The organism is Citrobacter sp. W9 (assembly GCF_026719375.1).
In the GTDB taxonomy this organism is placed as follows: Bacteria; Pseudomonadota; Gammaproteobacteria; order Enterobacterales; family Enterobacteriaceae; genus Citrobacter; species Citrobacter werkmanii.
The window spans coordinates 115,344-157,454 of sequence record NZ_JAPPTE010000013.1; the positions used below are offsets into that span (position 1 = coordinate 115,344).

Here is a 42,111-nt window from a genome sequence, read left to right on the forward strand (position 1 = left end):
GGCAGCCGATGCACTTATCAAGATTCAGCACCATGCCGACTTGTGAACGAATTTTCATTTTACGCTCTCCTGTACCTGGTCATTGCCTTCGCCATCCAACCAGTTAATGTTCTTCATCTTACGTACAACGACGAACTCATCGCGGTTTGAACCGACGGTGCCGTAGTAGTTAAAGCCGTAGGCCAACTGTGCATAGCCGCCGATCATGTGGGTCGGTTTCGGCGTAATACGGGTCACCGAGTTGTGGATCCCGCCGCGCTGCTGGGTGATTTCTGAACCCGGCAGGTTAACGATACGTTCCTGCGCGTGGTACATCATGGTCATCCCGGCCGGCACACGCTGGCTGACAACAGCGCGGGCAGTTAATGCACCGTTGCTGTTGAAGACCTCGATCCAGTCGTTATCTTCGATCCCCAGGTCTTTCGCATCCGTTTCACTCATCCAGACGATCGGACCACCGCGCGACAATGTCAGCATCAGCAGGTTGTCGCTGTAGGTGGAGTGGATACCCCATTTCTGGTGCGGCGTCAGGAAGTTGAGCGCTTTTTCCGGGTTACCGTTAGACTTCTCGCCGATCACCGCTTTCACTGAACGGGTATCGATTGGCGGACGGTAAACCAGCAGGCTTTCACCGAAATCACGCATCCACTGGTGATCCTGATACAACTGCTGGCGACCAGACAGCGTACGCCATGGGATCAGCTCATGAACGTTGGTATAACCGGCGTTATAAGACACATGTTCATCTTCCAGGCCTGACCATGTCGGGCTGGAGATAATTTTGCGCGGCTGCGCCTGTATATCGCGGAAACGAATTTTTTCGTCTTCTTTATTCAGCGCCAGATGCGTATGGTCACGACCGGTAAATTCACTCAGCGCAGCCCAGGCTTTAACGGCTACCTGACCGTTAGTTTCCGGCGCCAGGGTGAGGATCATCTCGGCGGCATCAATGGCGGTATTAAGCCAGGGCTGGCCTTTCGCCGGGCCTTCAGCCTTGGTGTAGTTGAGCTTACGCAGCAGATCCATTTCGCTCTGGGTATTCCAGGCAATCCCTTTCCCGCCGTTACCGATTTTTTCCATCAGCGGGCCGATGGAGGTAAAGCGTTCATAGGTTGCCGGATAATCACGCTCTACGGTCATGATGTGCGGCGCGGTAACGCCAGGAATCAGGTCGCACTCACCTTTTTTCCAGTCCTTCACGTCCAGCGGCTGCGCCAGCTCAGCGGCGGAATCGTGCTGAATCGGCAGCGTAACAACGTCGGTTTCTTTACCGAGGTGGCCCACGCACACTTCAGAGAATTTCTTCGCGATGGCTTTATAGATTTCCCAGTCGCTCTTCGATTCCCAGGCCGGGTCAACGGCGGCAGACAACGGATGAATAAACGGATGCATATCCGAGGTATTCATGTCGTCTTTTTCATACCAGGTTGCGGTCGGCAGCACGATATCGGAATACAGACAGGTACTCGACAGACGGAAGTCCAGCGTCACCACCAGATCCAGCTTGCCGTCCAGTCCGTTGTCCTGCCATTCCACTTCTTCTGGCTTCACGCCGCTCTGCTGGCCGAGATCTTTCCCCTGAATACCGTGTTCAGTACCCAGCAGGTACTTCAGCATGTACTCGTGGCCCTTACCGGAAGATCCGAGCAGGTTGGAACGCCAGATAAACAGGTTACGCGGATGGTTTTTGCCGTTTTCCGGCTGTTCCGCCGCAAAGCGAAGAGAACCGTCTTTTAGGGCGTTAACGGTGTAATCCACCGGCGTCATGCCGGCTTTCTGCGCTTCTTCAGCGATACGCAGCGGGTTAGTCCCTAACTGCGGTGCAGACGGTAACCACCCCATTCGTTCAGCGCGAACGTTGAAGTCAATCAAATGACCGCTATAACGGGATTTGTCTGCCATCGGGGACAGCAATTCCTGTGCGGTAACCGTCTCATAGCGCCATTGGCTGGAGTGGTTATAGAAGTAAGAGGTGCTGTTCATATGACGAGGCGGACGCTGCCAGTCCAGCGCAAACGCCAGCGGCTGCCAGCCGGTTTGCGGGCGCAGTTTTTCCTGGCCGACATAGTGGGCCCAACCGCCGCCGCTCTGGCCGATACAGCCGCAGAACACCAGCATATTGATCAGGCCGCGATAGTTCATATCGAGGTGGTACCAGTGGTTCAGACCTGCACCGACGATAATCATCGAACGACCGTGCGTTTTATCGGCGTTATCCGCAAATTCGCGGGCGATGCGCACGATTTGAGCGCGCGATACACCGGTAATTTTCTCTGCCCATGCCGGCGTATACGCTTTCAGGTCATCGTAGCTGGTTGCACAGTTTTCATCGTTCAGACCGCGTTCCAGACCGTAGTTGGCCATGGTCAGATCGTAAACGGTCGTCACCAGCGCGGTAGAACCGTCGGCCAGTTGCAGACGTTTAACCGGCAATTTGTGCAGCAGAATGTTTTCCAGTTCAACTTTATTGAAGTGTTCGGTACCTTCGCCGCCAAAATAGGGGAAGCCGACTTCAGCGATGTCATCCTGGCTACCGAGCAGACTGAGTTGCAGTTCGGTTTCATCGCCCGATGTACCGTCGCGCTGCTCGAGGTTCCATTTACCCTTTTCGCCCCAACGGAAACCAATTGAACCGTTTGGCGCAACCATTTCACCGTTGCTGTTGATAGCGACGGTTTTCCATTCCGGGTTATTTTCCTGGCCCAGAGAGTCAACCAGATCCGCTGCACGCAGCATACGACCAGCAGCATAATAGCCGTCGCGCTCTTCGAGCATCACCAGCATTGGCATGTCAGTATAACGACGAACGTAGTCGGTGAAGTACTGGCTCGGGTTATCGAGGTGGAACTCGCGCAACATGACGTGACCCATCGCCATTGCCATCGCCGCATCGGTCCCCTGCTTCGGCGCCAGCCACAGGTCGCACAGTTTGGCGATTTCCGCGTAGTCCGGCGTAATCGCTACCGTTTTGGTGCCTTTATAGCGAACTTCAGTAAAGAAGTGCGCATCCGGAGTACGGGTCTGCGGGACGTTAGAACCCCATGCAAGAATGTAGCTGGAGTTGTACCAGTCAGCGGATTCAGGGACGTCGGTCTGTTCGCCCCAGGTTTGCGGAGAAGCCGGCGGCAGGTCGCAGTACCAGTCATAGAAGCTCAGGCAGGTACCGCCAATCAGCGACATATAGCGTGCGCCGGATGCGTAAGAAACCATCGACATCGCCGGGATCGGCGAGAAGCCTGCGACGCGGTCAGGACCATAGGTTTTGATGGTGTACACGTTAGAAGCGGCAATCAGTTCATTGACTTCCTGCCAGGAGGAGCGAACGAAGCCGCCACGACCACGCGCTTGTTTGAAGCTTTTTGCTTTGTCGGCGTCTTCGATAATGGATGCCCAGGCATCTACCGGATCGCTGTGCAGTTTTTTGGCTTCACGCCACATCTTCATCAGACGTTTGCGCATCAGCGGGTATTTCAGACGGTTAGCGCTGTAGAGATACCAGGAATAGCTCGCACCACGCGGGCAGCCGCGAGGCTCGTGGTTTGGCATATCTGGACGGGTGCGTGGGTAGTCAGTTTGCTGGGTTTCCCAGGTCACCAGACCATTTTTCACATAGATTTTCCAGCTGCATGAACCGGTGCAGTTTACGCCGTGGGTTGAACGCACGACTTTGTCATGCTGCCAACGCTGGCGATATCCGTCCTCCCAGTCCCTGTTGGTATTGAGAAGCTGGCCGTGCCCATCGGCAAAGGTTTCGCCCTTCTGCTTGAAGTAGCGAAACCGGTCCAGGAATTTACTCATCGGTTTTCTCCTGTAGGAGCCTGACGGCTCTCTGATAAATCGACATTGCTTATTTGCCAGCGAAGGTAACGCTCTGAAAGGGCGTGAGAATTGATAACGATCAAGGCAGACAGGGATGAAAAATGAGGGGCGTTTTTCACATACCCCCTAAGTAGGATATCAGTGAATCAATTAACACATTGAATTTAAATAATTTTTTAAAATCCACTTATCATGCAAATGTTAAATTCTTTATAAGTGGGTATTAAGGGGTATCCCCCCTGCCAGGCATATTGCGAGCACCGTTCTCACAGGATGTTGTCATGTCACAACACAAGAGTATGTTGTAACTAATAGCAGGCAAAAAAAAGCGCGGTCTAACGCCGCGCAATGGATAATCAACCTACACTTCATCCTTCAAACTGCCTCTGCGTTGGCTGCGCTCGTTCTCCCCAGTCACTTACTACAGTAAGCTCCTGGGGATTTCTCACTTGCCGCCTTGACGCAATTCGAATGATTTTGTGTATACCACTTTTTTACTTTTTAGAATGACGTCCGTACACCGCCCAGGTGATAACCACGCAGGCGACATAGAAGATCACAAAGACTTTCATCGCATCAACAGGTGAGCCCGTTAACGCCAGGGAAGTACCAAATGCTTTGGGGATAAAGAAGCCGCCAATCGCGCCAATGGCAGAGATAAAACCGAGCGCAGCCGCAGTGTCGGTTGCCGCTTCACGCATCGCCTTCTCTTCTGACCCGCCTTCCGCTTTCACTCTGTCCATCGTCAGTTTGCGGAAGATAACGGAGATCATCTGGAAGGTTGAACCACTGCCCAGACCGGCCGTCAGGAACAGCGCCAGGAACACCGCGAAGAAAGCGGTAAAGTTGCCCCCTACGCCATTGGTTGGCAGCGTCAGGAACAGCAAGGCACTGAAGAGAGCCATCAGCACGAAGTTCACCAGCGTCACGCGAGTTCCGCCCAGACGGTCAGAAATTGCACCGCCAGCTGAGCGCGCCAGCGCGCCAATCAGCGGGCCAAAGAAGGCGTAATGCAGGATCTGTACCTCAGGAAACTGCGTTTTTGACAGCATCGCGAAACCGGCTGAGAAGCCGATAAATGACCCGAAGGTTGCCAGATACAACAGGCTCATGATCCACAGGTGCCCGCGCTTTAGCACCGGCAATTGCGCTTTCAATGACGCTTTTGAGGTTGCCAGTTCGTTCATACCAAACCATGCAGCCAGCGTCAGCACAGCGAGGAACGGAACCCAAATCCATGCGGCGTTTGCCAGATACAATTGCGTGCCATCCGGTTGCTCAACGCCCTGGCTACCAAATGCAGCGAAGATTGACAGTGAGACCACCAGCGGAGCAACCAACTGCATTACGCTGACGCCCATGTTGCCCAGACCACCGTTCAGACCCAGCGCACCGCCTTGCTTTTGTTTTGGAAAGAAGAAGCTGATATTCGCCATGCTTGATGCAAAGTTCGCACCGGCAAAACCGCACAGTAAGGAGATAATAATAAAGGTACTAAATGGCGTGGTGGTATCCTGCACAGCAAAACCTAACCATACGCATGGGACGATCAGGATACCGGTGCTGAATGCCGTCCAGCGGCGTCCGCCAAACAGGGGAACCATAAAGGAGTACGGCACACGCAGCAGCGCGCCGGAAACCGATGGCAACGCCGTCAACATGAACAATTGCTCCGTGGTGAAATTAAAGCCGACTTTCGGTAAGTTCACCGCTACGGCGCTAAATAACATCCACACGCAAAACGCCAGCAGTAAGCAAGGGACGGAAATCCACAGGTTACGGCTGGCGATTCGTTGACCACGCTGTTGCCAGAAGACAGGATCTTCCGGCCGCCATTCTGTAATTACAGCTCCAGATGCCCTTTCCGGGGCAGATGAGTGACTCATAGACACCTCTGATACTTGTTTCGATGCCTGCAACCTTAGGGTTTACAGCTGGAGGTAAGTTGATATAAATCAAAGGAAAAGGTGTCATTATTCATGCCTAAAATTTATCATCACCCTAAATGAGTACATTACTTCGGTAAAAAAGATGTGGTTTTTCACGCTTCTGTCGTCTTCTACTCCCCCCGACCCATGACCTCCCCCTTGGCTGGCAATTAAGAGGTAGCCCGTTTGAGGTATGGGTATACTCCAGTGTATCGCCGAGAATAACGCCACTGCCTGCAGCAGAACCGTTATTCAAAAGGGTTTCTGTTCTATGAAGACCCGAAGGAACAAGTCACCATGTTTAAACGTTGTCTCTCCCCGCTTACGCTGGTCAACCAGGTGGCGCTGATTGTTTTATTGTCTACTGCCATCGGCGTGGCAGGTATGGCTGTCTCCGGTTGGCTGGTTCAGGGCGTTCAGGGTAGCGCCCATGCAATTAACAAAGCCGGCTCGCTGCGTATGCAGAGTTATCGTCTGCTGGCGGCGGTACCCCTGGAAGCCGACGATCAACCGCTACTGGATGAAATGGAGAAAACGGCGTTTAGTCCAGAGTTAACGCGAGCCGCACAGCGCGATGGACAACAGGCGCAATTAAAAGCATTACAGGATTACTGGCACACTGAGCTGGCGCCAGGGCTTGCCCACGCGCAAACGCCTGATGCGGTAGCGCAAGATGTAACGCGCTTTGTCGTTGGGCTGGATAAGCTGGTTACCGCCTTCGACCATACCACCGAATTACGCATTGAACGCGTCGTCCTGCTACATCGCCTGATGGCGGCATTTATGGCCTTACTGCTGGTCTTCACCATTATCTGGCTACGCGTACGTCTGCTGGAACCATGGAAACAGCTATTGGCGATGGCGCGAGCCGTCAGCCAACGTGATTTTACCCAACGTGCGCATATCAGCGGGCGTAATGAGATGGCGGCTCTGGGCTCGGCGCTGAATAATATGTCGGAAGAGCTGGCTGAAAGTTATGCGGTACTGGAACAGCGGGTGCAGGAGAAAACGGCCGGACTGGAGCATAAAAATCAGATCCTCTCTTTTCTGTGGCAAGCCAACCGCCGCCTGCATTCTCAGGTGCCGTTGTGCGAACGCCTCTCTCCGGTGCTGAACGGCCTGCAGAATTTGACCCTGCTGCATGATATTGAGCTGCGGGTTTATGATCTGGAGGATGAAGATAATCATCAGGAATTTACCTGTCAGTCCAATGTCAGTTGCGATGAGAAAGGATGTCATCTGTGCCCACGCGGTACGTTGCCTGCGATAGACGGTGGTATCACGCTGAAATGGCGGCTGACCGACTCACATACCCAGTATGGTATCCTGCTCGCTACGTTGCCGAACGGACGCCATCTCAGCCACGATCAGCAACAACTGGTCGATACCCTGGTTGAGCAACTGACCGCGACGCTGGCGCTCGACAGACATCAGGAGCGCCAGCAGCAGTTGATCGTGATGGAAGAGCGTGCCACCATTGCGCGCGAACTCCATGATTCTATTGCACAATCGCTTTCATGTATGAAGATGCAGGTTAGCTGTTTGCAGATGCAGGGCGATGCGCTGCCCGAGAATAGCCGCGAACTGCTTAGCCAGATTCGTAATGAACTGAACGCCTCGTGGGCGCAACTGCGTGAGCTGTTAACGACCTTCCGTTTACAGCTCACTGAACCCGGATTGCGACCCGCGCTGGAAGCCAGTTGTCAGGAATACAGCGCCCGCTTTGGTTTTGCGGTTAAGCTGGACTATCAGTTGCCGCCGCGCCTGGTCCCTTCGCATCAGGCGATTCACTTATTACAAATTGCTCGTGAAGCCCTGAGCAACGCCCTGAAGCATTCCCATGCCGATGAAGTCGTCGTGACGGTGGTGCAAAATGGCAAACAGATCAAACTCACAGTACAAGATAACGGCTGCGGCGTACCGGAAAACGCCGAACGCAGTAACCACTACGGCATGATAATAATGCGCGACCGTGCGCAGAGCTTGCGCGGCGATTGCCGAGTACGCCGTCGTGAGACAGGCGGTACTGAAGTTACTGTCACTTTTATTCCCGAAACAAACTTCACAGAAGTCCAAGGAGATACCCATGAGTAATCTGGAACCGGCAACCATCCTGTTGATCGACGATCATCCGATGCTGCGAACCGGTGTAAAACAGCTTGTCAGCATGGCGCAGGATATCACCGTTGTCGGTGAAGCCAGCAATGGCGAACAGGGTATCGAACTGGCTGAATCTCTTGATCCCGATCTGATCCTGCTTGATCTCAACATGCCCGGCATGAACGGTCTGGAAACCCTCGACAAGCTGCGTGAAAAGTCCCTGTCTGGCCGCATCGTGGTGTTTAGCGTATCCAATCATGAAGAAGATGTCGTTACCGCACTGAAACGCGGCGCGGATGGTTACCTGCTGAAAGATATGGAGCCGGAAGATTTACTGAAAGCATTACAGCAGGCCGCCGCCGGTGAAATGGTACTGAGCGAAGCCTTAACGCCGGTTCTGGCCGCCAGCCTGCGCGCCAACCGCGCAACGTCCGACCGTGATGTCACCCAGTTGACGCCGCGCGAGCGCGATATTCTCAAACTTATTGCCCAGGGCCTGCCCAACAAGATGATTGCCCGCCGTCTGGACATCACCGAAAGCACGGTTAAAGTTCATGTGAAGCATATGCTGAAGAAAATGAAGCTCAAATCACGCGTAGAAGCGGCGGTTTGGGTACATCAGGAACGCATTTTCTGATAACGAAGTCATGCATCATGGTTAACGAGGATCATTTGCCGAAACGCTGATAAACGGTTCGGTCAGTGATAGCGTGATCTCATTGGAAGAGACACGCTGGCCCAGTTCATCTTCTACCACTACCGACAGCCGCCAGCGGTTTGTCGCCCCTTCTCTACTGTCCCACTTCGGCATAATAATCGTCCAGCCCTGTGCGCTGCGGGTACTGCTGCCAGCGGTTAAGCTCAGCGCCTGAGTATCGCCCTGCCATGCAAGATGGCGAATCCCATGCAGGCTGCGAACTTGTACCTTCAGCGCCACCGTTTCTCCCGGCTTGAGATCCCAGGGCGGCGTAGCCAAAAATACCGACAGGGTTTTACGCTGGCGATACTCCAGCGTCGGCAAACTATTCCGCTGCGGATCGTCATAACGACTGCCGCGCAGCGAGCGGCTGTTCGCCACCTCGCTGACCATCAGCTGTTTTTTTAACGGAACGCCGAAACGATAATTCAGCGTTAATCCGAGGTTATTCTGACTGACGCCATTTTCACCCTGCTTATGCTGCGCAGTCATCGTAATCAGCGGCACCGGCGTATAGCTCAACCCGAGGTTCACCGCCACCGGATTGTGATACCCGGTTCCTGAATGAAACAGATCCACCCGGTCGCCAAAATACTGTTCAACGCTGACGCTGGTATTGAGATGTTGATAGAACGGCATCCGCATTTGCGCGGTCAGGTCGTAGCCGCGGGCCATCCGTTGTTCCTGTGTGGTGGAACGATTCTGCCAGGAGGAAAACGGCTGGTAGTAGTTAGCGGATAAACGTAAATACTCGCCCCACGCTTCTGCACCTAAGCTGCCCCGGGGCAGATTTTCATCCAACAGATTGTCATAAAACGTGTTGTAACCCAGTAGCCAGCCGTCATGTACCCAGCGCTGCCCAATTCCCGCATTGCTGACTAAGCCCTCATCCTGTTGCGTTAAGCCTAACTGGCTCCAGGTAAGATAGCGCTGATTGTCCTGCCACGGAATAAACCAACTTCCCCGGCTGCCGGTAAAGCTGCCCTCTTTATCAACCTGCAACCCGACGCTAGCATTTCCCCAGGGAGAGAGCCAGGATTCCAGTTGTTGATTCACCTGTTCGCTGACCGTGTCACGTACCTGACCAAACGCGAACTGCTTCGCCTGCTCGCCGGTATCAAGGCCGTTATCGGTCATACTGGCTTCACCGAATGCTTTCACCATTTCGGCAAAATGCTTTTCGCCTGCCCGCGATTCCGGCGCCATACCGAGATCGGGCAAGCCATCGCTATTGTTATCGAATGGGTTTTCAGCCTGGTGAATAAAAGAGGATTGTGCGCTGGCAGTACCCCCTGCCAATGGCAAGAGTGCAAATACGGCGAGAGGGAAATAAATAATACGGCTCAAATCGTTAGTTATTTCTTAAATCAATTAATCAGGCACACTTAACCTAAACCATAACGTCTTCAGCAATTAATTGCAGCCTTTATCCCCGTTTTCGGGATTTTCTGACCCGAATAATCAGGGGTAGCCACATGCTTTCTTTTCGATATCTGGTACAGGGAGTACCATACACGCCAGGAATTATCCCTCCCATCCGACAACAGGAGTCAAAATGCAAAAGATAGTGATCGTCGCGAACGGTGCGGCCTATGGAAGCGAATCGTTATTTAACAGCCTGCGTCTGGCCATCGCCTTGCGTGAACAAGAAGCCTGTCTCGATCTGCGTCTGTTTTTAATGTCGGATGCGGTTACGGCGGGATTACGCGGTCAGAAACCGGCGGAAGGATACAACATTCAGCAAATGCTGGAGATCCTGACAGCGCAAAACGTTCCGGTAAAACTGTGCAAAACCTGCACTGATGGCCGTGGGATCACCGACCTGCCTTTAATTGATGGCGTCGCCGTGGGCACGCTGCCAGAACTGGCGCAATGGACGCTGGATGCAGATAAAGTATTGACCTTCTGACAGCGCCTTACAGGCACGCGCACTGAAAGTGCCGGAAATTTCCGGATTTTATCTTAGATGGGCGCGGTTTCGTTGAACGTTAGCACGCCCTTTCAACCGTCTTGAGGAATTTTGTCACTTTTGTTTAATCGTTATGCCATTTTTTGATCAAAATCAGCATCCTGTTGCTCCCCCTTTGGTGTTATGCAATGAGTGAAATGTGAACAACATCACGCAGCACTTTCGACAGAAAGTACGTTGTTTTCAAGAACGGGGTGAAAAATGGCATTAGTGAAGGCGAGTTTAAAGTTATTTGGTGGCGATACGGTGGTTGTGCGCTGTTCCGAGCGCTGTCACATCCATCTGATGAGCGAGAAAAATCACGTCAAAGACACGCAGTCCGACATCTTAAGCGTGCAGGACCGTGATAACGCATGGTTGACCGTACCTTATACCGGCGTCTGGAACGTGCTGATCGACAGCCACAGTCAGTCGCTTGAGCATTCGATAAGTTTTATTGCAGCGTAATCGTGAAATGCCCGATAAGCACCTGGCTGTCGGGCACACAACACTCCGCCGACGCTATGCAAAACCTGGTCGTATAATCCCTTCCGGCAGGTTCTCTCCCAACAATCGTTTGACCGTAATCACCAGATCGTTAAGACAATCATCCTGCATTCCCAGCTTCACCAGTTCTTGTTCCAGCGAGAACAGATACTGGGCATTAGTGCCTAAAGGTCCGCTGGCCGCAGCGATAAGCGGCGCGATCACCTGCGCGCGTGTATCCGACTCAAACAGCGGATGGCGCGGATCCATAATAAAGACCAGCGCGTTTACCGTCCGTCCGTCATCCAGCGCCAACTGACACCAGGTCGGCAGGTAGCAACCGGTGATCATTTCACGCTTCCACAGCAGAGAAAGCTCTTGCTCCAGCGATGCGTCTGGTAAGCGATAAGCCACACCGGTAGTGCGTCCACCCTCTTTCAGGGCCAGCATCCGTCCCGGCTGACAGGCCGTTCCTCGCCCCGCCGTCAGACGCAGGCAAAATGCACGGTGCCAACCGACCAATGTTCCGGTACAGGACTCTTCAAATTCTAAGGCCGGGTTCCACATCAACGATCCATAACCGAAGATCCACACCGGTCCATCATCTGGTCGGCAAGCAAGCGTGGCGGCCAGTGAGGCTGCCCGTTGTTCCGCTGACCAGAGTAGTGATTCTTCAATAGCGCCAAACGCCGTCTTACAGTCGGCATTCAATAAAAAATCACGCGTTAACACCTTACACCTCCGCCACTGCAGCTTCCCTGCGACAACTTTTTGACGCCTTCCGGGCATTTTTACTGCTCATTTTGAAACCAATAGCTGGACAATAGGCAATTCACCGCTCGCTTGCAAGCCAGTAACGGCGCGGCGTAGCACGATTCGCTAACGGATGACTCAGGCTAGTTTATAAAGGCATTATAATTGATACCGTTACGTCTTTTTATGCCATTTATCATCATCACCTTTTTGATAATCATTTTTCACCGCCGCCCACGCCACTTTGTGCGCTGTCTCTTCGCGAGTGGCATCATCGCGACGGTCAGATTTATCTTTATACTGTTCCCAGGCGCTGTTAAAGGCTTCTTTATAGATGTCCTGAGCATGGGATGGCAGAACATGCTGTACGCTGTCAGGCAGATCGCTTTTAGATTTATAGGGCATTGTGAACTCCTCTTTTTGGGCTAAACCTTAAGTGTGGTTAACAATGCTGCGATGCGCCAATAATGAACATTTTTAAATTACTTCTTCATCTAACTTTCTGTTAATTAAATACTCTATAAACAAGACGTTTGTTTTTGGCCACTTAGAGATGGAAAATAAGCGATGCGGTAAAATTTCGTAAAATGTCACCTACAAAACCGCTTTTTCTGTTATTTTTTACATTCTTTAATACTTTTATAATTATAAATACCTGCAGAGATGGAGAATTAACTTAATGACACAACTACATGAGGCGGTAAAAACCCGCCACAAGGAGACCTCTCTCGTCTTCCCGATTTTGGCACTGGTAGTACTGTTCTTATGGGGGAGCAGTCAGTCACTACCAGTGGTCATCGGTATTAATGCGCTGGCCCTTGTTGGTATATTAAGCAGCGCATTCAGCGTTGTCCGTCATGCGGACGTATTAGCACATCGACTTGGCGAACCCTACGGCTCGCTGATTCTCAGTCTGTCAGTTGTTATTCTTGAAGTCAGTTTAATTTCCGCGTTAATGGCGACCGGCGATGCCGCGCCTACGCTAATGCGCGACACGCTGTATTCGATCATTATGATCGTCACCGGCGGTTTAGTCGGTTTTTCATTACTGCTGGGCGGCCGCAAATTTGCCACTCAGTATATGAACCTGTTTGGTATTAAGCAGTATTTAATCGCCCTGTTTCCACTGGCCATTATTGTGCTGGTGTTTCCAATGGCGTTACCGGGAGCCAATTTTACTACTGCGCAGGCGCTACTGGTGGCGCTCATTTCTGCGGCAATGTACGGCGTCTTCTTGTTGATTCAAACAAAAACGCACCAGAGCCTGTTCATTTACGAGCATGAAGATGAGGGTGACGACGACGATCCGCATCACGGTAAGCCGTCAGCGCACAGCAATATATGGCACGCCGCCTGGCTCATCATTCACCTGATCGCTGTTATCGCCGTCACCAAGATGAACGCCAGTCCACTGGAAACCTTGCTGACTGAACTCAATGCGCCCGTGGCATTTACCGGTTTCCTGGTGGCGCTGTTGATCCTCTCGCCTGAAGGGCTGGGGGCGCTGAAAGCGGTGCTGAACAATCAGGTACAGCGGGCGATGAATTTGTTCTTCGGTTCAGTATTAGCCACTATTTCACTCACCGTACCGGTAGTGACGCTGATAGCGTGGGCAACAGGAAATGATTTGGTGTTTGCTTTGGGCGCGCCAGAGATGATTGTCATGGTCTCGTCGCTGGTACTGTGCCACATCTCTTTCTCCACCGGACGAACCAATGTGCTTAACGGCGCCGCGCATCTGGCGCTATTTGTCGCCTATCTGATGACGATATTTGCCTGATAACTAGTTTGGCGGGATCCACGGCCCTTTGCAGGGCCGTTTTCTTTTAGCGCGTTTATTGCTCCGGATAAACCTGTTGGCCATCGACAAACGTTAATAACGATTCCGTTTGATGCAGCTTGTCTGGCGCAATAACCATAATATCTTGATTCAGCACCGCAAAATCGGCGAGCTTACCTGCTTGCAAACTTCCTCTTTGCTGTTCAGCAAAAGCCAGCCAGGCGGCATTTCGGGTATACATTTTTAACGCCTCTTCCCGACTTAACTGGCGGGTGTCATGGCGTACTGAGCCGTCGAGCGCTTTACCTGTGACATGATATTCAATGGCATGCCACACTCCCGCAACGCCAATCCGCGTCGCATCTGTACCGCCGGCAACGATTACCCCCTGCTCTAACGCGGGTTGCACTGGCGATGATAGCGCCGCCACCGTTTTACCATTTGCGCGTTCAATGGCGGGAGATTCAAAATATGGCCCCATCTGGACAGAGTAGGCTAAACCGAGTTTCTTCATGCGGGCAATCGTTTCGGGCGTACCGGTATTAAGATGCGCAATAGACCAGCGCAACGGCGCAATATCATGCGATTTAGCCACCTCGCTAATGACATCTAAAATCGCATCCGCACTGTCATCGGTATAAGCATGTATTTCAACGGCAACACCTTCTTTGGCGGCAAGCTGAAGCACCTTTAATTGTTCTTGTTGGGACTCTGCTGGGGATGTGAACCCAGATGACATCCGCACGCCATCATTCATTGCCATCACCAGGCTTTCACCGAAGCCCAGAAAGGCTATTCTGCCGTCATCATGCATTGCCGGGCGAAACGCCAGGCGTTGTTTAAACCATTCCGTTTCATTACCAGGCGGTGCGGATAAACGATATCCAACGCGTATCCTGAGGGGTTGCTGCTGCTGAAGTTTAAAGAAATCACGATAAGCTTGCTCATGCCCGGCAGAAGGATCGATAAACCCGACCACGCCGCGTTTATTTAAATAACGTACAAAGGCGTTAAGGTTCTTTTCCACATCGCCAGTCTGGCTAATCTGGGCGAAAAGCTGGTTAAAACTGCCAATGGTCCCGCGCAATTTCCCCGTTGCCAGCCCTTTATCATCGCGTTCTATCACGATCCCTGCCGGAACATCCGGCTGTGGACTATTAAGTTTTAGGGTATCGATAGCCTTTTGATTTAACAAAGCATAGTCATAAAGACTTTGTATATACGCAGGATGATGAGGCAGCGCCTGATTCAGTTCCTGAACCGTCGGATCCCGCTTTTCAGCAAATTGTTCAGGTATCCATGAACCCGCCACCGCCACCCATTGCTCAGCGTCTTTCTCTGCCGCAGATTGCGACAGTTTATTTAACGCATCGGGTAAGTTTTTAGTATCAAACCAGTAGGTTTCAAATAAAAATGTCCTTCCCCCCCGAATGCCATGCAGATGCGCATCAATTAACCCCGGAATAACGGTTTGCCCCGTAAGATTAATTTCCTTCGTGTTCGGTCCGGACCATTTTTTCACCGTTTCATTATTACCCACCGCAATAATATGCCGCCCTTTTACCGCCAGCGCCTGCGCATTGGGTTGTTGTTCATCCATGGTAATCAACTTGCCGTTATACAAAATAACGTCGGCCTTGTCCTGAGAATGCGCCAGAAATGAAATTCCTATCAGAATTGCGGCCAACGCTACGTTGCGCATAGCCGGAGGGGGAGTATTAAAGCAAAGTCCCAGTTTACCCATCATATTTATCTACCTTTTCATGTGATGAAAATCAGGAAAGCTGATGCAGCACCGCCTGGCTGGCGATGTGTGCGCTGGATAGCAAACGTTCGAGCGTATGCCCACAACGGGCTTTTCCCGACAGACCAAGCATCGTGGTACTGATGTAATCGGTCAGGCTATCAGCCACTTCGGGATGGCGCTGTGCAATAAAGTCATGAATTTTATGTTCTGCAACCGAGTAGAAAGCCCGGGCCACCTGCCGCGCCTGCGGATCGTTGCTATGCGTGCCCTCCAGAACCAAACAACCAGGCGCATGCGGATCCGCGGCGTAGCGTCGCGCCGCCTCTTCAAGCAACGCAGCAAGGCTTTCGGCAACCGGTCTGTCAGAACGCAAAATGTCATCAAACGGGATCGCATCGGTTTGTACATAGCGACCAAGCACGCGTTCATAAAGACCGATTTTGTTCCCAAAAGCGGCATAAAAACTGGGGGGTTTGATGTTCAGGGCCTGCGTAACATCCGCTACGCTCACAGCGTCGTATCCATGCGCGTGAAATAAGGGCTGTACTTTGGCAACAGCCAGTTCCGGATCAAAATTACGTGGTCGGCCTGGGGCGCGCGAACATTTTGTAGTGCTCATTACAAATCCATTGACAGAAAACCATGCACCCATTATATATCGATCACTACATAATTGTTCAAGGAGTATCTCATGTCCCCATTTAACGGCAAATCAGTTCTGGTTCTTGGCGGCAGTCGGGGGATTGGCGCGGCTATTGTGCGCCGTTTCGCCGCAGATGGCGCAGCGGTTACCTTTACCTATTCAGGCTCCGCAGACGCTGCAAAAGCGCTTGCGGATGAAACAGGTTCCCACACGACGCAAACCGATAGCGCCGATCGCGATGCCGTCATTAACCGGGTACGGGAAAGCGGCCCGCTGGATGTGTTAGTGGTGAATGCAGGAATTGTGCTGTTCGGCGACCCGCTGGAGCAGGATCCCGATGACGTTGAGCGCCTGTTCCGCATTAATATCCACGCGCCCTGGTACGCGGCAGTAGAAGCGGCACGACAAATGCCTGACGGCGGGCGGATTATCATTATTGGTTCAGTGAACGGCGATCGTATGCCAATTGCCGGTATGGCTTCCTACGCGTTAAGCAAATCTGCTCTGCAAGGCCTGGCAAGAGGGCTGGCCCGTGATTTCGGCGCGCGTGGCATTACGGTCAACGTAGTGCAACCGGGGCCCATTGATACTGACGCTAATCCAGCAGAAGGTCCATTGAAAGAGCTGATGCACAGCTTTATGGCGCTAAAACGCCACGGTCGACCAGAAGAAGTGGCCGGAATGGTTGCCTGGCTGGCTGGTCCGGAGGCCGGGTTTGTGACGGGAGCTATGCATACAATTGATGGGGCGTTTGGCGCCTGACAGTAATAACAGGCCGGAGACAAGTGCCCCGGCCTGTTCAGCTGTCTTAGTTCTCAGTATCGAGCTCGTCGAAGCTTTTCACCAGGTCATCAATCGCTTTGATCTGCGTGAGGAACTGTTCCAGTTTCGCCAGCGGCAGTGCGGATGGACCATCGCATTTCGCATTGGCTGGATCCGGATGCGCTTCAATAAACAGGCCTGCCAGACCTACCGCCATGCCCGCGCGCGCCAGTTCAGTCACCTGACCACGACGGCCGCCGCTTGCGGCGCCAAACGGGTCGCGGCACTGCAGCGCATGGGTGACGTCGAAAATCACCGGCGAATTGCCAGAGACCTTTTTCATCACGCTAAAGCCCAGCATATCCACAACCAGGTTGTCATAACCGAAGTTCGCGCCACGGTCACACAGGATAACCTTATCGTTACCGCCTTCATGGAATTTATCCACGATATTACCCATCTGACCCGGACTAACGAACTGCGGTTTTTTCACGTTGATAACGGCACCGGTTTTCGCCATCGCTTCCACCAGATCGGTCTGGCGAGCGAGGAATGCCGGCAGCTGAATCACATCCACCACGTCAGCAACAGGCTGTGCCTGGCTGGCTTCGTGAACGTCGGTGATCACTTTTACGCCAAAAGTTTGCTTCAGCTCCTGGAAGATTTTCATCCCTTCTTCAAGGCCCGGTCCACGGTAAGAGTGGATGGAAGAACGGTTGGCTTTATCAAAGGAGGCTTTGAACACGTAAGGGATACCCAGTTTTTGAGTAACGGTTACGTAGTGCTCACAAATGCGCATCGCCAGATCGCGGGATTCCAGCACGTTCATTCCGCCAAACAGCACGAACGGCAGGTCATTTGCCACGTTGATGTCGCCAATGCTAACCACTTTTTGTTTCATAGGATCGCCTTAAATGGTAGGTAAAGTGTCATTAATCAATGCAATACAATTTGTTTGTGCGAAATGGTATTAATCTGCGCACGAATCATTTCGCTGATCGGGTCTTCCGGACACTGCTCAACGAAATAACTTAAATCTGTCAGCGCAACATGTTCACACTCCAGTTGCGCATATATTAATCCCCGATCGCGTATTTCATACGGGTCTTCAGGATTAAACTGTAATAATGCTTCACTGGCTCGCAGCGCCAGTTCCATTTGCCGCTCTTCCATCAGCGATGATTTCAACGTGTCGAGCAGTTTGCGGATCACTTCTGCGTTATCCGCTTCATCCAGATCTTCATTAAACAGTTCCGCGACCGGGCTGATGTTCCCCTTCAGCCACACTTCCAGCGTGTGTTCATTTAACGTTTCGCCATTGAACGGATTGATTAGCCACATTTCGCCATCAAGCGATTCAATGCGCAGGATGAGTTGTGTCGGGAAAATCACCGGTACCAGCGGCAGATCCAGTCGGTTGGCAATCCATAATAAGATCGCGCCCAACGACACCGCACTGCCCTGACGATTTTTCAGAACCTGGTCGAGCCATAGTGCATCAGAAAGACGATAGACGCCGTGGGTATCCGTAAACCCCCATTCGCCGTAAAAAAGTGCCAGCAGTTTTTCCAGTTGCTCATCCTGAGACAGGAGCTGGCTAATTTCTTCTTGCGCCAGACTGACCAGACGTTCCAGTTCGTCATAGACAGTTTGTGTTGGAAAATCCAGACGGATAGACTCCGACGCCAGGATCATCCCATCACACAATGGCGCTTTATTAAATTCGAAATCAGCTAACGACCTCATGACTTACCCCAGTAACGGTATTTTTGTGGTGGCGAGTTTAATGATGATGTACAGCACCACCAACGCCAGCGGAAATGCGACTAATCGCGCCTGCTGGCTGCGCGCCCGACGGTAATCGAGTGCAATAAAACCCAAAACGATGTAAATGATAACCCCAAACAGCTTTTCAGTCAGCCATGTCCCTTGTTCGGTGAATGGCAGGATGTGCGTTTTAACCATTAACGCCACGCCGCTGACTAATAAAACGGTATCCACCACCGGCGGCACAATGCGCGTCCAGCGGGCACGGGCTAGACGCGCGTCGGTGTAACGCCACCAAAAACGCAGCGTCAGCAGACTAACGGAAAGCGCAATGCTGATGAGATGAACGTTGAGTAACACACTGATGGTACTCATGATGGGATGCGTCCAAGCGTAATTCGCTCGTTGCCGCCATAATCACTGCAGGTTTCAACCGCCAGATAACCCGCGCGCGTAAAGGCATCGCGCACGGCCTCACCCTGCTGCCAGCCATGTTCCAGCAACAGATAGCCGCCTGGCGTTAACACGTGCTGAGACCGATCGATAATATGTACGATATCCGCCAGCCCCTGATCGCCCGCCACCAGCGCCGACAGCGGCTCAAAGCGCACATCGCCCTGCGCCAGATGCGGATCCTGTTCGTCGATGTACGGCGGATTGCTGACAATCATGTCAAACTGCTGCCCCTGCAAAGCGCTAAACCAGTCGCTTTGCAGCACGCGAACATTGTCGATAGCCAGGTGCTGCGTATTACGCATAGCCAGCGCCACGGCATCCGGCATCCGATCAACCGCCGTCACCGCGCAATCCGGACGCTCGGTTGCCAGCGCCAGGGCAATCGCGCCCGTACCGGTCCCCAGATCGAGAATGCGACATGCACAGGCTGGCAAGCGAGCCAGCGCCTGCTCCACCAGACACTCGGTATCCGGACGCGGAATCAGCGTGGCTGGCGATACAAACAGCGGCAGCGACCAAAACTCGCGAACGCCGGTTAAGTGCGCCACGGGTTCGCCCCGCTGACGCCGCTCCAGTAATGTGTCGAGCTGCTGACGCTGCGCCTCGGTTAACAGCGTTTCGCCAAAAGCCAGAATAAAGGTGCGCCCCTTACCGGTAACGAACTCGAGTAAAATCTCGGCGTCACGGCGCGGGCTTTCGCTTGCCGGTAATTGGCTTATCGCTTCACGCAGCCAGTGCTGATAGTCCATTAATCCTGCTCGGACAATGCCGCCAGTTGGTCGGCCTGGTATTCCTGGACAATTGGCTCAATGAGCATATCCAGTTTGCCTTCCATCGCTTCATCCAGACGGTAGAGCGTCAGGTTAATGCGGTGATCGGTCACGCGCCCCTGCGGGAAGTTATAGGTGCGGTTGCGATCGCTGCGATCGCCGCTGCCCAGCAGGTTGCGACGTTCAGAGGCTTCCGCCTGTTGACGCCTTGCCACTTCGGCCGCACGAATGCGCGCCCCCAGCACCGACATCGCTTTCGCTTTGTTTTTATGCTGTGAACGTTCGTCCTGACATTCCACCACGATGCCGGTTGGCAAGTGGGTAATACGGATTGCGGAGTCGGTGGTGTTAACGTGCTGGCCCCCTGCGCCTGATGAGCGGAAGGTATCAATACGCAGATCGGCCGGGTTGATGTCCGGCAGTTCAGCATCCGGCAGTTCCGGCATGACCGCGACCGTACAGGCAGAGGTGTGAATTCGTCCCTGTGATTCCGTCGCCGGTACGCGCTGCACGCGATGACCGCCGGACTCAAATTTCAGTCGGCCATAAACGCCTTCGCCGCTAATCTTGGCAATGACTTCTTTAAATCCGCCATGCTCGCCTTCGCTGGCGCTCATGATCTCAACCCGCCAGCGACGCGCTTCAGCGTAACGGCTGTACATACGGAACAGATCGCCGGCAAACAGCGCCGCTTCATCACCACCGGTTCCCGCGCGCACTTCAAGGAAGGCGTTACGTTCATCATCAGGATCTTTCGGTAACAGCAGAACCTGCAGGTGTTGTTCCAGCTGTTCACATTTCTCTTTTGCTTCGCGCAGTTCATCCTGCGCCATTTCACGCATTTCAGGATCGTCGAGCATCATCTGAGCCGTCTCGATATCTTCCTGAACCTGTTGCCAGTCCGTAAAACAGCGCGATACATCGCTTAATTGGGCATATTCGCGCGACAGTGCACGAAAACGTTCCTGGTCTGCGATAGTACCCGCATCGCCGAGCAGCGCCTGAACTTCTTCATGGCGTTCATGCAGGGCTTCCAGTTTGGCAACGATAGAAGGCTTCATAGGCGTAAATGCACCCTGTAAAAATAAGATTGGTGTGCTGCTACTCCAGCCCGAGGCTGTCGCGCAGAATATTCAGGCGTTCACTATCCCCGTCACGGGCGGCCTGTTGAAGTGATTTGGTTGGTGCATGGATCAGGCGGTTAGTCAGTTTCCAGGCAAGATCCTGCATAATGGCTTGCGCATCACCGCCCTGTTGAAGAGCGGCCAACGCTTTGGCGGTCAGTTCATCACGGATCTGTTCTGACTGACTGCGATACTCGCGGATAGTGTCGCTTGCGCCCTGGGCACGCAGCCAGGCCATAAACTCACTGGTTTCCTGCGCTACAATCGTTTCGGCTTCCACAGCAGCCGCTTTGCGCTGCGCCAGGTTATGCGAAATGATGCTTTGCAGATCGTCAACGCTGTACAAGTAGGCGTTGGACAATTTGCCCACTTCCGGCTCGACATCGCGCGGTACGGCGATATCCACCAGCAACATAGGCTGGTTGCGACGGTTTTTAAGCGCACGCTCTACCATTCCTTTACCGATAATCGGCAGCGGACTGGCGGTTGAACTGATAATAATATCGGCATCCTGCAAGCGGGCGTCGATATCGCTCAATGAAATCACTTCGGCGCCGACTTCATTCGCCAGCACCTGTGCGCGTTCACGCGTACGGTTGGCGATGATCATATTCTTCACTTTGTGTTCGCGCAAATGACGCGCGACCAGCTCGATGGTCTCGCCTGCGCCGACTAACAGCACGGTTACCGTGGAGAGCGATTCAAAGATCTGCCGCGCCAGCGTACAGGCGGCAAAAGCCACGGAAACAGCGCTGGCGCCGATATCGGTTTCGGTACGGACACGTTTAGCGACAGAGAACGATTTCTGGAACATGCGCTCCAGCGCACTGGCGTTCTGGTGGCCTTTCTGCGAATCCGCAAAGGCTTTTTTCACCTGTCCCAAAATCTGCGGCTCGCCGAGCACCAGCGAATCCAGACCACTGGCAACGCGCATCAGATGGCTGACGGCGTCATTGTCCTGGTGCCAGTAGAGGCTATTACGCAGATCTTCTTCATTAAGGTTATGGTATTCGCACAACCAGCGAATCAGCGCTTCTTGCAGGTTATCCTGCTCTTCCACGCTGAGGTAAATCTCTGTGCGGTTACATGTCGACAGCACTACCCCGCCCTGCACCATTGGCAGCGCTTGCAGGCTGTCCAGCGCCTGATCGAGCGTATCCGGCGAAAACGTTACGCGTTCTCGCAGCGATACAGGTGCCGTTTTATGGTTAATACCAAGCGCTAAAAGGGTCATGTGAGCGGGAATAGTACCAGCGTTGATAAGGTTAGACTGGGTGCATCATACAGGATGCGTGCGGTCAATAAAAGAGACAGCCCCCTTTTGGAGTAATAGCTTAGCGCACAAATTTAAGCGATTTAAGATAACTTGAACGTAGACGATGTCAGATGGTGGCGCTAGCATTGAGAGTTATAACTGCAACGTATCTCAAGGATTTGTCATCATTATGACCCTGCCTGATTTTCGCCTGATTCGCCTGCTGCCCCTTGCAGCCCTGGTTCTTAGTGCCTGTACCCTCAACGCGCCGAAAGGTCCCGGCAAAAGCCCCGATTCCCCGCAGTGGCGCCAGCACCAGCAGGAAGTACGCGCCCTGAACCAATATCAGACGCGCGGTGCGTTCGCTTATATCTCCGATCAACAGAAAGTGTATGCCCGCTTTTTCTGGCAGCAAACCGGACAGGATCGCTATCGTCTGCTGCTGACCAACCCGCTGGGAAGCACGGAACTGGAACTCAATGCGCAGCCGGGCAACGTTGAACTTGTCGATAACAAAGGTAAGCACTACACCGCCGACGACGCCGAAGAGATGATTGGTAAACTGACCGGCATGCCTATTCCGTTGAACAGTCTGCGCCAGTGGATCCTTGGCCTGCCGGGTGACGCTACCGATTACAAGCTCGACGACCAATATCGTCTGAGTGAAGTGAACTACAGCAAAGACGGTAAAAGCTGGAAAGTGGTCTATAGCGCCTACGACAGCAAAACGCAGCCTGCGATGCCGGCCAACATGGAGCTGTCCGACGGCTCCCAGCGTATTAAGCTGAAAATGGATAACTGGATTGTGAAATGATGAGCCATTGGCCCTCTCCGGCAAAACTGAATCTGTTTTTATACATTACCGGGCAGCGTGCGGACGGTTACCACACGCTGCAGACGTTATTCCAGTTTCTCGACTATGGCGACGAGATTGGCATCAATCTGCGCCACGACGGTGAAATTCATCTCTTAACACCGGTGGAAGGCGTTGCGCATGAAGATAACCTGATCGTGCGCGCGGCACGTTTGCTGATGAAGACGGCGTCTGCGACCGCTCGCCTGCCCGCAGGAAGCGGCGCGGACATCAGTATCGAAAAACGCCTGCCGATGGGTGGCGGCCTGGGCGGTGGTTCGTCAAATGCGGCCACCGTTCTGGTGGCGCTGAATCATCTCTGGCAGTGCGGGCTTTCGGTTGATGAACTGGCGGCAATCGGTTTGACGCTGGGGGCGGATGTTCCCGTGTTCGTGCGCGGCCACGCGGCTTTTGCCGAAGGCGTGGGAGAAATTCTGACGCCGGTCAATCCCCAGGAAAAATGGTATCTGGTCGCTCATCCGGGAGTCAGTATTCCAACGCCGCTCATTTTTAACGATCCTGACCTCCCGCGTAACACGCCAAAAAGGTCAATAAAAACGTTACTAAAATGTGAATTCGGCAATGATTGCGAGGTTATCGCAAGAAAACGTTTTCGCGAGGTTGATGCGGCGCTTTCCTGGCTGTTAGAATACGCGCCGTCGCGCCTGACTGGTACAGGGGCCTGTGTCTTTGCTGAATTTGATACAGAGTCTCGTGCTCGCCAGGTGCTTGAGCAAGCCCCGGAATGGCTCAAAGGCTTTGTGGCGAAAGGCGTCAACCTCTCCCCTTTGCATAGAGCGTTACTCTAAATCATTCGGGTTTCAGGAAGATGGCGAGATGACGGAGCGCCTGGCGCATACAACAGTATGTGCTGGTGTGAGGAATTAACGCCAACGCACATGAAACGCGAAGGATGAAGGGTAAACCGGGCAAGCTGAGTTGCGGTGACAACGTCACCCTGTTCCAGACGTTGCATCGCGCTCTTTAATACACCGCATGGAGAGGATACTGCCTGGCCCGCACAGTTTTCGGCAGATTCTTTCCACCAATGGACGCATGCCTGAGGTTCTTCTCGTGCCTGATATGAAGCTTTTTGCTGGTAACGCCACCCCGGAACTAGCACAACGTATTGCCAACCGCCTGTACACTTCACTCGGCGACGCCGCTGTAGGTCGCTTTAGCGACGGCGAAGTCAGCGTACAAATTAATGAAAATGTACGCGGTGGTGATATTTTCATCATCCAGTCCACTTGTGCCCCTACTAACGACAACCTGATGGAATTGGTCGTTATGGTTGATGCGCTGCGCCGTGCTTCCGCAGGCCGTATCACCGCCGTTATTCCTTACTTCGGCTATGCACGTCAGGATCGTCGCGTACGTTCCGCTCGTGTACCGATTACCGCTAAAGTCGTCGCTGATTTCCTGTCCAGCGTTGGCGTTGACCGCGTCCTCACCGTTGACCTGCATGCTGAACAGATCCAGGGCTTCTTTGACGTACCGGTTGATAACGTATTCGGTAGCCCGATCCTGTTAGAAGACATGCTGCAACTGAACCTGGACAACCCGATCGTGGTTTCTCCGGATATCGGTGGCGTCGTGCGTGCCCGTGCTATTGCTAAACTGCTGAACGATACCGATATGGCTATCATCGACAAACGTCGTCCGCGTGCGAACGTTTCTCAGGTGATGCACATCATTGGTGACGTTGCAGGTCGTGACTGCGTACTGGTTGATGACATGATCGATACCGGCGGTACGCTGTGTAAAGCAGCAGAAGCACTGAAAGAACGTGGTGCAAAACGCGTATTTGCTTACGCAACCCACCCGATCTTCTCAGGTAATGCGGCAAACAACCTGCGCAACTCAGTGATTGATGAAGTCGTTGTCTGTGACACTATTCCACTGACTGACGAAATCAAAGCACTGCCAAACGTGCGTACATTGACCCTGTCGGGTATGCTGGCCGAAGCGATTCGTCGTATCAGCAACGAAGAATCCATCTCTGCCATGTTCGAGCATTAATCGAGCCCGGCTCAAAAACCCGCTGCGGCGGGTTTTTTTATCTGTAATACTTATTTGTATGACTTTTGCCTCCTTCACCTGCCATTTAGTTGACAGATGATGCGCTCATGGATGAAACATTATTGTGAACAGACTATTTTCCTCACATGTGATGCCTTTCCGCGCCCTCATCGACGCTTGTTGGAAAGAAAAATATACCGCTTCTCGCTTTACCCGTGACCTGATCGCCGGGATAACCGTGGGGATCATTGCCATTCCGCTGGCAATGGCCCTGGCAATAGGCAGTGGCGTTGCGCCGCAGTACGGTCTGTATACCTCCGCCGTCGCTGGGATTGTTATCGCCCTCACCGGGGGGTCGCGCTTTAGCGTCTCTGGCCCAACCGCCGCCTTCGTGGTGATCCTGTATCCGGTGTCGCAACAGTTTGGGCTGGCAGGCCTGCTGGTTGCCACGCTCATGTCCGGGATATTTCTGATCCTTTTCGGCCTCGCCCGCTTTGGTCGCCTGATCGAATATATTCCCGTGTCGGTTACGTTAGGCTTTACGTCGGGTATTGGTATCACCATCGGTACCATGCAGATTAAAGATTTTCTTGGCCTGCAAATGGCCCATGTACCGGAGCACTACCTGCAAAAAGTTGGTGCGCTGTTTATGGCCTTGCCGACCATCAACTTCGGCGATGCCGCCATTGGCGTTGTAACGCTGGGGATCCTGATTTTCTGGCCTCGTTTGGGGATCCGACTACCGGGCCACCTTCCTGCACTGCTGGCAGGCTGTGCGGTAATGGGAATTGTGAACCTGACCGGTGGTCACGTTGCGACCATCGGTTCCCAGTTCCACTACATTCTGGCTGACGGCTCACAGGGTAACGGTATTCCGCAGTTGCTGCCGCAACTGGTATTACCGTGGAATATGCCGGAGTCAAACTTTACCCTGAGCTGGAGTTCGTTACAGGCGCTGTTACCGGCAGCCTTCTCGATGGCGATGCTGGGGGCGATTGAATCTCTGCTGTGCGCCGTCGTCCTCGACGGGATGACCGGCACCAAGCATAAAGCCAACAGCGAGCTGATTGGTCAGGGGCTGGGTAACATCGTCGCGCCGTTCTTTGGCGGTATCACCGCCACGGCGGCAATTGCCCGTTCTGCGGCCAACGTCCGCGCCGGGGCAACCTCACCCATTTCTGCGGTCATCCACGCGATTCTGGTGATCCTGGCGCTATTGGTTTTAGCGCCGCTGCTTTCCTGGCTACCGCTTTCCGCCATGGCCGCACTGCTGCTGATGGTGGCATGGAACATGAGTGAAGCCCACAAAGTGGTGGATCTGCTGCGCCATGCGCCAAAAGACGACATCATCGTCATGCTGATGTGTATGTCGCTGACGGTGCTGTTCGACATGGTTATCGCCATCAGCGTCGGGATCGTTCTCGCCTCTCTGCTGTTTATGCGCCGTATTGCGCGTATGACGCGTCTGGCGCCGGTCAACGTTGATGTACCAGGCGATGTTCTGGTGCTACGCGTCATCGGCCCGCTGTTCTTTGCCGCAGCGGAGGGATTATTTACCGATCTCGAGTCGCGTATTGCGGGTAAACGCATTGTGGTATTGAAGTGGGACGCAGTCCCGGTGCTGGATGCCGGTGGTCTGGACGCCTTCCAGCGCTTTGTGAAAAAACTGCCTGACGGCTGCGAACTGCGCGTCTCAAACCTCGAGTTCCAGCCGCTGCGTACGATGGCGCGTGCCGGGATCCAGCCGATTCCAGGACGTCTGGCCTTCTTCCCAAATAAAGATGCTGCACTCGCAGACATCATCTAACCCGTCGCGGGTTGTTCCTGCACTACAGGTAAAAAAAATGGCTCCCGCGGGAGCCATTTTTATTGCAACGTAATGACTTAGGCTTTCAGCAGTTGCTCAGCCGTTGCCTTCACGCTCGCCAGCAGGACTTTCACATCCTCCAGGCACACGGTCGGGTTCAGCAGCGTCAGCTTCAGGCAGGTAATGCCATCGGCTTCGGTGACGCCGACGTTGGCGCTACCGGAAGCCAGCAGCACGTCGCCGATACGCTGGTTGAGCAGCGCAACAAACGCCATATCGTCGCTTGCCGGACGGAAGCGGAACAGTACGCTTGCCAGCTGCGGCTCCATCACCAGCTCCAGATGCGGCTGGGTTTTCACAAACTCAGCCACATCGCGGGCCAGCGTTACGCCGTTATCGATAATTTCGGCATACTGCTTTTTACCCAGCGCTTCGAGGCCCATCCACAGCTTCAGTGCGTCGAAACGGCGCGTGGTCTGCAGCGACTTCGACACCAGGTTCGGCACGCCGTGCTCTTCATCGAAATCAGAGTTCAGGTACGCCGCCTGGTAGCGCATCAGCTCGTAGTGACGCGCGTCTTTTAACAGGAACGCGCCGCAGCTGATGGTCTGGAAGAACTGTTTGTGGAAGTCCAGCGTCACGGAGTCTGCCAGTTCAAGACCGTTCAGGAAGTGACGATACTGCTCAGACAGCAGTAACGCCCCGCCCCATGCCGCATCGACGTGCATCCAGATCTGGTGCTCTGCCGCCAGCGCCGCGATATCCGCCAGCGGGTCGATAGCGCCCGCATCGGTCGTCCCGGCCGTGGCGACAATCGCCATCACCTGCTCGCCGTTGGCTTGCGCCTGGGCCAGCTTGTCTTTCAGGTCAGCGTGATCCATACGTGAGAACGCATCGGTCTTCACCTGAGTGACGGAACGGTAGCCCAGCCCCATCAACGCCATGTTTTTCTGCACGGAGAAATGCGCGCTTTCAGAGCAAAACACTTTGATTTTGCTCAGGTCGCCGGTCAGACCATTCTGCTGAATGGAGTGCCCCTGGCGAGCAAAGAACGCGTCGCGCGCCAGCATCAGGCCCATCAGGTTACTCTGGGTGCCGCCGCTGGTGAACACACCCGCATCACCTGCCGCATAGCCCACCTGCTCACGCAGCCATTCGATCAGTTTGATCTCAATGATCGTGGCCGACGGGCTTTGGTCCCAGGAGTCCATGCTCTGGTTAGTGGCGTTGATCAGCACTTCCGCCGCCTGGCTAATCACCAGGCTTGGGCAGTGCAGGTGCGCCACGCACTGCGCATGGTGAACCAACAGGCTGTCTTTGAGAAAGTATTCAACCGCACGCTCAATAGCGGCCTGGTTGCCCAGGCCCTGAGACGTAAAATTCAGGTTGATACGTTCGCGCAGCTGTTCAACGGTTTTGCCCTGATACATCTCAGGCTGCTTCAACCATTCAACGACCGCTTGCGTACTCTGCTCGATAGCGTCCTGGTAGGCAGCAATGCTCTGCGCCGAGCCGGACAGAATCGGGTTTACGTCTGACATTCGATCCAACTCCGTTTAAACCGGCTTTACGCCAGCGCCCAGCAGGGCGTTTTCGAATTTATCGAGGAACACTTCCAGCTCAGCGTTAGTGATCAGCAGAGACGGCAGCAGGCGCAGTACGCAACCGTTACGACCACCGCGCTCCAGAATCAGCCCGTTTTCGAAGCATTTTTTCTGCAGCAGCGCAGACAGCTCACCATCGGCCGGGTAGCAGCCCATGTGATCCTGCGCTTCGTTCGGCTTAACGATTTCCAGACCGATCATCAGACCCAGACCGCGCACCTGGCCAATCACCGGGTAGCGTTTCTGCAGGTCAGCCAGTTTGCCTTTCAGCCACTCGCCCTGGGCGGCAACTTTGTCGGCAATCTTGTCATCTTTAAGGATCTTCAGCGTTGTCAGGCCAGTCGCCATCGCAAGCTGGTTGCCGCGGAAGGTACCGGTATGGTGGCCCGGAGCCCACGCATCGAACTGCTTCTTAATCCCCAGAACCGCCAGTGGCAGACCGCCGCCCACCGCTTTGGACATGACGATGATGTCTGGCTCGATACCCGCATGTTCGAAGGCGAACAGCTTACCGGTACGCGCGAAGCCTGCCTGGACTTCATCGATGATCAGCAGAATGCCGTGTTCCTGAGTGACTTTACGGATGCGCTGTAACCACTCGACCGGCGCCGGGTTCACGCCGCCTTCGCCCTGCACGGCTTCAAGGATCACCGCAGCCGGTTTACGCACGCCGCTTTCAACGTCGTTGATCAGGTTTTCGAAGTAGTAAGTTAATGCTTTCACGCCAGCCTCACCGCCGATACCCAGCGGGCAGCGGTACTGATGTGGATACGGCATAAACTGCACTTCCGCCATCATGTTGCTGACGGCTTCTTTCGGCGACAGGTTGCCGGTTACGGACAGCGCGCCGTGGGTCATCCCGTGGTAGCCGCCGGAGAAGCTGATAATGCTGGAACGGCCGGTCACTTTCTTCGCCAGCTTCAGCGCCGCTTCAACGGCATCGGCGCCGGACGGCCCGGTGAACTGCAGGCAATACTCTTTGCCCTGGCCCGGTAATAAAGACAGTAAATAAGATGAAAATTCATCTTTTAACGGCGTGGTAAGATCAAGCGTATGTAACGGTAAGCCGCTTGTGATGACACTTTGAATGCTCTGCAGCACTTCAGGATGATTGTGACCGAGCGCCAGGGTACCGGCACCTGCAAGACAATCAAGATATTGATTATTTTCTACGTCAGTAATCCAGACGCCCTGCGCTTTCGCAATCGCTAATGGCAGTTTACGTGGATAGCTGCGGACATTAGATTCAAACTCAGCCTGTCTTGCTAAAAAGGTATCATTGCTCTGCGGTAATGAATTAGCACTTAAAGTATCAATACGGACTTTATCCGTCATCATATCACTCCTACAACCAGGTGTAGATTAACGCCTGATTGAATAAATGGTTATAAGGATTACCTGTAAAAAAGCGCGGCTAATATATGTTGTTTTAGCACAGGACTCAATCATTTATTTTCCAACGTCTTAAATGAGCATTTTTACCTTAAAATTCAAAGCATAAAGTACATCTGACATTAGGAAATCATAAACAAATATAGCTATTTATTTTACAAAATTGTTGCCAGTCGCAATGTATACGATGTTATAAAAACCATGAGGTTTTCATGTTTTTATTATTTTTTTACATGTTTTTACCATTAATAATGTACGCGTTTATTCACTACGACATGATTTTTCACTTATTTTTCGATAAATCGAATAAAAAAGTCGATCCCTAAATATAAATCACTTAGTATGGCGCGCTTATTTACAGGCTCTGTAAATAAAGAACTAATGCGCAGCACCCGGTAACGCGTACAGGCGACACGCGTTATCGACAACAGGTATTGCCTGGGTTGTCAGCAGAAATGTTCGCGGGCGGACATTTCGTAAGGAGAACGTACGTTCCCTTATGCCGAGAATGAAAATTTTCTAGCCATACTTTTATGGCGCCCTGATATGAGATTGTTATGACTCGCATTTATCCACCATCCGTCGTTGCCAAATTTGGCGGCACCAGCGTCGCTGATTTTGATGCGATGAACCGCAGCGCCAGCATTGTTCTTGCTGATCAAGATGTCCGTTTAGTCGTTTTGTCTGCTTCCGCAGGCGTAACAAACTTACTGGTCGAGCTTTCTGAAGGTCTGGAAACACATCAACAATTAGATAAGCTTGAGACGTTACGCGCCATCCAATACAACATTATTTCCCGCCTGAAGCAGCCGTCCGTTATCAGCACGGAAATCGATAATCTTCTCAACAACATACGCCGCCTTGCAGAAGCGGCGACGGTTTCACCGTCCGATGCGCTAAGCGATGAGTTAGTCAGCCACGGCGAACTGATGTCCTCTTTGCTGTTTACTGAAGTATTACGTGAATGGCACGCCGAAGCCGGGTGGTTTGACGCCCGCAGCGTAATGCGTACCAACTCGAACTACGGCTGCGCTGAACCGGATCTCAGCACCCTGCACTACCAGGTGGAGACTCATCTGCGCCCGCGTCTTGAACAGGCTATTATGGTTACCCAGGGATTTATTGGTCGTGACGCAGGCGGGCATACCACAACGCTGGGACGCGGCGGGAGTGATTACACCGCCACGCTACTTGGTGAGGCGCTGCACGCCGCACGCGTGGACATCTGGACTGACGTTGCCGGGATCTACACCACCGATCCGCGCATTGCACCACGGGCCAAACGGATCGACCATATCTCATTTTCCGAGGCCAGCGATATGGCCGCCTACGGTGCAAAGGTTCTTCACCCGGCGACGCTGCTGCCTGCCATGCGGAAAAAAATTCCGGTCTTTGTTGGCTCAAGTAAAGATACTTCTGCCGGTGGTACGCTGGTGCACAACACCACCGATAATCCACCGCGTTATCGGGCACTCGCCGTGCGCCGTAAACAGACGTTATTACGATTACACAGTCTGCACACACAACCGCCCTGTGCTTTTCTGGCGCAGGTATTTGCCATTTTATCCCACCACGCGGTGGCAGTGGATTTGGTCACAACATCAGAAAATTGTATTGCGCTGGCGCTGGACGCCACTCATGCGACATCGGGTGAGGACCATATTCTGAGCACGGCATTGTTTACCGCATTGTCCTCCCACTGTCGGGTGGAAGTGGAAACCGGACTGGCATTAGTCACTTTGGTGGGCAATAAACTGACCCAGGCTGCGGGGGTTTGCAAAGACGTTTTTGCCTGGCTCGAAGAGCATACGGTACGCATGATTTGCCACGGCGCATCAAACGATAACCTGTGCATTTTGTTACCGGCCGACGCGGCGGATAGCGCGGTTAAGACGTTACATTATCGATTATTCGAATAACATCTCTGCAAATGCGCAGCGAAGATAAGCGCATTTATCCAGGACGACATGAACAAGCAGAGGACTGGTTTTCAACCAGGACTCTGCCCGCAAACAGTGGCTCTCGCAGCGGAGAGGCTATTTAGTTGTGACGATGATTGGTATCACCGCGACGGCAGCGTTTGTCATAATGACGTACCCACCAGTAACGGTCACTGATTTGTTCGTGCCCGCCGACTCTGGCCCCCGCTAACCAGAGAACTCCGCCGACAAAAATACTGAGCACGGCACCATGTGCGAAAAACTGTGGCAGATTAAATTGCGGCAGTTGGTTTAAAATAGAGTAACCAACGCCACCCACCATCACCACCAACCCTAAAGCCATGAGCACGTTACCGAGTAACGAAGCGTTTTTGCGTTTCATGTGTCACCTCCGGAACTTTGGGTTGTTACAGGGAATACCCCTAATCCTTATGTGTAAAGTATAGACAACACTGCCGTTCGCAAGTGCGGGAGCGATCACAATTACAAACACCCGCGCAACAAAACTTTACAAATAAGCTACTGAACACACTCAATTTCTAATAGTCCAGTTTCGCAATTATTCAGTTTTCTGAGGATAAGCACGCAGTTTTTTGTCAAGCGCAGCGCCAGACAGTAAACTACACGTCGTTTATAGATACATTCAGGACAAAACACGTGTCGATTAAATTGATTGTCGGTCTGGCAAACCCCGGCGCAGAATATGCGGCAACGCGGCATAACGCCGGTGCTTGGTATGTTGATCTACTGGCAGAGAGACTACGCGCACCCCTGCGCGATGAGCCGAAATTCTTCGGCTACACCTCCAGGGTTACGCTCGAAGGCGAAGATGTCCGCCTGCTGGTGCCGACCACATTTATGAATCTGAGCGGCAAGGCGGTCGGCGCGATGGCCAGTTTTTATCGCATCAACCCCGATGAAATTTTGGTTGCGCATGACGAACTAGACCTGCCGCCAGGGGTGGCGAAATTTAAGCTTGGCGGTGGTCATGGCGGACATAATGGCCTGAAGGACATCATCAGCAAGTTAGGCAATAACCCTAACTTTCATCGTTTACGCGTTGGAATTGGCCATCCGGGCGATAAAAACAAAGTTGTCGGGTTTGTTTTAGGCAAACCGCCTGTTTCTGAACAGAAGTTAATTGATGAAGCGATTGACGAAGCGGTCCGTTGTACCGAGATTTTGTTCAAAGATGGCCTGACTAAAGCAACGAGCCGGTTACATACCTTTAAAGCGCAATAAGCAGCGATGTGCGGCATTTTGCTCGCGTGCTGTGTATAATAGGCGAAGTTATTTACTTTTCTACAATCTGTTTTCCATAACAGATTGAATATCAAAAGATTAAGGTGATTTAAACATGGGATTCAAATGCGGTATCGTCGGTTTGCCAAACGTAGGCAAATCCACCCTGTTCAACGCGCTCACAAAAGCGGGTATTGAAGCGGCAAACTTCCCGTTCTGTACTATCGAGCCGAACACGGGTGTTGTCCCGATGCCCGATCCGCGTCTGGATCAGCTGGCCGAAATCGTCAAACCGCAGCGCATCCTGCCAACCACGATGGAATTCGTTGATATCGCGGGCCTTGTAAAAGGCGCCTCTAAAGGTGAAGGTCTGGGTAACCAGTTCCTGACTAACATCCGCGAAACCGAAGCTATCGGCCACGTGGTGCGCTGCTTTGAGAACGACAACATCATCCACGTTAATAACAAAGTGGATCCGGCTGACGATATTGATGTTATCAATACCGAACTGGCGCTGTCCGATCTGGATACCTGTGAACGCGCTATTCATCGCGTACAGAAAAAAGCCAAAGGCGGCGACAAAGACGCCAAAGCTGAACTGGCTGCCCTGGAAAAATGCCTGCCGCAGTTGGAAAACGCTGGCATGCTGCGCGCGCTGAAAAATCTGACTGACGAAGATAAAGCGGCCATCAAATACCTGAGCTTCCTGACGCTGAAGCCGACCATGTATATCGCCAACGTCAACGAAGACGGTTTTGAAAACAACCCGTACCTCGACAAGGTGCGCGAAATCGCCGCTGCCGAAGGTTCCGTGGTGGTAGCCGTTTGCGCCGCCGTTGAAGCCGACATCGCAGAGCTGGACGACGCCGACCGTGAAGAGTTTATGGCCGAGATGGGTCTGGAAGAACCGGGGCTGAACCGCGTGATCCGCGCAGGCTATGAGCTGCTGAATCTGCAGACCTATTTCACCGCGGGCGTGAAAGAAGTACGTGCATGGACCATCCCTGTCGGCGCTACCGCTCCGCAGGCGGCCGGTAAAATCCACACCGACTTCGAGAAAGGATTCATCCGTGCACAGACTATCGCGTTTGAAGACTTCATCACCTACAAAGGTGAGCAAGGCGCGAAAGAAGCCGGTAAGATGCGTGCGGAAGGGAAAGATTACATCGTGAAAGATGGCGATGTGATGAACTTCCTGTTCAACGTCTAGACGCGTTTAACAATGAGATTTCAAAATCCACGCCACGGCGTGGATTTTTCATTTTAGCCTTTTTTTAAATCCACACCTGTAATTTACTCAGGCATGTTCCAGCCAGTGCCTGAATATTGGGGTTTGCAGTATTCCTTGAAAATCAATCAACCCCGAACAACCAAGTTTCTTGATCAGATTTTGCCTACTCAGGTAAATCGTTTTTAAGTGCAGGTTCAGCAAGCCAGAAATTTCAGAAATAGTCCGCCCTTCCCCTAATTGCGTTAAGATGTATTTATCCCGTTCAGTCAGGACGATATTTATTTCAGCTTGCTGGTCGTGTTCAGTATCAATGCTGATAATTTCAGCGATAAATTTTTTGATTGAGGCTACGCCACTGTCTACAGGAAGCCTGTAGAATGAAAGTTCATTGAGGTACTGATACAGATGACCATCAATCAGAAGCACCAGCCGATGCGTCCTGAGATCATAGTTTTGTTTTTTTACAGTGTTGAAGTAGTTGATCGTAAAGAAAACAAGACGCACATTCTTATCTTTATACTCTATATCAGCGAGAATATTCTCCAGACCTTGCCTGATAAAAACATCATCAATCCACAAGTGTGCTTGTCTGGCGTGTTCCTGAACTGTATTCATCATTGATGACCTCTAAAAAATCACAATTAACCTGACGGGGTTCAGAACGAATAGCTGGTTGAAAGTGACTCATAATCTGCATATAAAGATCGGTTAATATAGCATTCTTCTCATTCTTCAGCTGTGCACTGAGCGCCTGAACAAGAACGTCATCACTGACATAACCCATTTTTAACATCACATTACGCTCTAAGTTCTTGTATAAAGCGCACTGGAAAATATAATTCTCCGGAATTGAATTAATCATATCAAGCCCATAATAATGTAGTCTAAGAATGAGAAGATGCTATGTGTAGTCTTAATTCAAAGTATACAAATACTCAGCACATACTATGGATGCTGGAGCTTCATGATTATATAATAATTTTATTAGACGTCGTCAGCTGTATAGCGCAACACTATTTCCAGTGTTTTTCTGATGATATCAGCCTGAACAACATCTGTTGTCGATTCCAGTGAAGCAATTAGGCTTAAAATGATGTTTTTATTATTAACATTATCGCCAGCTAAAATCACATTTGTTACTGCCTGCCCCAATACAACGGATTCATCTGCTAATAGCTCACCGGCATTACGGAAGTAACTCGACAAAGCCTTATCTGCAATTGCTCTGTGAACATTCATTTCCTGAAGCATAGTCACCTCGCTTGTATAGTATGGAAAATGGTCTCTAATGTAATTTAGGCTTTTTACTGCCACTGAATACACTCTCATCAACAGTTCTTTCCGGTTTGGGGGTCATCCTTGCCGGATTAGAATCTGTGAAATCATGAATTATGCTGTCAATAAGATGTCTACGCCCGGCATCCACTTCACTCGCCTTCATAAGACGTAATTGCTTAATCAATGCGGGTAATGATATTACCGTGTTCATGCGCAAAATCTGTATAACAGCTAAACCTGTAATTTCGTGTTTCAAGCGTTCATGGTCAGTTTTCTTCATAACTACTTCACTACTTTCCCCATTTATATGTTTTAGGGTGTCCCTTTATTCGAAGAGCAGGCCGATTAGGGCATTGTAATGCTTCTGTTCGTCCTCACCAGATGCTTTTTCAAGACGGTTCAAAAGCTTGGCACAGAGTGACTTTCGGCTCAGGTTGCGTCCATCTTTTAGTATCTCAGTGACGATTTCTCCCAATGTTTCCTGCTGTGTAGGAAGATGCGCTTTTGCAAAGTAACGAGAAATTGCGTTTGCGGAATCAGTGAGAACTCTGTGCTGCTGCATATGTTGCTCCTGTAACAAAATGCTGATGAGTATTAAGTTTTATAACAGTAGCAAAGTTGTACCAAAAATGTGTACACGAAGATAAAGCAAATTTTAACATAAAGTGCTATATTATATTTTTCAACGAATTAGAGTGAAAATAAAAGGTACAACCGCTCCAGCTGCTGTACAGCCTTTGTTTCCCGGGAGCGGTTACGACGTCTGTATAGACTTACACGTGTAAATTTATGGTTAAAATAATGTATTGAAAATCAGGACATAACCGCGTTTGTCTGATACTGTCCTTACCTCACCTCATCCCTTAATCCCGGACTGTCCATGCTCACGACCATTATTTACCGTAGCCATCTACGTGATGACGCCCCCCTCTGTGCGATTGAGGATATGGTGATGGCCGCAAATCTGAAAAACAGGCGCTCTGATGTTACAGGGATCTTGCTCTTTAACGGTCAGCATTTTTTCCAGCTGCTCGAAGGCCCAGAGGAGCAAGTGAAGGAGATTTATCGTTGTATCTGTAACGACTCACGGCACTACAATATTGTCGAACTGATGTGCGATTATGCTCCTGCCCGCCGGTTTGGGAAGGTCGGGATGGAGTTATTTGATTTACAAAAACATGAACGGGCTGAGGTCTTACAAGCGGTACTGAATCAGGGGACGTCAAAATTCCAGCTCACCTATGATGACCGGGCATTGCAGTTTTTCCGGACATTCGTACTGGCAACGGAAAAATCGACTTATTTTGAAATCCCTGCTGCCGATTTCTGGGATTTTATCACCGATAAAAGTTGTACAACCCTTAATGAAGCAGAGCTCGCGTCAAATACCGACTACACCTTTGCCTTTCAACCAATTATCGACCCTATGTCACAACGCGTTATCGCTCTGGAAGCGCTTATTCGTGGTAAAGATGGGGAAACTCCGGCAGCGTACTTTGACAAATTAAGCACGGAAGAGATGTACACCGCGGATCTGGAAAGTAAAAAGACGGCATTTGCCATGGCCAGCGCTCTGAATCTTGGTGAAAAAATGTTGTCAGTCAATCTGTTACCCATGACGCTGGTGAACAGACCCGACGCTGTTAACTTTCTGATTCATGAAATAGCCGCAAATGGACTGGTCCCTGAACAAATCATCGTGGAATTTACCGAGAGCGAAGTCATCTCCCGCTTTGATGCTTTTGCACAGGCGGTAAAATCACTTAAAGCAGCAGGGATTTGTGTGGCAGTTGATCATTTTGGCGCGGGTTATGCTGGGCTTTTACTTCTGTCTCGTTTCCAGCCGGACAGAATAAAGATCAGTCGAGAACTCATTGCTGATGTCCATAAAAGTGGCCCAAGACAGGCCATCATTCAGGCGATCATTAAATGCTGTACTTCACTTGAGATTCAGCTTTCAGCCGTTGGCATTGAAAAACCCGAAGAATGGATGTGGCTTGAATCCGCTGGGATCGAGCTTTTCCAGGGTAACTTATTTGCAGCAGCCTTGCTGAACGGTACCCCTTCTGTGGCATGGCCTGAGAGAAAATAAATCGCCACACAATAAATCATTAATATTCAATGGATTATGAAAGTCATTTGTTACCTCCCCCCTTTTCTGAGGTTAAAGCCAGCAATATTCTCACGCGTGATAGTAAAGTAAATCTTAATTTTGCTAGAATGCTCTGTATGTTTTGTACAATTTGATGCATGTTGTACAAAGTGACAGGAACCGCATATCGGTGACGGAGAATCAGGAGTGTTTGGGGGAACTATGGCTTATTACAGCATCGGCGACGTCGCAGAACGTTGCGGGATAAATCCCGTAACCCTTCGGGCATGGCAACGACGCTACGGTTTACTCAAACCTCAACGAAGCGAAGGCGGACACCGACTCTTTGATGAAGAGGATATTCAACGTATTGAAGAAATCAAACGTTGGATTAGCAATGGTACGCCTGTCGGGAAAGTGAAAGCATTACTGGAAACCAGTACCCGCGAAACTGATGATGACTGGAATCAATTGCAGGAAGAGATGATGAGCATTCTGCGGATGGCCAATCCGCCGAAGCTGCGGGCCAAAATGCTCTCTCTTGGCCGCGCGTATCCGGTCGATGCGTTGATTGACCGAGTCTATCTTCCTGTACGCCAGCGACTCATACTTGATCATAATACCTCTCGCATAATGAACAGCATGCTTGACGGCGCGCTGATCGAATATGTTGCGGTACTTCTGTCAGAAACGCGTCGCAAGTCAGGGAAAGATGCCATTCTGATGGCCTGGGATGTTGAAGACAGAACCCGTTTATGGCTTGAGGCCTGGCGCTTATCGCAATCCGGGTGGCATATCGCCATTCTTGCAGAGCCTATTGAAACACCACGTCCTGAGCTATTCCCCGGGCAAACGCTTTTCGTCTGGACCGGTACGGCGCCAACCAGACGACAAAATGAACTGCTGCAACACTGGAATGAGCAGGGATACAAAGTTATTTTCCACGGGCCTTAAGCCGACAGATGCCCAGCTTAATGCAATAAAGCAAACACATTTTATTATCATATTGTTTACTTTTAGAGGTGCGTCATAAATCTGACAAAATGTGTTTTTTGCAAAATGCGCATATTAAATCACTCCAGTCTCGCAAAAAGTCATAAAGACAGCACAAAACAAGCATAGTTATTCATCTTTCAACTAAAGCCCATACTATCCATGCCGATAAGCTGCGTTGGCTGGGGGGGCTACTCCATGAAAAAAATGTTAAATTTAGGTGTATATGGTGAGATTCACTGTATACCACGGCCAAATTAAGAACATATTACTTTTATAACTAAGGTTTATCATGGATAAGTTATCTTACGCTTCAGATAGCAGCACATCTGCCTGGAATACCTACCTGCAACAAATCGAGCGTGTGGCCCCTTACCTGGGCGAACTTTCCCATTGGGTGGATACCCTGCGTCACCCAAAACGCGCGTTGATTGTTGATATCCCGGTACAAATGGATGACGGGACTATCCGTCATTTTGAAGGGTATCGCGTGCAACATAACCTTTCCCGTGGTCCGGGCAAAGGCGGTGTGCGTTTTCATCCTGATGTTGATCTTAATGAAGTGATGGCCCTGTCCGCATGGATGACCATCAAATGCGCAGCATTGAATCTGCCGTACGGCGGTGCCAAAGGTGGTGTGCGCGTCGATCCGTTCTCACTGTCTGAAGGCGAACTGGAGCGTTTGACCCGTCGCTATACCAGCGAAATCGGCATTATTATTGGACCACAGAAAGACATCCCTGCGCCGGATGTGGGTACAAACGGTAAAGTGATGGCCTGGATGATGGATACCTATTCCATGAACCACGGCACCACCGTGACCAGCGTGGTCACCGGTAAACCTATTCACCTCGGCGGCTCGTTAGGCCGTGATAAAGCCACCGGTCGCGGCGTTTTTGTCAGCGGTCTGGAAGTGGCTCGTCGTGCCAATATCGACGTTGAAGGCGCTCGCGTCGCGGTGCAAGGTTTTGGTAACGTCGGCAGTGAAGCCGCCCGTCTTTTCGCGGCAGCTGGTGCACGCGTAGTCGCTATTCAGGATCACACCGCGACGCTGTTTAACGCTACCGGCATCGACATGTCCGCGCTGTCAGCCTGGCAACTGGAGCACAAACAGATTGCTGGTTTCCCGGGGGCGGAAACCATCGCCAGCGAGGCTTTCTGGAGCCTGGAGATGGACATTCTGATCCCTGCCGCGCTCGAAGGTCAGATCACCCGTCACCGCGCTGAAACGCTGACCTGTAAACTGATACTCGAAGGTGCCAACGGTCCAACCTATCCGGATGCCGACGACGTTCTGGCAAGCCGCGGTATTGTGGTTGTTCCTGACGTAGTTTGTAACGCCGGCGGCGTTACCGTCAGCTACTTCGAATGGGTTCAGGACATGGCAAGCTTCTTCTGGAGCGAAGAAGAGATCAACCAACGCATGGATAAAATCATGACCGATGCGATGGTACACGTGTGGGAAAAGGCCGCTGAGAAATCCTGCTCTCTGCGTACCGCCGCCTATATTGTCGCCTGTGAGCGTATTTTGCTGGCACGTAAAGATCGCGGAATTTATCCGGGCTAAGCCCCCTAAGTAACCTTGAGCATAAGCCACTTGCGAAGCAGGTGGCTTTCTATCTGCAGCTCACCGGGATCATGTACAATTCTGCACCAGGTGCAACTGGCCGAGCTATTGTTTCTTCACTCGCTGCGGGTTTCTCTGCGCTGAAAACCCTCTTTTCCTGTGCAGCGATGAGGAATTGTAATAATTCGCAATCCGACCTCAACCTAAATTTGTTCATTAAGGCTCGACGGTGTGCCAGCACCGTTTTCTGACAAATATGCATATGCAAACCAATTTGCTTTGACGTGAGCCCTGACAATAATAAACGAATTAACTGATGCTGCTGCGCTGTGAATGTTTTATGTGGGCAACCTAAGCAAGAGCGCCCCTTATTGGTTAAATTTGCATTTTTCGCTAAGGACCAGTGATGTTTAATCACCGTCCCCATTTGACTGGTCGGAGTATCGTGAGGAATAAAAACAATATGGTTGATACATGAAGGCACTTCGCCACGCGCAGGAATATGCTCCCTGTCAATTAAACCCACAATAAGCCCTGGAGATCGGGTAAAGAATTCTGAATGGCAAAGATAATGTTCACCGGGGCTGAGCATTAAAATCATCACATCATCAGTTGCCCTATTTTTAGATTCAAAATTCTGAATGCTCAGAGTTTGCTGGGCCATTTCCAGTGAAAATATTTTTCTTAGTAATGCGATCAATCCCAATTTATACATATTGTCATCACAGCGGATGCTGATGTTCATTAAGGCGCCTGCTTTAGTTTATTGGTAGGTCATAGAAATAGTAATCGCAGAATTGATGGTTCCAGGCGTTACCAGCCCTTGCTCACTATAGATTCTGGCGCGCAAACGCCATGTATAGCGCTGATTGGAAATATTTGCGGTTAATGATTTTCCGTTGCCAAGGGGCACACCATCGCTCGCCTGTACCTGGATTGCTACGGGTGAGGCGGTACCGATATTCCGGTACATATCATTGGGATGGTCGCTATCGGCATTACCGTTAAATAATACCGTTACACGGCTTGTCCCGGCAGGACACTGTTCAACACTTAATTCAAAAGCGACCCACGGCGTGGTCGAACCCGCGGTGTATAACGATGAAGCGGTGACAGATTGCCCGGGCGTTAAATCAACAGTTTTGGTCACACTGTCGCTGCTCACCTGACAGGGCGCGGTTTTGACATTGCCGTTGATGTTGAGCGTCACAGGATCACCCATCCCCCATACAGGTGATGCGAGTATCATCACTATGGCCGTCCTTTTTCCAGGTAACATTATTTATTCCCTGTTATTGGTAAGTAATATTCAACGTCGCGGTTGCATTGGCGCTTCCCGGTCTGACGACCGGCTTAGTCTGGTAGTAACGCGCTATCAGCGGCAACGTTTCCTGCCCGCCAGTTGAACGCTTCAATACAATGCGATTATTCAGTTGCAACGGAACGTTGTTATAAAGCATTTGTATTCCTACCCCGTCTGCAGTTCCCTGCGTTCCCTGACCGTTCAGCGCCAACACGCTCGTATCGCCTGTCACATCGGGGTTCTGCGTACCCATGAGTTCCACGTTAATGTTGGCGGACGCATCGCAGTTAAGTCCAAGGTTCTGGCTATCGCTACGCGGCGGGTTAAACCCCGATTGGTTAGAGAATTCACTGGCATTAATGTCGCCAAGGTTAAAATTCAGCGTCTGGCTGGAAACAGAGCATGCTAATACCGTTACCTGCGTATTTGCATCCAGGGAAATTTGTGTAAAATAATTATCTGGTGTGACGAACCATCCCTGCATTATTACTCCCGGCGTTAAATACCCAGGGGTTATTTTCCCGGTTTTAATTAACATTACATCGTAAAAACCGAGATTATAAATGTAAGCCATACCGTTGGATGGCAGCACAAAACTACCAGGTAAAACTGATACACGAATTCCGGTGATGCTGCCAACTTACTGATTTAGTGTATGATGGTGTTTTTGAGGTGCTCCAGTGGCTTCTGTTTCTATCAGCTGTCCCTCCTGTTCAGCTACTGACGGGGTGGTGCGTAACGGCAAAAGCACT

42 protein-coding genes (1 of these 42 cut by a window edge) are annotated in these 42,111 nt (G+C 51.7%); 17 read left to right on the top strand and 25 right to left on the bottom strand.

Going from position 1 to position 42,111, the window contains the following annotated elements:
* The 3 genes from narH to OOJ59_RS18165 form a co-directional block, all read right to left on the bottom strand.
* Positions 1 to 58, bottom strand: the start of a protein-coding gene (gene narH / locus OOJ59_RS18155) for a nitrate reductase subunit beta (RefSeq protein ID WP_038641118.1). 1,481 nt of this gene lie to the left of the window's left edge; 58 of the gene's 1,539 nt are visible here — the first part of the coding sequence; it begins with the start codon at positions 56 to 58; the stop codon falls past the left edge of the window.
* The gene (locus OOJ59_RS18160) at positions 55 to 3,798 is read right to left on the bottom strand and encodes a nitrate reductase subunit alpha (protein ID WP_137347843.1); all 3,744 of its coding nucleotides are present in this window, start codon (positions 3,796 to 3,798) and stop codon (positions 55 to 57) included. The genes narH and OOJ59_RS18160 overlap by 4 nt, the downstream gene beginning before the upstream one ends.
* A gap of 515 nt (positions 3,799 to 4,313) precedes the next feature.
* The gene (locus OOJ59_RS18165; protein WP_038641122.1) at positions 4,314 to 5,705 is read right to left on the bottom strand and encodes a NarK family nitrate/nitrite MFS transporter; all 1,392 of its coding nucleotides are present in this window, start codon (positions 5,703 to 5,705) and stop codon (positions 4,314 to 4,316) included.
* Positions 5,706 to 6,044: 339 nt separating this feature from the next.
* On the opposite strand from OOJ59_RS18165, the gene narX reads away from it, so the two are divergent.
* Together narX and narL are read left to right on the top strand one after the other, a co-directional pair.
* Complete coding sequence (gene narX, locus OOJ59_RS18170) at positions 6,045 to 7,841, top strand: nitrate/nitrite two-component system sensor histidine kinase NarX (RefSeq protein WP_160955575.1); 1,797 nt, start codon at positions 6,045 to 6,047, stop codon at positions 7,839 to 7,841.
* Positions 7,834 to 8,484, top strand: coding sequence for a two-component system response regulator NarL (gene narL, locus OOJ59_RS18175; RefSeq protein ID WP_038641125.1), 651 nt, complete (start codon positions 7,834 to 7,836; stop codon positions 8,482 to 8,484). Before narX ends, narL begins: the two co-directional genes overlap by 8 nt.
* Before the next feature lie 21 nt (positions 8,485 to 8,505).
* Here narL and OOJ59_RS18180 read toward each other — a convergent pair whose 3' ends face one another.
* The gene (locus tag OOJ59_RS18180) at positions 8,506 to 9,891 is read right to left on the bottom strand and encodes a YchO/YchP family invasin (RefSeq protein WP_087856115.1); all 1,386 of its coding nucleotides are present in this window, start codon (positions 9,889 to 9,891) and stop codon (positions 8,506 to 8,508) included.
* Between the two features lie 208 nt (positions 9,892 to 10,099).
* On the opposite strand from OOJ59_RS18180, the gene OOJ59_RS18185 reads away from it, so the two are divergent.
* Positions 10,100 to 10,453, top strand: coding sequence for a DsrE/DsrF/TusD sulfur relay family protein (locus OOJ59_RS18185; RefSeq protein WP_038641128.1), 354 nt, complete (start codon positions 10,100 to 10,102; stop codon positions 10,451 to 10,453).
* Positions 10,454 to 10,714: 261 nt separating this feature from the next.
* Positions 10,715 to 10,960, top strand: coding sequence for a DUF1883 domain-containing protein (locus tag OOJ59_RS18190; protein ID WP_038641131.1), 246 nt, complete (start codon positions 10,715 to 10,717; stop codon positions 10,958 to 10,960).
* 54 nt (positions 10,961 to 11,014) lie between these two features.
* Here the strand turns inward: OOJ59_RS18190 and OOJ59_RS18195 are convergent, their stop codons facing one another.
* Both OOJ59_RS18195 and chaB read right to left on the bottom strand, forming a co-directional pair.
* The gene (locus OOJ59_RS18195; RefSeq protein ID WP_038641133.1) at positions 11,015 to 11,710 is read right to left on the bottom strand and encodes a gamma-glutamylcyclotransferase; all 696 of its coding nucleotides are present in this window, start codon (positions 11,708 to 11,710) and stop codon (positions 11,015 to 11,017) included.
* 195 nt (positions 11,711 to 11,905) lie between these two features.
* A complete protein-coding gene (gene chaB, locus OOJ59_RS18200) occupies positions 11,906 to 12,136 on the bottom strand; it encodes a putative cation transport regulator ChaB (protein ID WP_038641135.1) in 231 nt (76 codons plus the stop codon).
* 274 nt (positions 12,137 to 12,410) lie between these two features.
* On the opposite strand from chaB, the gene chaA reads away from it, so the two are divergent.
* On the top strand, positions 12,411 to 13,511 hold the full coding sequence (gene chaA, locus OOJ59_RS18205; protein WP_038641137.1) for a sodium-potassium/proton antiporter ChaA: 1,101 nt from the start codon (positions 12,411 to 12,413) through the stop codon (positions 13,509 to 13,511).
* A gap of 55 nt (positions 13,512 to 13,566) precedes the next feature.
* Here the strand turns inward: chaA and OOJ59_RS18210 are convergent, their stop codons facing one another.
* Both OOJ59_RS18210 and OOJ59_RS18215 read right to left on the bottom strand, forming a co-directional pair.
* Positions 13,567 to 15,258 (bottom strand): amidohydrolase, encoded by a 1,692-nt coding sequence (locus OOJ59_RS18210; protein WP_160955574.1) that lies wholly within the window; start codon positions 15,256 to 15,258, stop codon positions 13,567 to 13,569.
* Between the two features lie 28 nt (positions 15,259 to 15,286).
* Positions 15,287 to 15,877: a TetR/AcrR family transcriptional regulator gene (locus OOJ59_RS18215; protein ID WP_038641141.1), complete on the bottom strand. Its 591-nt coding sequence runs from the start codon at positions 15,875 to 15,877 to the stop codon at positions 15,287 to 15,289.
* A 72-nt stretch (positions 15,878 to 15,949) separates the two neighbouring features.
* On the opposite strand from OOJ59_RS18215, the gene bdcA reads away from it, so the two are divergent.
* On the top strand, positions 15,950 to 16,663 hold the full coding sequence (bdcA, locus tag OOJ59_RS18220) for an SDR family oxidoreductase (protein WP_069324659.1): 714 nt from the start codon (positions 15,950 to 15,952) through the stop codon (positions 16,661 to 16,663).
* 46 nt (positions 16,664 to 16,709) lie between these two features.
* Here the strand turns inward: bdcA and kdsA are convergent, their stop codons facing one another.
* The 6 genes from kdsA to hemA are packed head-to-tail and all read right to left on the bottom strand — an operon-like array spanning position 16,710 to position 22,014.
* Complete coding sequence (gene kdsA, locus OOJ59_RS18225) at positions 16,710 to 17,564, bottom strand: 3-deoxy-8-phosphooctulonate synthase (protein WP_038641145.1); 855 nt, start codon at positions 17,562 to 17,564, stop codon at positions 16,710 to 16,712.
* Positions 17,565 to 17,599: 35 nt separating this feature from the next.
* Positions 17,600 to 18,409 carry an invasion regulator SirB1 gene (sirB1, locus tag OOJ59_RS18230; protein WP_006684256.1) on the bottom strand — a complete coding sequence of 270 codons (810 nt, stop codon included), beginning with the start codon at positions 18,407 to 18,409 and terminating at the stop codon, positions 17,600 to 17,602.
* A gap of 3 nt (positions 18,410 to 18,412) precedes the next feature.
* Positions 18,413 to 18,805 (bottom strand): invasion regulator SirB2, encoded by a 393-nt coding sequence (gene sirB2, locus OOJ59_RS18235; protein ID WP_121529128.1) that lies wholly within the window; start codon positions 18,803 to 18,805, stop codon positions 18,413 to 18,415.
* A complete protein-coding gene (gene prmC, locus OOJ59_RS18240; protein WP_160955573.1) occupies positions 18,802 to 19,635 on the bottom strand; it encodes a peptide chain release factor N(5)-glutamine methyltransferase in 834 nt (277 codons plus the stop codon). The genes sirB2 and prmC overlap by 4 nt, the downstream gene beginning before the upstream one ends.
* Entirely contained in the window at positions 19,635 to 20,717 is a 1,083-nt protein-coding gene (prfA, locus tag OOJ59_RS18245) for a peptide chain release factor 1 (protein ID WP_038641152.1), read from the bottom strand. Before prfA ends, prmC begins: the two co-directional genes overlap by 1 nt.
* 40 nt (positions 20,718 to 20,757) lie before the next feature.
* On the bottom strand, positions 20,758 to 22,014 hold the full coding sequence (hemA, locus tag OOJ59_RS18250; RefSeq protein ID WP_121529130.1) for a glutamyl-tRNA reductase: 1,257 nt from the start codon (positions 22,012 to 22,014) through the stop codon (positions 20,758 to 20,760).
* A gap of 211 nt (positions 22,015 to 22,225) precedes the next feature.
* On the opposite strand from hemA, the gene lolB reads away from it, so the two are divergent.
* From lolB to dauA, 4 genes are all read left to right on the top strand, one after another.
* Entirely contained in the window at positions 22,226 to 22,849 is a 624-nt protein-coding gene (lolB, locus tag OOJ59_RS18255; RefSeq protein WP_003020792.1) for a lipoprotein insertase outer membrane protein LolB, read from the top strand.
* Positions 22,846 to 23,697, top strand: coding sequence for a 4-(cytidine 5'-diphospho)-2-C-methyl-D-erythritol kinase (ispE, locus tag OOJ59_RS18260; RefSeq protein WP_038641157.1), 852 nt, complete (start codon positions 22,846 to 22,848; stop codon positions 23,695 to 23,697). The genes lolB and ispE overlap by 4 nt, the downstream gene beginning before the upstream one ends.
* A 265-nt stretch (positions 23,698 to 23,962) precedes the next feature.
* Complete coding sequence (gene prs, locus OOJ59_RS18265; protein WP_001518537.1) at positions 23,963 to 24,910, top strand: ribose-phosphate diphosphokinase; 948 nt, start codon at positions 23,963 to 23,965, stop codon at positions 24,908 to 24,910.
* 124 nt (positions 24,911 to 25,034) lie between these two features.
* Positions 25,035 to 26,717 (top strand): C4-dicarboxylic acid transporter DauA, encoded by a 1,683-nt coding sequence (gene dauA / locus OOJ59_RS18270; protein WP_071888142.1) that lies wholly within the window; start codon positions 25,035 to 25,037, stop codon positions 26,715 to 26,717.
* Between the two features lie 77 nt (positions 26,718 to 26,794).
* Here dauA and OOJ59_RS18275 read toward each other — a convergent pair whose 3' ends face one another.
* Both OOJ59_RS18275 and OOJ59_RS18280 read right to left on the bottom strand, forming a co-directional pair.
* Complete coding sequence (locus OOJ59_RS18275; protein WP_370606036.1) at positions 26,795 to 28,258, bottom strand: pyridoxal phosphate-dependent decarboxylase family protein; 1,464 nt, start codon at positions 28,256 to 28,258, stop codon at positions 26,795 to 26,797.
* 15 nt (positions 28,259 to 28,273) lie between these two features.
* Complete coding sequence (locus tag OOJ59_RS18280; RefSeq protein WP_038641163.1) at positions 28,274 to 29,659, bottom strand: diaminobutyrate--2-oxoglutarate transaminase; 1,386 nt, start codon at positions 29,657 to 29,659, stop codon at positions 28,274 to 28,276.
* A 611-nt stretch (positions 29,660 to 30,270) separates the two neighbouring features.
* On the opposite strand from OOJ59_RS18280, the gene lysC reads away from it, so the two are divergent.
* The gene (gene lysC, locus OOJ59_RS18285; protein WP_160955571.1) at positions 30,271 to 31,632 is read left to right on the top strand and encodes a lysine-sensitive aspartokinase 3; all 1,362 of its coding nucleotides are present in this window, start codon (positions 30,271 to 30,273) and stop codon (positions 31,630 to 31,632) included.
* Positions 31,633 to 31,753: 121 nt separating this feature from the next.
* Here lysC and ychH read toward each other — a convergent pair whose 3' ends face one another.
* A complete protein-coding gene (gene ychH / locus OOJ59_RS18290; RefSeq protein ID WP_003833480.1) occupies positions 31,754 to 32,035 on the bottom strand; it encodes a stress-induced protein YchH in 282 nt (93 codons plus the stop codon).
* 275 nt (positions 32,036 to 32,310) lie between these two features.
* Here ychH and pth point away from each other — a divergent pair, with 275 nt between their 5' ends.
* Together pth and ychF are read left to right on the top strand one after the other, a co-directional pair.
* Positions 32,311 to 32,895 (top strand): aminoacyl-tRNA hydrolase, encoded by a 585-nt coding sequence (gene pth / locus OOJ59_RS18295; RefSeq protein WP_085048075.1) that lies wholly within the window; start codon positions 32,311 to 32,313, stop codon positions 32,893 to 32,895.
* A gap of 115 nt (positions 32,896 to 33,010) precedes the next feature.
* Positions 33,011 to 34,105, top strand: coding sequence for a redox-regulated ATPase YchF (gene ychF, locus OOJ59_RS18300; RefSeq protein WP_038641169.1), 1,095 nt, complete (start codon positions 33,011 to 33,013; stop codon positions 34,103 to 34,105).
* An 87-nt stretch (positions 34,106 to 34,192) separates the two neighbouring features.
* Here the strand turns inward: ychF and OOJ59_RS18305 are convergent, their stop codons facing one another.
* From OOJ59_RS18305 to ycgZ, 5 genes are all read right to left on the bottom strand, one after another.
* A complete protein-coding gene (locus OOJ59_RS18305; protein ID WP_121529139.1) occupies positions 34,193 to 34,744 on the bottom strand; it encodes a LuxR C-terminal-related transcriptional regulator in 552 nt (183 codons plus the stop codon).
* A complete protein-coding gene (locus OOJ59_RS18310) occupies positions 34,695 to 34,988 on the bottom strand; it encodes a hypothetical protein (protein ID WP_038641174.1) in 294 nt (97 codons plus the stop codon). Before OOJ59_RS18310 ends, OOJ59_RS18305 begins: the two co-directional genes overlap by 50 nt.
* Positions 34,989 to 35,110: 122 nt before the next feature.
* Positions 35,111 to 35,377, bottom strand: a complete 267-nt coding sequence (locus tag OOJ59_RS18315; protein ID WP_038641176.1) for a biofilm/acid-resistance regulator YmgB/AriR — start codon at positions 35,375 to 35,377, stop codon at positions 35,111 to 35,113.
* Positions 35,378 to 35,411: 34 nt separating this feature from the next.
* Entirely contained in the window at positions 35,412 to 35,684 is a 273-nt protein-coding gene (locus tag OOJ59_RS18320) for a hypothetical protein (protein WP_160955570.1), read from the bottom strand.
* Between the two features lie 45 nt (positions 35,685 to 35,729).
* Complete coding sequence (ycgZ, locus tag OOJ59_RS18325) at positions 35,730 to 35,966, bottom strand: regulatory protein YcgZ (RefSeq protein WP_038641180.1); 237 nt, start codon at positions 35,964 to 35,966, stop codon at positions 35,730 to 35,732.
* Between the two features lie 318 nt (positions 35,967 to 36,284).
* Between ycgZ and OOJ59_RS18330 the strand changes: the two genes are divergently transcribed.
* From OOJ59_RS18330 to OOJ59_RS18340, 3 genes are all read left to right on the top strand, one after another.
* On the top strand, positions 36,285 to 37,496 hold the full coding sequence (locus tag OOJ59_RS18330) for a diguanylate phosphodiesterase (RefSeq protein ID WP_069324669.1): 1,212 nt from the start codon (positions 36,285 to 36,287) through the stop codon (positions 37,494 to 37,496).
* 222 nt (positions 37,497 to 37,718) lie between these two features.
* Complete coding sequence (locus tag OOJ59_RS18335; protein WP_038641185.1) at positions 37,719 to 38,450, top strand: MerR family transcriptional regulator; 732 nt, start codon at positions 37,719 to 37,721, stop codon at positions 38,448 to 38,450.
* A 331-nt stretch (positions 38,451 to 38,781) separates the two neighbouring features.
* Entirely contained in the window at positions 38,782 to 40,056 is a 1,275-nt protein-coding gene (locus OOJ59_RS18340) for a Glu/Leu/Phe/Val family dehydrogenase (RefSeq protein WP_038641196.1), read from the top strand.
* A 49-nt stretch (positions 40,057 to 40,105) separates the two neighbouring features.
* Here the strand turns inward: OOJ59_RS18340 and OOJ59_RS18345 are convergent, their stop codons facing one another.
* From OOJ59_RS18345 to OOJ59_RS18355, 3 genes are read right to left on the bottom strand one after another with little or no spacing between them, the layout of a single operon-like run.
* Positions 40,106 to 40,801 (bottom strand): helix-turn-helix transcriptional regulator, encoded by a 696-nt coding sequence (locus OOJ59_RS18345; RefSeq protein WP_160955569.1) that lies wholly within the window; start codon positions 40,799 to 40,801, stop codon positions 40,106 to 40,108.
* 18 nt (positions 40,802 to 40,819) lie between these two features.
* A complete protein-coding gene (locus OOJ59_RS18350; RefSeq protein ID WP_226809270.1) occupies positions 40,820 to 41,305 on the bottom strand; it encodes a fimbrial protein in 486 nt (161 codons plus the stop codon).
* 43 nt (positions 41,306 to 41,348) lie between these two features.
* Positions 41,349 to 41,843: a fimbrial protein gene (locus tag OOJ59_RS18355; RefSeq protein WP_268063447.1), complete on the bottom strand. Its 495-nt coding sequence runs from the start codon at positions 41,841 to 41,843 to the stop codon at positions 41,349 to 41,351.
* Between the two features lie 196 nt (positions 41,844 to 42,039).
* Between OOJ59_RS18355 and OOJ59_RS18360 the strand changes: the two genes are divergently transcribed.
* Positions 42,040 to 42,111: IS1 family transposase (locus OOJ59_RS18360; protein WP_001568368.1), on the top strand; the 72-nt coding region annotated here is incomplete at its 3' end.

Coding starts and splice junctions, on each gene's coding strand:
- OOJ59_RS18160 (WP_137347843.1), bottom strand. CDS start 3,798: ATGAGTAAATTCCTGGACCGGTTTCGCTACTTCAAGCAGAAGGGCGAA.
- OOJ59_RS18165 (WP_038641122.1), bottom strand. CDS start 5,705: ATGAGTCACTCATCTGCCCCGGAAAGGGCATCTGGAGCTGTAATTACA.
- narX (WP_160955575.1), top strand. CDS start 6,045: ATGTTTAAACGTTGTCTCTCCCCGCTTACGCTGGTCAACCAGGTGGCG.
- narL (WP_038641125.1), top strand. CDS start 7,834: ATGAGTAATCTGGAACCGGCAACCATCCTGTTGATCGACGATCATCCG.
- OOJ59_RS18185 (WP_038641128.1), top strand. CDS start 10,100: ATGCAAAAGATAGTGATCGTCGCGAACGGTGCGGCCTATGGAAGCGAA.
- OOJ59_RS18190 (WP_038641131.1), top strand. CDS start 10,715: ATGGCATTAGTGAAGGCGAGTTTAAAGTTATTTGGTGGCGATACGGTG.
- chaB (WP_038641135.1), bottom strand. CDS start 12,136: ATGCCCTATAAATCTAAAAGCGATCTGCCTGACAGCGTACAGCATGTT.
- chaA (WP_038641137.1), top strand. CDS start 12,411: ATGACACAACTACATGAGGCGGTAAAAACCCGCCACAAGGAGACCTCT.
- OOJ59_RS18210 (WP_160955574.1), bottom strand. CDS start 15,258: ATGATGGGTAAACTGGGACTTTGCTTTAATACTCCCCCTCCGGCTATG.
- OOJ59_RS18215 (WP_038641141.1), bottom strand. CDS start 15,877: ATGAGCACTACAAAATGTTCGCGCGCCCCAGGCCGACCACGTAATTTT.
- bdcA (WP_069324659.1), top strand. CDS start 15,950: ATGTCCCCATTTAACGGCAAATCAGTTCTGGTTCTTGGCGGCAGTCGG.
- kdsA (WP_038641145.1), bottom strand. CDS start 17,564: ATGAAACAAAAAGTGGTTAGCATTGGCGACATCAACGTGGCAAATGAC.
- sirB1 (WP_006684256.1), bottom strand. CDS start 18,409: ATGAGGTCGTTAGCTGATTTCGAATTTAATAAAGCGCCATTGTGTGAT.
- sirB2 (WP_121529128.1), bottom strand. CDS start 18,805: ATGAGTACCATCAGTGTGTTACTCAACGTTCATCTCATCAGCATTGCG.
- prmC (WP_160955573.1), bottom strand. CDS start 19,635: ATGGACTATCAGCACTGGCTGCGTGAAGCGATAAGCCAATTACCGGCA.
- prfA (WP_038641152.1), bottom strand. CDS start 20,717: ATGAAGCCTTCTATCGTTGCCAAACTGGAAGCCCTGCATGAACGCCAT.
- hemA (WP_121529130.1), bottom strand. CDS start 22,014: ATGACCCTTTTAGCGCTTGGTATTAACCATAAAACGGCACCTGTATCG.
- lolB (WP_003020792.1), top strand. CDS start 22,226: ATGACCCTGCCTGATTTTCGCCTGATTCGCCTGCTGCCCCTTGCAGCC.
- ispE (WP_038641157.1), top strand. CDS start 22,846: ATGATGAGCCATTGGCCCTCTCCGGCAAAACTGAATCTGTTTTTATAC.
- OOJ59_RS18275 (WP_370606036.1), bottom strand. CDS start 28,258: ATGTCAGACGTAAACCCGATTCTGTCCGGCTCGGCGCAGAGCATTGCT.
- OOJ59_RS18280 (WP_038641163.1), bottom strand. CDS start 29,659: ATGATGACGGATAAAGTCCGTATTGATACTTTAAGTGCTAATTCATTA.
- lysC (WP_160955571.1), top strand. CDS start 30,271: ATGACTCGCATTTATCCACCATCCGTCGTTGCCAAATTTGGCGGCACC.
- ychH (WP_003833480.1), bottom strand. CDS start 32,035: ATGAAACGCAAAAACGCTTCGTTACTCGGTAACGTGCTCATGGCTTTA.
- ychF (WP_038641169.1), top strand. CDS start 33,011: ATGGGATTCAAATGCGGTATCGTCGGTTTGCCAAACGTAGGCAAATCC.
- OOJ59_RS18305 (WP_121529139.1), bottom strand. CDS start 34,744: ATGATGAATACAGTTCAGGAACACGCCAGACAAGCACACTTGTGGATT.
- OOJ59_RS18310 (WP_038641174.1), bottom strand. CDS start 34,988: ATGATTAATTCAATTCCGGAGAATTATATTTTCCAGTGCGCTTTATAC.
- OOJ59_RS18315 (WP_038641176.1), bottom strand. CDS start 35,377: ATGCTTCAGGAAATGAATGTTCACAGAGCAATTGCAGATAAGGCTTTG.
- OOJ59_RS18320 (WP_160955570.1), bottom strand. CDS start 35,684: ATGAAGAAAACTGACCATGAACGCTTGAAACACGAAATTACAGGTTTA.
- ycgZ (WP_038641180.1), bottom strand. CDS start 35,966: ATGCAGCAGCACAGAGTTCTCACTGATTCCGCAAACGCAATTTCTCGT.
- OOJ59_RS18330 (WP_069324669.1), top strand. CDS start 36,285: ATGCTCACGACCATTATTTACCGTAGCCATCTACGTGATGACGCCCCC.
- OOJ59_RS18335 (WP_038641185.1), top strand. CDS start 37,719: ATGGCTTATTACAGCATCGGCGACGTCGCAGAACGTTGCGGGATAAAT.
- OOJ59_RS18340 (WP_038641196.1), top strand. CDS start 38,782: ATGGATAAGTTATCTTACGCTTCAGATAGCAGCACATCTGCCTGGAAT.
- OOJ59_RS18345 (WP_160955569.1), bottom strand. CDS start 40,801: ATGAACATCAGCATCCGCTGTGATGACAATATGTATAAATTGGGATTG.
- OOJ59_RS18350 (WP_226809270.1), bottom strand. CDS start 41,305: ATGATACTCGCATCACCTGTATGGGGGATGGGTGATCCTGTGACGCTC.
- OOJ59_RS18355 (WP_268063447.1), bottom strand. CDS start 41,843: ATGCAGGGATGGTTCGTCACACCAGATAATTATTTTACACAAATTTCC.